Here is a 57,049-nt window from a genome sequence, read left to right on the forward strand (position 1 = left end):
CGGCCGTCGCCCGCACGCTGGCCGAGCAGAGCGCGGGCACCGTGCGCGCGGTGTTCAACCTGACCGGCACCGTGCTGCACACGAATCTCGGGCGCGCGCTGTTGCCCGACGACGCGGTGCGCGCGGTGGTCGACGCGCTCACGCAGCCCGTCAACCTCGAATTCGACCTCGCCACCGGCCGCCGCGGCGACCGCGACGACCTGATCGACGATCTGCTGTGCGAACTGACCGGCGCGGAAGCCGCGACCGTCGTCAACAACAATGCCGCGGCCGTGTTGCTCGTGTTGTCGGCGCTTGCGCCGAAACGCGAAGTGATCGTGTCGCGCGGCGAACTGGTCGAGATCGGCGGCGCGTTCCGCATTCCCGACATCATGAGCCGTGCGGGTGCGAAGCTGCGCGAGGTCGGCACCACCAACCGCACTCATCTACGCGACTACGCGGACGCGATCGGTCCGCGCACGGCGATCCTGATGAAGGTGCACTGCAGCAACTACGCGATCAGCGGCTTCACCAAGGAAGTGACGCTGGCCGAACTCGCGCCGCTCGCGCGCGAGCACGGGCTGCCGGTGGCGGTCGACCTCGGCAGCGGCACGCTCGCCGATCTGTCGCAATGGGGCCTGCCGCACGAGACGACCGTGCAGGAAAGCGTCGCGGCAGGCGCGAACCTCGTCACGTTCAGCGGCGACAAGCTGCTCGGCGGGCCGCAGGCCGGGCTGATCGTCGGCGATCGCGCGCTCGTCGCGAAGATCAAGAAACATCCGCTCAAGCGCGCGCTGCGCGTCGGCAAGCTGACGCTCGCCGCGCTCGAGCCCGTGCTGCGGCTGTACCAGGCGCCGGAATTCCTGCGCGAGCGGCTCACCACGCTGCGTCTGCTGACGCGGCCGCAGCGCGAGATCACCGAGGCCGCCGAGCGTGTGCGTCCGGCGTTGCAGGCCGCGCTCGGCGGCGGCTTCGACGTGCAGGTCGAGCCGATGTTCAGCCAGATCGGCAGCGGTGCGCTGCCGGTCGACCAGTTGCCGAGCGCCGGGCTCGTCGTGCGCATGCCGGACGGCAAGCGCGGCGGCCGTGCGCTCGCGCAGCTCGAGAAACGGTTGCGCGAATGGCCGCGCCCGGTGATCGGCCGCATCGCCGACAATGCGCTGCGGCTCGACCTGCGCTGCCTCGAAGCGGCGGACGAAGCGGCATTCGTCGCGCAATGCGTGCAGGCCGCGGGGCCGGCTGCATGATCGTCGGTACCGCGGGACATATCGATCACGGCAAGACGACGCTCGTGCGCGCGCTGACCGGCGTCGATACCGACCGGTTGAAGGAAGAGAAGGCGCGCGGCATCTCGATCGAGCTCGGCTATGCGTATACGCCGCTCGAGAACGGCGACGTGCTCGGCCTGATCGACGTGCCGGGCCACGAGAAGCTGATTCATACGATGGCGGCCGGTGCGAGCGGGATCGACTTCGCGCTGCTCGTGATCGCCGCGGACGACGGCGTGATGCCGCAGACCCGCGAGCACCTCGCGATCCTGCAACTGCTCGGCGTCGCGCATGGTGCTGTCGCGCTGACGAAGTGCGATCGGGTCGACGCCGCGCGCCTGTCGGCGGTGCGCGACGAGATCGCCACGTGGCTGCACGGCTCGGCGCTCGATGGCGCGCCGATCTTCGAAACTTGCGCGACGCGCGACGACGATCCGGGCGTCGCCGCATTGAAGCGTCATCTCGCCGATGCGGCACTCGCATGGCGTGCGCGCCGCGACGACGGCCTGTTCCGGCTCGCGGTCGATCGCGTGTTCACGCTCGCCGGGCAGGGGACCATCGTGACGGGCACCGCGTTCGCGGGCCGCGTGGCGACCGGCGACACGCTCGCGGTCGTGCGCACCGGCAGTGCTGCGCGCGTGCGCAGCATCCATGCGCAGAACCGGCCGGTCGACGCGGGCCGCGCGGGCGAGCGCTGCGCGCTGAACCTGGCTGGCGTCGACCGTGCGGACGTCGAGCGTGGCGATACCGTCGCGGATGCGCGGCTCGTCGCGACGTCGCCGCGTCTCGACGTCGAACTGACGCTGCTGGCCGATGCGGGGCTCACGCTGACGCACTGGGCGCCGCTGCACGTGCATCTCGGCACGCTGCATCGCGTCGCGCACGTCGCGCTGCTCGACGGCGATACGCTCGCGGCGGGCCAGATGATGCGCGTGCAACTGGTGTTCGACGAACCCGTGTTCGCGCTGCCGGGCGATCGCTTCATCGTCCGCAATCCGCAGGCGACGCGCACCGTCGGCGGCGGTCGCGTGCTCGATCCGTTCGGTCCCGCACGCAAGCGTCGCACGCCTGCGCGCCGCGCATGGCTCGACGCACTGGCGGCGTGGCTCGACGAAGGGCGGCTCGATGCGCTGCTCGCGCAGGCGCCGCTCGGGATCGCAAGCGCGATGCTCACGCACCTGACGGGCTTCGCGCCCGACGTGCTGGCGTTGCCGGACGACGCGCTGGCGATCGGCCAGCGCGAGCGCGCGTCGAACGACGGCACGGTGATCGCGCGAGTGCATTGGGACGCGCTGCAGGCGCGGGCGATCGATACGCTGCGCGCGTATCACGAACGCGTGCCGGACGAGCAGGGGCTCGATGCGGCGCGCCTGCGGCGGATGGCGGCGCCGCTCGTCGGCGATGCGCTGTGGCGTGCGTTGGTCGATGCGCTGGTGGACGGCGGTGAGGTGGCGCGAAGCGGGCCGTGGCTGCATCTGCCGTCGCATTCGGTGAGTTTCGATGCGCGCGAGGAAGCGCTGGCGCGGCAACTGCTGCCGCTGATTCATGCGGGGCGCTTCGATCCGCCGTGGGTCCGCGATCTGGCGCGCGACACGGGCGCGCAGGAGGAGGCCGTGCGCACGCTGCTGCGCAAGCTCGCGCGGCGCGGCGACGTGCATCAGGTCGTGCGCGACCTGTTCTATCACGCGGATGTCGTGCGCGAGCTGGCCGGGCTGGTCGCGCATCTCGCGCCGACGCGCGGCGGCGGGCTCGACGCGGCGACGTTTCGCGACGCGACGGGGCTCGGCCGCAAGCGCGCGATCCAGATTCTCGAGTTCTTCGATCGGGTTGGGTATACTCGCTTCCACCGCGATCTTCACTTCCTGCGGCCTGACAGCGGTTGGGTGGGTGTACAGGCGTAGGCGCTCGTCGTTCTTTGGTTTTTTTCCCCACGGAAGGCATTCGTATCCGGTGGTACGGCCGGGCTTCAAACCCGGTTGGGGGTGTCAGACACTCCCGGGTCGGTTCGACTCCGGCTGCCTTCCGCCACGGCTCTGCACAATCTCCCCATGAAACATGGGTAGCGGGTTGGGTTTTGTGGGTAGGAAAGGAGGACAACATGGCGGGACGACACTTGCATCGGCTTAGCGCACTGCGCGTCGCGAAGGTGGCCGATCCAGGCCATTACGCAGACGGCGGTGGCCTCTACCTGCAGATCGCCGATAGCGGCGCACGCTCATGGGTGTTTCGCTTCACGATCGATGGGCGCGTGCGCGAAATGGGCCTCGGACCGCTGTCGCGGGTTTCGCTTGGGGAAGCCCGGAAGCTGGTCAGCGGATATCGCGAGATGGTCGAAAACCATATCGATCCCATCCTCGCACGGCGTGAAGAGCAGCGTCGCCACCGGCTCGATATCTCGACCGATGCCAATGTGACGTTCCGTGACGCGGCTGAATCGTTCATCCGTGCGCGTGAGCCGGAATGGCGAAACCGCAAGCATGTCCAGCAATGGGGCAACACACTGGAGACGTACGCCTATCCCATCATCGGCGATGTGCGTGTGCGCGACATCGACACCGCGATGATTGTGCGTATCCTGCAGCCGATCTGGACCAAAAAGGCAGAAACGGCACGCCGGGTGCGCGGTCGCATCAAGGCGATCCTCGACGCGGAGACCGTGATGGGGCACCGCGCCGGTGGCAACCCTGCTCGGTACGTAGATCATCTCCAACTGGTGTTACCCCGGTCAAAGAAACGCTCGCAGGTAAAGCATCATCCGGCGTTGCCTTGGGAAGACCTGCCGACGTTTATCCGGGAACTGGAACTTCGTCCCCGACGCGCGGCACGGGTGCTGCATTTGCTTATTCTCACGGCGACTCGCACGAACGAGGCACGATTTGCACGGGTCGACGAATTCGATCTCGACAGTCGTATCTGGAGCATCCCGGGCGATCGTACAAAAAGCGGTCGGCCGCTTCGCGTGCCGCTTTGTCAGCGAGCCGTCGAAGTCGTGCGTGCTGCGCTACCGAAGGCCAAATATGGATATCTGTTTCCCGGTTGCACGGAAGGGCACCCATTGTCGAACATGGCAATGTTGGCCCTGTTGAAACGCATGTCGTACTCTGGGATCACCGTGCACGGTTTTCGGTCGACATTTCGTGACTGGGTCGCCGAATGCACCGACTATCCGGATTCTCTGGCAGAGGAAGTCTTGGCACACGTCATTACTTCGCAGACGATAGCGGCTTATCGGCGTCGTGATCAACTCGAAAGACGGCGGCTCATGATGGAAGACTGGGGGGCGTATTGTTCAAGCGGGTGCAAGCTTGAAGCGTCAATGGCGCCGGTCATGCCGCAAACGTTCGCTGCCTAAATCGACGCTGCTTCTGTTCTGAAACGGTGCTGCGGGCCGGGCGGGTTCGCACTTGCCCGGTATCGCGAGTGCGAGGTTGTGTCGTCGGTATGTCGCTTGATCCTGATGCAATGCATGCCGAATTCATCGACATCTGGCGGTATCGCTGCTATGTGTGAAATCGAGTCGCCGGGGAGACGAACGGTATGGATTCCAATGGACCGCAGGAAGTCTTCAACGTTGGTCAGATAAGGCGGATCTGAATCGGTTGGGCCGGCACGGCTTGATACAGATTCAACTGGGTCTGCAGCATGAAGCCGCGGGCCCAGAGGGTGTCCGTAGGGCGACCGATCGCTACGCTGCCGTGATCATTCGGCGATCAAGAAGCGATCGCGTTTCTTACCCTTGATCCATGACGGTTCGCGGCCACGCCCGCTCCACGTCTTGCCCGTTTTCGGATCCTGATACTTCGGCGTTGCGGGTTGGCTGCCATTCGCGCTACGTACGCGCTTACGGCCGAAGATCTGGTCCGGCGTGAGTCCGTACTCCTGAACCCGCGCGCGAACTTCTTCAAGCACAGTCTCTAGTTCGGCCTGCCGAGCTTCTTCCGCTTGCACGAGCAGTGCATCAGCCTTGGCTTTCAGTTCTTGATAGGTGGCCATTCTTCACTCCACGTGGTTAAAAGAAACAGTATTGAAATCGTCGCTTCGAAGAGTCCAATTCGGCGCGGCGCATCGGGTCTGCGACATGTCATTGTCTGCAGCACAATTGGAACTATTGGGCGATTTTCTCATCGTTTTGACCCGGAGTCGATCATTTATCGTCTCCGAGGCCACGAATCTGGCGGAGCAATCGAAAGCCGTACATTGGGCTATTTCGGTTGGATACGCAAATTGCCGACGATCATCAGCGGATTGTTGGGCGGTCGCCCGCTGTGCGCCGATGTGCGCTCAACCGCACTGATCTTCCGGTGCCTGTTGGGACCGTCTCCATCAGGCTGCGTTGGAGGCACAATCAGGAGGCCTATTGTGTTATCGCCGGCTCTGCTAAAGCGTGAAACTTCAGGCAAGCCGCTTCATTTCTTCGGGACGTGCGGGATCTTGTGCAATTGACAGACCAATTCTGCGCCGATGTTGTGGTGGGACGTTTCGTTTTTCCATATCGTTCAACTTCGCAGATGCGTTGATCGGTACCCCCCCAATCCTCACAGTTGACATTGCTGCGTGAAGGAACGAAAAAAGATGAACCGATTTGCGCCGGCGCGATGAGTCCGGCCAGGTCGGTGCATCATCGGTCCGATTTCTCGCGGTGTGTGGAGTACATATCGCCACGTTCGAGGCGAGGCCTGCTATGGAGCAACGCGATAATGTTTGGCGATTGAGTGATACAAGCGCATGCTCGGCACCGGCGTGCGATTGCGCGACCTTACAGATCCGTTTGCGAAGGGCCGAAACGCAGATTCGTCGTCTCACAAGATGCGTTCAACTGAAAGACGAGAAGCTGTGCGAGCTTGGCAAGGTCCTGGCGAACTCGGCGACCGCACACTACTGCGTTGAAGAGCGATTGCAGCGTGAACTTGACGCGTTGCGGATAGACCTGCCGGCCGACGTGCCGAGCGATCACTACGGTCCTGTTGACGGCAATTCGATGGGAGGCGGTGTAGTCGTTCGCCTGCCTTACCTGACCGCGATCCTCTCAGTTTTGTTCGACGCGATGCATGCGTTCTGGACGGACTGCGATGACGGTCGTCTGCCAAAATCTTCGACTGTCGCTCATGCGATTGATGAACGTCTCGGACTGAGGGCACAGGCAAGCGGCGAAGGTTCACGCACCGGTCAGGCCTACGCATCCGCCATCCGGCCGGATTGGGTAAAGGATGCGGATAACCGGCATCACCACCGGCGATCCACATCCTAGTTGTAGTCGTGGAAGTCGAGCGCACTAATTTCGGCGAAGCGCGACGGTCGTCGCCGGGAGGGGACCTATTGCACGTCTGCCGCGCAACGAGCAGCGCGTGGTACCGTCTCCACCACTGAGCCATGAACATTCGGCGTGAGCGGACGATGCCACGTGATTGAAGAGCGGAGACTATCGAGATCGGATCCAAGTTTGGCGAACGCGGCGGGCGTGAGATCAATGGCACAGACGACGAATGGAGAGCTAGCGGTCTCCGGATGAGGTCCCACATACTGAAGATCAAGGCCAAAGCGGCGATACAGTCGTGCGATGGCCTGGGTGACGACACCAATGATGCGGGTCGCGCCGAGGGATGCGGCGACGGCCATAACATAGGGAAAGAGTTGCATGCCCGAGCCGGCGAACCGCGATAGCTCCCATACGGTGGGTGACGAGGGAAAGTCGAGGTCCGACGATCGAGGAAGTAGTTCTCGGAGCAGGTATGGGGCGGTAGTTGGCATCAGGCGTGCGCAACCACATATCTGCCCTTCGGGAGTAAGTTCAACAATCTGAATGGTGTTTTCGCCATCGAAGTGATCCCATTCTATGGTTTCATTTTCCTTAACATCAGGTAGCGGCCAGCCGAGGCGGCGCACGAACACGTCGTACCGGAATGCGCCGAGTCCATCACGAAATTCAAGCGGCAAGTCGCTCAACCTACCCGCGATAATGAGTGGCATTTGCGTTCTCCATCGTTTGTCGATGGGCGCCACCGTATCAAGTCGAAACAACAACCGGAACTAGTTAGGTAGGGAGGAGACGCAAATGAATCTTGGCCGTGCATAATCCGTGCGAGATTGAAGATCTCTGGCTGATCCAGGGTTATTCAATATATGGGATTCGAGAGATGCGGCGTCATGGTTAAATCATTCGGAAAACTTCGACTGAAAATAAGAGGGCTAATCAAGTAGGCCGAAATTGGAGGCAATGACGGCGGCTGCTATCCTGCTATTCACGTTCAGGACCTTCATTGCTTCAGTGATATGATATTCGACGGTATGGCGGGATATTTCGAGAATCATGCAGATATCCGACGATGTTTTACCTTGCGCGACCCATGAAAGACATTGGCGCTGACGCGGGGAAAGCTGAATAAACGCCTTTGGATGGGGAGGGGCGAGCCGATCCAGCTCCAAACGAAATAGATTGCTGATTACGCTCGCGAGCTGCCGGCTCGTCCCTGCATTGATACGGGATGATGGCCCTGACAGATTGATGAGCAAAACACTGCCCCCGACCTCACGAATTGGAATGCTCAGCCCGTTTTTGAGTCCGGCGTCGCCTGCTTCCACGAGCACATGTCGCTCAGCATGGTTCAAGTCGGTAATATCGCCCCAGCGATAAGGTCCTGAGGAAGTAAAAGCCGCTCGATGTACGGGATCAACGGAGCCATAGTTGTGCTGTAGATAGTGCTGCACCCAGTTGTTGGGATAATGCGAGCAGATTGCCTCCATAGACATGCTGGGTCTAGAGCGAATGCAAGTCAGGGAGATCCGTGTGACGGCGTAACATGGAAAACCCAATGGAAGCACCGCATTGCCAAGCAAGTCAGAAAGAGAAGAAATATCCTTTGTATCGGTAAAGAGAGACAGGATTGGTGCCATTCGGGTGGCTAATGTGACATTCCACGGTGGTGGCTTGGACGCTTTTTTGCTTGTGCGATGGCGAAATCGCGTTCTCATGACTTCTGCCTCACTTATTGCCTAGTGGCATTCAAGAGAAATGCTGGAGCAGGGCGCCATCACTGTGGCAGCGACTCCGGCAAACGGTATGGTAGTGGGGTGCTGAATACCTGCGCACCCGCTATGCGATGGCCGACGTCGGAGGTTGCGTCGAGATGGACGTTGGGTGCGTAGCTAATGTGGAGTCTAATGGTTTGAACCGGAACGTCATCCAATAGATTGTAATAATTTAATACGCGATTTTATTTTTAAAAGTCACCGTCTCGGAACGAGAACGATATTGCAGCGTATTTAGCGATCGCGTACCGCGCCATCGGCGAAATTTCCTGAATTCAACGATCCTGTTAGCGAACGAAGAGTGCCGCTGCGGAAAATCCTCCCACTCCGCGGGCGCATAGCAGGAAAGGCTTACCGGAAACCAGATCATCGCAGTCGGCGAGATTGATGAATGGATCGCTGACCGTCACATGCGCGACGCGAGCAAAGTTGTCAGTAAACAGGCATCGTGCTGGAAGGCCGAGCGATGCGACAGTTCGGCGCCAGGTTGGCAGATCAAGATGGGAAGGCAAGATGCGCTGAATCTCAGCTAGGGGCACATTCGCCTCAGCGCTCGTTTGCGTCGCGAGTCGACGCGCCGCAAAGAAGTACTGAGCTCCGAAACGCGATTCATCTTCTCCCAGTGTGCCTAGCCAACCTTCTCCACTCGCGTGAAAGGCCAGTGAGACCAATCGATTGATCGAGGCATTGCGTTCGACGAGCACCGCACATGCGCCGTCGCTGAGCAATCCGGCCCCGGCTATTGACCGATCGCTTGCGAGGGGCATGACGTCTGCGCCGACCAGCAGGCCGCGGTTGATAGCTGGACGGGCGGAAAACATCGCGCGAATGATCCGTAGCGCGCCCAGTGATGAGGCGCAATGCTGTTGCGCAAACGAGAATGCCTCTGCCTGCTCGAAACCAAAGTGTTCGCATAGCAGGCGTGGCAGGGATAGGGGCGGAGGGGCGATACTGCCCTGAAGCGTATGAGCGTAGACGAGAAAATCGATCGTGTCGGGAGCAAGATGGGTCGCACGAACGAGCGATTGGATGGCGTTCGCGGCGAGCGAAAGCGCAGTCTGTCCCCGAGCTTCATAGAACGAGCGTACCCCCGCTTCTTCGAGGCGTTTGACGGTCTCGACGGACTGCTTGGTTCGTTGGGCCCAACTGCGGACATCTTCGGCCGGCTCAGGCAGATAGTAAGCGGTATGGACGATCCCAATAGAAGCGCTCATGACGGGTTGAGATATAAGTGCGGCCTGCCATGCGATTCGAACAGTGCGCAACCAACGAAACCGCCCAGGCCGACGCCCCACGTCAGGATTCGATCGCACACTGACAGGTCGTGAGATTCGAGTGCGTTGGCGAGCCGCACGATAGGTTCGGCTGCGCCTAGATGGGCGCGGTGGCGGTCGGAAAATTCAACGACACGGCGACTGAGATGTCGGCAAATAGCTTCATCAAGCTGGGGATCTATTCCTGCTCCTACGACGGTGTCGAGGTCGTTCGGCTGAAGCGCGTGTCGGAGCAGTATCGCGTCGATCGTCGATTGCAGCGCCGGAACCCAATCGGTGCGGATGTCTAGGCTTGAGAGCGGGGCGGGTGGCGCGAACCGGTGGAGGCGGCTGGCGCGTGCGTCGATCACCACCAGTCCGCAAGACGCGGGTCTGGAACGTTCCACGAGGATGGCACCGGCTGCGTCGCCCTGCACAATTCCCTGATCCGTCCATCTCGAAAACGGCGAACACCACTTTTCGGCAGCGACGATCAAGATGGTGTGGATTTCGGGCTCCGCAATCAGCAGATCACTCGCCAGCTGGAGGGCCGTGAACGTGGAGGCCCCCTGCTGTTGGGAGATGGAGAACGGGAAGCAGGGCGTGCCGATTACTGCACGCAAGCGTCCAGCGGTCGTTGTGGACACGTGCTCGTTGAGGCTACTGTGGCAGAACATTGCAATATCGATCGGCGCTGCATTGGCTGGCCGCGCAGCACATATTGTCTGCGCCACTTTCGCGGCGAGCCCGGATAGATCGGTATCGCGCTCAACAGGGACACAACGAAATTCCTCCGGCGCTGTGCTGATTGCAGCGCTTCCGGTTGAAGCTGCCTTCTTTGTGGGGTGAGGGGCGTAATCCGCTTGCCACGACGCGACCCAAGCGTGCCAACCGGACCGCATCGGAGCACTGAGCGTCAGCTCGATTCCGCGCTCACGCTGTACAGCGACTGTGTGCGGCACACAGCTGGCAAGTGCCGTGATCACAGGTGTATTCATGGTGCGCGTGGTAGCGCGAGGTCGTCGGGCAGCAGGTCGTAAAGGAGCCGCCCGACGCGCATGCCATCGACGAGATGGCAGTCTCGTTGCTGTCCGATCAGACGAAAACCTAGGCGCGCGAGCAGACGTTGCGACGGAACATTGCAGTCGACAGCCCATGCAGTGATGCACCGCAGCCGATCACGGACGAACGCTTCATGAAGGAGGTATGTTGCTGCGTTGAAAGCCATATTGACGCAGGTTGGCCGCGACCGGTCGCGAAGGATCCAAAATGAGCCCGTCGCGAAGCGATGCGTGACATCACTGACGGCGACTATACCGCTCGGCACTGTATAGCCAACCGAACCGAATACGCGTATTCGATGCTGTCCGCTATGGACCATTGCTTGCACCGCCAATGCGGGTAGGGTTTGGCGGCCGAGCCCGAAATCGAACCACCGGCTGATGGTCGGCTGGGCGAGCCAGGCGACGATGTCGTCGATGTCATTCAGCCCTGGTTCGCGTAGCCAGAAAGTGGAGGACGTTGCATGCGATGCAGCGTTGTCCATTGAGGGCTGAGGCGTGCCATCCGTAGGGGCGCAGCCAATCATCAGTCGACCTCCTCATTCGCCATCCGCGGCTCCGCGAGCCAGCCGAGCGCTGTGTCGATGCACTGCAGCAGGAAGGCAAACCAGTGGCCCGTCTGGAGGCGGGCTGCCGGCGGGAGCCCTTCAACATAACCATGGCCGCCGCAAAGCTGCACGAATTCGCGACTGACGCTGACCGACTCGGCCGCGACGTGTCGCAGTAACTGACGGACTAACGGGACCGGCGCCGACGGGCGAGCCGTCCTTACTGCCTGCAAAAACAGGTGAGTGCCATGGGTGACGATCAGCATGTCGGATAATCGCGCCGCGACGAGCTGGTGGCTTGCTAACGGCTTTCGGAACGCTTGCCGAGTCGTCGCGTAATCGAACGCGAACCGGACGCTATGTTGCATGGCGCCCGTCAAGAGCGCAGCTAGATAGAGGCCGATTTCCGTCATGTACGTTTGCGCGGGAGGAACGCTATCGCTGTCGGCTCGCGCAATCACGGCGAGGGGCGTTTCGGCCGCGGCTTCGTCCGAATGCAATTGCTCCAAAACGAGGGTGCCGAGCGTCGCGATGCCTGCCGATCTCGAAGGTCGCTGATCACGTGGGCGCTCGGTGAGGAGGAGGCGCCGCTTGTCATCTATCCGCATGGCGAGGGTCACAGCGTCGCCCAGTGGACCGAGTTGCCATATTGTTGCGTTGTCGATGCCGGGCACGGACAACGCGATCGCTGTTGTGCCGTCAAAATACGCCTGAACTGGCCGAGCCAGAACTGGACCGAGTTCATTGTGCGTCCGGAGCACCATGAGCGCGGGTGCTGTCAGCGTCAACTCCAACGCACGCTCAAGCGGTCCAGCGGCGAGCGCTTCGACAACAAGTGCCAGGCCGTGACGGTCGATTCCCAGGCCGCCGTGTTCCTCGGGTAAAACCATTGCTCCAAGATCAAGTGTTGCGGCAGCGAGTCTGACGGTTTCTTTCCACGCTGCTACGCTGGGTGAACCGGCAAGCAGGGGCTCCAGTCGGTCGCGCGCGAAGCGTTGGCTCGCGATATAGAGGTTGCGTTGATCATCGGTCAGTGCCCACGGCGCCGGAGCGGGCCCTGGCGGGAAGGAGTCGGGGGAGAACATCACAATCCTCCACAAAGGACGAGGGTGGTCAGACGAGCATCTCGATCGCATCAGGGTGGCCGAGAAAGTCCCTAGGGCTGGCCGAGCGTCCATACGCACCTGATTGGAAGACGACCACAAAGTCCCCAATGCGAGCCTCGGGAAGCAGCACGTCGTCGGCGATCCGGTCGAGGGGCGTGCACAGGCATCCGACGATGTGGCAACGCTCCGTCGGGGCTTGTGTTTGGCGATTCCCGATAGTGACCGGAAAATTGCGGCGCAGGATCTGCCCGAAGTTTCCCGATGCAGCCAGATGGTGGTGCAGGCCGCCATCGGTAATCAGGAACGTTCGGTCTCGGGATACCTTGCGATCGATCACTCGGCAGACATAGATGCCGGCTTCCCCGACCAAATATCGCCCAAATTCCAGGACCGTGCGTGTGCCCGGTAAACGACCGCGGAATACGTCGAGCCAATCATGCATGGCATTGGTGACCGCATCGAGGTCGAGTGGTGTTTCCCCCGCGAAATAGGGGATGCCGAAACCTCCTCCGAAGTTCACGTATTGCGGCGCGACTGGCAGGCCGCCGGCCAATCTCACGGCGAGATCCGCGCTCTTGCGTTGAGCTTCGATGACGGTCGGGGCGTGTAGACACTGGGACCCCCAGAAAATATGAAAGCCGGCCAGTGCCACTTCCCTTGCATCGAGCTCGCGCAGTAGCTCGGGCACCTGCCCCGCATCGAGCCCAAAAGGGGTGGCCCCCCCACCCATGCGCATGCCGCTGTGATCGACGTGAAAGTCTGGGTTGACTCGGATGGCGACCTTGGGCTGCACGCCGAGCTCCCAGCCGAGCGCAGTCACGAGGTGCAACTGCGTGGTCGATTCGAGGTGAATGTTGACACCGCTTGCGACGGCGCGACGCAAGTCGTCGCGGCTCTTGCCGGGCCCGGCGAAGCCGATCAGTTCCGCGGGCATGCCTGCATTCAGCGCAAGTGCCATCTCATTGGCCGATGCCACGTCGAACCCGTCCATCTGCGGCGCAAGGTGATGGACTACCGCGGGCATCGGGTTCGCCTTAATCGAGTAATGTAGGTCGATACCGGCTGGCAGCGTATCGCGCAGCGTGCATACACGCTCGTCGAGCGTTGCGCGATCATAGACGAAGAACGGCGTGCGCCCTGCACGGTCCGCCAAGCGATTGATCTCGACGCCGCCGATGGTAAGAACACCTTCACGCTCGCCAAACAGCGCATTCATGATTGCCTCACTTCGGAAGTGGCGTCAGGTCCGGCGAAGGCGGCGCGCAATGCGGCCCGATCGAATTTCCCGTTGGGGTTGCGCGGAACTGTCTCGCGGACCACGATGCGTTGCGGCACCATGTAGCGCGGCAGATGTTCCACACACCAGGCCTGAAGCGTTTGAGCATCGAAGCACGTGGCGACCGGCACAACCAACAGGACGATCGCTTCCCCAAGTTCATCGTCAGGGATTCCGAAGGCAACCGCCTCCATGACCAGGCCACTGTCGTGAACGACTTCTTCGATCTCTTCCGGGCTGATGCGATAGCCGGAACTCTTGATTTGGGCGTCGTTGCGTGCGACGAAGTACAGAAATCCTTCTGCATCTCGCCGTACCAGATCGCCTGACCAGACAGCGCGATCTCGCGGCGCGCCACCGGGTTTCATCTCGGGCGAAGGTCGATAGCGCTGGGCTGTGCGCGTCGTATCATTCCAATAGCCGAGCGTGACGCAGGCTCCGACATGGACGAGTTCTCCGGTTTCGTTCGGTCCACAAGGCGAGCCGTCATCGCGCACGACCAGAATTCGGGCGTTCGGTATGGCTTTCCCAATGGAATCGGGATGGCGGTCCACTTCCGTTGGATCGAGAAACGTGGAGCGAAATGCCTCGGTCAGGCCATACATTAGATAGGGTTTGGCCTGCGGAAACAATGCCCGGAGTTGCTGCAAGACGGGCGCCGGCAGCTTGCCGCCGGTATTCGCGAAGTAGCGCAGCTTCCGGCTTGCCGTTTCGGGCCAAGCCGCACGGGCCAGTTGCATCCACAATGGCGGTACGCCCGTGATCGCTGTAATGCGTTCGCTCACGCAGGCATCAATGACGTCTTGCGGTGCCAGATAGTTGATGAGCACGGCGGTGGCTCCCGCCGCCCAGGCCGATGTGAGCTGACTCAGGCCAGCATCGAAACTGAGCGGCAGGGCGGCGAGGATTCGATCGGATGAGACGTTGTTCAGATAGTGAGCAACGCTCCAGGCACCTTCGAGCAGGTTGCGGTGGCTCAGCATCACGCCTTTCGGCAATCCAGTCGAGCCTGATGTGTAGAGAATGGCGGCCAGATCCGTGTCGACATTGGACGACGCCGGTGATTGTGGTGGATTTTCACTATCGCGTTTCGTGCGATTTCCGCTTGCGGACTCGGGCCAGCTTTGAACGTGCGTTGTTGTTCGGAGATGTCGGCTTGCGGAGCCGGCATCGTCCACGATGATTGTGTTGGAAACGCCGGTAAGACCATGTTCGTCAAGGACCCGCGCGCGCAGCGCGCTGGTAATCAGGCAATCGGCACCGGAGTCGAGCATGATGTGAGCGACCTGCTGGGGTTTGAGGAGCGGGTTGATGGGAACGAACACGTATTGCGCCGCGGCGGCACCCAGCATCGACACGACCGTCTCGACACGTTTGTCCAGATAAATCGCAATGCGCGCGCCGGCCGTGAACCCAAGTGCGTGGAGGGCGTCGCCCATACCGCGCGCGCGCAGAGCCAGATCTTGGTAGCTTATGCGGGCGGAACCGCAGACGAGCGCTTCCACATCAGGTGTGCGGCTTGCAGCCGCTTCCACGAGGTCGAGTATGTTTCTCATGACGGTATCCGGATCGAATGTCGAGCGTTGAAAGGAAATCGATGGGCTGATCAGTGGCGGACCACCATTGCACCAAAGCACCCTGCTAGGCCACATGAGAACAGCAGCGAGTAACCGCCCGGTTCCCGGTTCGAACATGTCTGGAAGTTAATGAAAGGATCGGCGCCAAAGACGTGGCCGATTGGCGCGAAGTTCGCCGTGAAGAGCCGCTCGCGAGGGATGGCTAGCATTGCCATCAGCCTGGACCAGCCCGGAAGATTGGCGTGGTGAGGCAGTACGTGCGTAATCTCGCGTGTCGTGATGCCCGCTTGCTGAATAGCGGCACGCATGGTCGTGAACGCAGACCAGTAGTATCGATCGTCGGGAACCGGCTGCAGATCCTCGTCCGTACCTCGGAACGATCGTCCGTCTGTATACAAGTGCAAGCCCGCGATGGCATTTTGGTGGCCGCCTCGTTCGAGCAGCAGCGCACAGGCACCGTCGCTATGGAGCGCAAGATCCTGGATTGCCCGCAGCCGGTCGCAGTGGGAACCGATCACGTCGGCGCAGACCACAATCGCTCGCCGGATGGTGAGTTGTCGCGAGGCGAGCGCCTGCAACACACGGATCGCGGCCATTGGTGAGACGCAGTGCTGTTGCATGATTGAAAATGCCAGCGCACGGTTCAGATTCATTTGGGACTGGATCTGTTGCGTAGTACTCGCGGGTGGTGCGATAACGCTGGTCTGAATCGTGTGCGTGTACACGAACGCATCGATCGTTTCGGGTGCTGTTCTGGTGTTGCGCAGCAGGGACGATATGGCGTCGACGGCAAGTGTCACGGGCGATTCGCCAGCTGCGTCGTGGAACTGCGTTACGCCGTTTTCGATCAGTGCACGCGCACGAGTCGACGGCTGACCACAGCGCTCCGCCCAGCGATGCGCATCCACAGTCCGATCTGGCAGGCTGAACGCGATGCCAGATAGAGAAAGGGAGTTGGCTTGTTGCGACGCAATCATGATCCACCTCGACGAAATTCAAGGAGAGCGCAACCGGCCTGCCCTTGGAAACCGGCAGACCAAACGAGGGCATGTTGTCCCTCGTTAGGGTTGATCGATTGCAGCAGCGCGTCGAGTCGCGCGGGCGTGTCGGCTGCGCAGAAATGGCCGGGCGCGTCCATGCATATATGGCAGGCACGTTCGGGCCGCAATCCACAGCGCGTGTGGATTTCGTGAGCCAGATGAGTGTCGACTGGCGCAGGAAGTACCCAGTCGACATTGCCAGGTTGAAAACCCGCGCTTGCGCACGTCTCGCCAATGACATCCGTGAGGGTCGATGTGTAGATGGATTCGCGCTCGCTTGCCAGAGGTGGGATTCCTGGCGTCCGTACCGTGAGCCCGCGTACCCGCCATCCGGGGCTGGGGTGTCTCGCGATCAGGACGGCAGCGGCCCCGTCGCCCATGTCGACCAGTGCACCTATGCGACGTGAGAATGGCCGGCGCCAGCGCTCCGCGGCGACAATCACGACGGTATTCATTCGGATGTCAGCGGCCATCATCGCCACGGCAATTTCCAACGCCATCAGAAACGACACGCCTTGAAGCTGGCCGACCGCCAGCGGTGCTCGGCTTGATCCAAGTTCGCTGTGGAGACGGCAGGCGCACGACAATGCCAGATCATGCTCGAAGCTCGTTGTGCATACGATGATTTGATCGAGTGTGAGCGCTTCGACCTGAGATGACGAGTCAAGCAGCGTTCGCACAGTGGCAAGTGCCATGTCGGACAATGTCTGGTCGGATTCCGCAGCGACCCGGTTTTCAGTAGCCCGTGATGCTTGCGGCAACGGAATACCGGCCACGCCGAATGGGGCACCACTGTCGCGCCACCGCAGCGTATCGGCATACACTGCTTGCATCACGTCCTCGCGTGCGGACCCACCGGAAACCATGAATGGTTCGGAATGTGCATCGGCCGTGACATCGTGCTGTGGGATATATCGCGCCGTGGCGACAATGCGCGGTTCGGCGCCAGTGAAGTTAGTCGAAGGACGCATGGGATTCGACGAAAGAGACGAGATTGCCGAAGCGCAGGAACAGATCGGCGGATAGATCCTCGGGGGCCAGCGTGAAACCGAAGCGCTGTTCGAGTTGCAGCAGCAAGTCCGTCATATTCATCGAATCCACACCGACATCGAAGAGGTTGGTGTCGTCTACGATGAGATCGGTGCTCAGGGTGCTGCCAAGTACCGATAGCAAGCAAGCTTTCACTGTCTCGGACACGCTGGCGGAGCTGGGGGAAACGGGATGGGTTGCCATGAACGATCTCCAGTGCGAAGTTTCGGATGGGTTCAGGATGGGTGCGCTTCTGTAGAGCGGTGCGGCGCGGGAGAGATGACCTCCCAGGGAAGAGAAGCCGAGCGGAGTGTGGAGCGAGCAATCATGAGCCGCTGCAGGTCCCCGGTACCTTCCATGATGTCGAAGGCCTTTGCATCGCGATAACTTTGCTCAAGCGACGGAAAGGCAGCGATACCGTCAAGGCCGGCGAGATCGATTGCAGCTCGGGTGATGCGGGCGGCTACTTGTGACGCGTACGCCTTGGCCATTGACGCGTCCTCCGAAGTGGCCATTCCTCGATCTGTTTTCCACGCCGCGTGTCGGCAGAGCAACTGGGCCGTAGTGATTTGCCGATCGATATCGAGCAGAGCTTCGTTCACGTCGGCAGTGCGATGGCGTTGATTCACAGGATGTCCGCCTGCGTCGAAGTAGGCCGCGAGATCATCGCGTACTCGTCGACATGCGCCGACCATGACCGCGGAAAGTAGGGGGCGGAAGTAGTCCCATGCGTGTTGTGCGCCCGAAAACGCGTCGTTGAGAGGCTTTTCGTTACCGCGTCTGAGAAGTGCGTCGTCGGGTACTTCGCAGTCGTTGTAGGAGAGAACCGCGAGTTGACTGGCGCGCAGCCCTGCCATTTGCTCGACGCGATCGACGGAGAAGCCCGGGGTATTGCGATTTACATGGAACGCTCGAACACCGAAGCGACCAGCGTGCCGATTGATGGTGGCGAACATGATGACATCGTCTGCGCGTGCGCCATTGGTGATGAAGCACTTGGTGCCGTTCAGCACCCAGCCGCGCGCCGTCTTGCGAGCGGTGGTCCGCATCGCGGTCGCATCCGAGCCGCAGTCGGGTTCCGTAATGGCAAACGCACCCCAGCGCGGTGTGTCGCTGCGAAATCGTTTGAAGAAGCGAGTCTGTTGCTCGCCGCTGCCGAGTGCGAGGACGGGCGGCATTGCGAGGCCGGGGCCGGGCAGCGCGAGTGCTAGTGCCGCGTCTGCATATCCGAGATATTCCATCAGTGTGGTGCGCGACATTAGTGATTGCACGTCCGTGCAACCTCCGTACGCGGCCGGAACGAGATTCAGGTTCAGTGCAGGTACGTCCGAGGGTGCGCAAACTGCATCTGGAATCTGCCCTGTCCGGTCGGCTTCGGGGCCGTGCAAACGCATGCGTGCAGCAAGCTGATCCAGTTCCAGCCCGTCGGCCGAGAGGTTGGCCCGGATGGTCGCAAGCGTGGATTGCATCTGAGACGACTTCACCGACTGTGACATGAGGGATTTCTCCAGATGGCTACCGACATCGAGTGACCGACGTGCAGGGAAGTGATGGGTACTCGGCGTATGGTGTTCGGATTGCAGCGTAGGACCTGGTCACTATCCCGGCTACTCCTAACCTTGGGAGGGAGGCTTGCATGGAACCGGAAATTTGTCCGTATCGGGCGCGGATGCCCGATAATGGCGCCGGAATACAGCAGTGAATGGCCAACGACGGACGTGACCGATATGGCAGGGCGAAAACCGACAACCGAAAAGAAGATGTCGCCGGCGCAGCCGGATAAACGAGGCTCGCGCGCAATCAAGCGCGGCGACCAAGTGGCCGAGCAGATCAAGCGTTGGATTAACGACGGGCAGGCACGGCCAGGAAAGCGCTTGAACAAGGAGGCCGAGCTTCAGCAAATGTTCAACGTCAGCCGCGGCTCGATGCGCGATGCGCTCAAGGCACTGGAGATACAAGGACTCGTGAGCCTGAGTACCGGGCCGGATGGCGGGGCGACGATTACGCGCGTGCCACTGGCCCGAGCATTCCAGTCGCTGCAGAACTATCTGTTTTTCGAGAGCGTCACGCTCGAGGACATTTATGCGGTACGCCGCACGCTGGAACCCATGGTGGCGGCGGGTGCGGTTCCCCATCTGAGCGACGCGGACTTCGATGCGCTCGAGCGTAGTGTGTCCGTCTGCGAGCCGTTCGAGGCACGTCACGCCGAGGCGCTCGACCAGCGACACGAGGATATCCATTTCCACGATGTACTGGCTGCCGCGCATCCGAATGCGTTTCTGCGCAGCCTGTGCCAGATCATCAATCAGATGCTGCACACGCTCGTGATCGTGGCGGGAAACGTGACACAGCAGGACTATCAGGCATTCGGGCGGCACACGGTTGCCGCGCACCGCGCGATACTGGACGCCGCGCGACGCCGAGATGCTGACGCGGTCGCGCAACTCATGACGGCGCACATGGACGAAGCGCATTCGCAGTTGCGCACAGTGCACGCTGCGCTGCAGCAGAAGCTGGTGCTGGACTCCGAATTGGATCTTGGCGACCGCGGCGAGTCATGATGGGCAGTGAATTTTGACATTCACTACGAGCGTCGGTTCGACGACGCGGCAGTGACATCATCGATTGCCCGCCCCTACAGCGCGCTGTCGATTCGATGAGTTTGGATGTGCGCGGACGTTGCGGCTCTTTCCGCCAGTCAGCGTCCGCATGACGCATCAGCTTAAGTTCGCTACGATCGAGGCGTAATCCGCTTGGGCGTCTCAGATCATCCGCGCCCCGCTGGCGCCGGAAGCCGACAGAGCGCGCGTCATCTTAGCAAATGGCGCTCTTCCCAATGCGACCTCAAGCTCATGGCTGACCCAAAGGACCAATGCATCAGAGTGACGGCCTCCGACGATCTGTACGCCAATGGGTAGTTGGTCGTCCGTTAAGCCTGCGTAAAGACTCGCCGCGGGCAAGCCGAGTTGATTACACCATGCAGTGAAATGTGGAAACAGCTCATTGGTAGACGCTACCTCGGCGAGCGGCATGGCGACACGCGGGTACACAGGGCAGATCAGGATATCGTGTCGCTCGAAAAAGGCATTGACTGCCGCACCTAGGTCGCCGCGTTCGATCAACGCGCCAAGCAATGTTTCGCGCGACACGTCCTCTCCTTCACGAGCATATGCCTGTAGCGTCGGATCCAGATCATCGATGCCACTTGGCAGGCCGGACGTGAGCTGTCGGCAAAACGCGCGCCAGAGAGTCGCATGGATGGCGTTGCATCGACCGATGCTGGGCGGGTCGGCAGCATCAACTCGGGCGCCTAATTCGCGGAGGGTGATTGCGGCACGCATCACGGCGGCATGGATTCCAGGTTCAACCGCAATCGGCAGCCCGAGCGTTGGGCTACAGGCAATACGGATACCGTCGGGGACAGGCCGACATTGCAGACCGCGTGCGTAGTCACCACCATCGAACGGTAGGGCGTACCAGTCACGGCTGTCTGGCAGGCTGATCACGGTCAGGATGCGCGCCGCATCTTCGACGCAGCGCGTCATAGGGCCGACGTGGCTGAGCAAACCGAACGGGCCGCGTGGCGCATGAGGCACGCGCCCGAAGCTTGGTTTGAACCCGAACGTTCCGGTGAATGCAGCGGGAATACGAATGGAACCCCCGCCGTCGGTCCCGATCGCTGCGGAGCCCATCCCGAGCGCAACTGCTGCTGCTGCACCACCGCTGCTGCCGCCGGGCGTACGCGTGAGATCCCACGGATTGCGTGTAGTACCGGTAAGAGGGCTATCTGTGACTATTTTGTGTGCAAAGTCGGGTAGCGTGGTCTTGGCAAAGCAGATTGCACCCGCTTCTCGCAGTCTTGCAACGCAGGGACTGTCCGAATGCGACGCTTCTGACCCTGTAACGCGAGAGCCGAACCGAGTTGCGACGCCCGCGATGGAAACGTTGTCCTTGATGGTGATCGGTACGCCGTCAAGCGGCCCCAGGGATATGCCGCGTCGCCATCGAGCTTCGGAGGCCTCTGCCATGCTGAGCGCTGTGTCGGTAATTTCGCAGACCGCATTGACCGCCGGGTCGAGCGACTGGATGCGATCGAGCACGTCACGCATGACGTCGACCGGCGAGACTTCACCGTTTTCGTAGAGCGCGCTGAGCTCGTGGGTCGTTAGCTCGCAAAGGTTGTTCGTCATCTCGCCTCCAATTAATTATAATAAATTGAAGGTAGGTGCGATGATGGTGTATGTCAAGGCCACCATGCGGTCGATATTTGTAGGGTAAACGCGACGATGACGGCCGTTGACAGCTGATTATTAGGCTCGTAGATTAGTGATAATAAATCTGCCGAAGAACGGTGTCGCCGCTCGAGAGCGGCCTGTATGGTCTAGCGCTTCCAGCTCGCTCGATGGCGAAGTCAGATACGTCCCCGAGCGTGCGCCACCACGGCTGATAGTGCGGTGTTGGCGGGTAGGGCTACGGCAAGTGTTGCGACGGGGGGAGAACTCCGCAGAGATGGGGAGCCGAAACAGAACAGATCAACGAATACTGATGCGGTCCTCGGCGCCTTTGATGATTTGCGACAGCGGCGTGTCGAGTGCCTCAGCCAGAACGAGCAGGGCCTCGAGTCCGGCAACCGTCTCAGCGCGTTCGATGAGCGAGACGGTGTTGGGATGGACGTTTGCGCGAACAGCGAGCCCGACCTGTGTCAGCTTTTTTCTTTTGCGACGGCTGCGTATCTCGTTGCCGAGCGCTTTGATGAATGGTTCTGTGGTCATGCCAACTCGATTTGATTAGGCAAATCGAGTATCGGGGAGCATTCGCTCCGAAATTCACAATATATTGTGAATTCGATTTGTTTTGTCCTAATATTCACAATATATTGTGAATTTTATGGGGTGTCGGTCAAGCGCTGGGCCGGCGGAAGGTGGGGTGTTTGAGTCAGGGGACGTCGACCCCGCTAGGGTGACGTGTCACGTTTAGATCGCGCGCGCCCCTTTGATTGGAGTGAGCTTGCGAGGGATATATGGTAGGAATGCTTAATATATTGAGTTACGTCTGCATCTTGATGCTGATTGCTTTGGGGCTAGCCATTGTTTTCGGCCTGATGGACATTGTGAACCTTGCACACGCGGAATGGGTGACGATCGGGGCCTACACGTTGGCAGTGGCGCAATCGTTGGGCGGGCCGCATGCGTTCTGGCTCGCGTTGTTTGTCGCGCCGGCGGTTGGCGCGGTGCTCGGGTGGTTCCTTGAGCGCCTCGTGATCCGACTGCTCTACGACCGTCCGCTTGACACATTGCTCGCGACGTACGCGATCAGCTTGATTGTCCAGAAAGCCCTCGAACTGATTTTCGGCACACATCCGATGTTGGTGTACGCGCCCGTAGATGGGGCGATTCCCGTGCCGGGGGGCAGCTATCCGGCGTATCGACTCTTCGTGATTGGCGTTGCAGCGGTGGTGACGACCGGTTGCTGGCTGCTATTCGCCTATGCGCGCTTCGGAATTCAGCTGCGTGCTGTAATCCAACACCCCGCGATGGCGGAGGCCGTCGGTATCGACACGCGACGGCTGAACCGGCTGGCGTTCTGTGGCGGTGCCGCACTCGCATCGCTGGCCGGTGTACTTGTCGCGCCGATGATATCGGTGGAGTCCCATCTTGGCGTCGCCTATCTGGCCAAGGCGTTCTTCGTAATCGTGTTGGGCGGTATCGGTTCGATCGCCGGCAGTCTTCTGGGCAGCGCCTTCGTCGGCACGGCTGAAACGCTGCTCAGCTATCGCGTGGATCCGTCGCTCGCCTCGGCGATCGTGCTGATTCTGTCCATCGTTCTGATCCGTTTTCGGCCACAAGGGCTGTTGCCCGGTTTCAGCGCCGCCCATCAGCTCCACGGTAAAGGTTGAATCATGCTGCGACAACTTCTTTCGAGTATGCGCCGCTGGCTGTTTCAGCCAGCGCTCGGTATCGAAGACATCTCTCCGATGGCAATCGGCGCCGCGATCGTTGCTGCCGCATTGATCTTGCCGCATTGCCTGGGGAGCTACCCGCTTTCGACCGTGCGGGATGCGCTGATCATGGGACTGCTCGCGCTGAGCTACGACGTGCTGTGGGGCAGGGCTGGTGTGCTCACGCTCGGACACACGACCTTCTTCGGACTCGGCGCGTACGGTTTCGCAATCGCCACCGTGCAATATGGACAGACGTCCGCCGTTGGAGTGATCGTAGGGCTGATCTGTGCCATGGTCGTCGCGGTCGTGTTGGGCTATTTCCTGTTGTTCGCCGGTGTGCGGTTGCACTTTTTCGCCATTATCAGCATGGCCGTGCTGATTGTCGTCCAGCAACTGGCGACAAGCTGGCAGTCGGTCACGGGCGGTGACACGGGCCTCCTCGGCATTCCGGGATTGTCCTTCTCACCGGTCGGGCAGACGCTCGATTTGAGCGGGGCGCGCGGGTCCTGGTACACGGTCGTGATCGTGCTTGCCGTGCTGCTCGTCGCGACCTGGTTCGTATGCCGCAGCCGGTACGGCAAAGTGCTGACCGCGATCGCGACGAACGAATGGCGCGCAAAGGCGTGCGGCTATCACACGTCCGGACACCTTTTGCTGGTGTTCGTCGCATCGGCCGGACTTGCCGCTATTGCAGGAACGTTAATGGCCGCCTGTTCGGGGGTAGTGGCGCCCGATGTGTTCTCGCCGGTGCTGGCTACCGAAGTCATTCTATGGGTGGCGATCGGCGGTAAAGGCACGCTCGGTGGTCCGGTACTCGCCGCCGTCGGGTTGACGCTGCTTAAGCAAACGGTATCGAGCGCAACTACTGACGGATGGCCGCTGCTGCTCGGCGCATTGTTCCTCTGCTGCGTGCTGTTCCTGCCCAACGGCGTACGACTCGATGGCTTGATTGCCGGGACACGTCGGATCGATCGAATTCGACGGGGACGTAGCCCCTTACATCGGGCCGAACGCGTGGAAGGAGGCCGGTAATGGATACGCCGCTGATAAAGGGTGAAGGGTTGCAGCGCGCGTTCGGTGGCATTCACGCGGTCGACAACGTCGATGTGTCGATTGGCTCACACGACCTGCTGTGCGTGATTGGCCCGAACGGCGCTGGCAAGAGCACTTTGGTCGGGCTGTTGTCCGGTGCGATCGCGCCAGGGGCCGGAGAGTTGTATCTCGCCGGTGAGCGCATGACGGGGCGGCCGATGCACCGATTCTGCCGACGCGGCGTGGTTCGGAAGTTCCAAGGCACGAATACATTTCTTTCAATGAGCGTGCGCGAGAACCTCGTCGTCGCGGGCCTCGGTGTTGCCGCGTACCGGGATACGCCGATGCCGAACCCGGACGCCATTCTGGACGAGATAGGACTGTCGGACCAGGCCAACTTATGTGCGATGACCCTGCCGCATGGTGAACGCCAGTGGCTGGAGATCGGTATGGCGATGATGTGCCAACCCGCGTTGCTCTTGCTCGATGAACCGGCCGCTGGCCTCTCGGTCGCCGATGCGCAGCGGCTCGTATGCCTGATTCACCGTCTGCGCGAGCGCTGCGCGGTACTCGCGATCGAGCACGACCTGAGCTTTGTCGAAGCGCTACGGTGCGAGACCTGGGTCATGCACCGCGGCCGGATCGTTCGACGGGGCTCCTATGCGGACATCGCGCGCGATGAAGAAATCCGGCGCATCTATCTCGGTCAGGGAGCGGGTCATGCTACACATTGAGAATCTGTCTGCCGGGTATGGCGACGTAGCAGTGCTGCATCAACTCGACCTCGACGTCGGGCCAAACGAAGTTGTCGGAGTACTCGGCTGCAATGGCGTGGGAAAGACGACCCTGGTCAAAGCGATCATGGGCTTGCTGCCACGCGTGACAGGTGACGTGCGGTTTCAGGGGCAATCTATCAACGGCTTGCGCACCCATGCGATCGCCCGACGCGGCATCGGACTAGTTCCTCAGGGGCGCTGGATTTTTCCCAAACTGACCGTGCGCGAAAACCTCACGATGGGCACGCAGGCTGTGGGTGGTGGGGCGATTCTCGACGAGGTGTTCGAGTATTTCCCCATTCTCAAGTCCCGACTCTCGCAGCACGGCGGCACGCTGTCCGGTGGTGAGCAACAGGTGCTCGCGATTGCCCGCGCGCTGTGCGGTCGGCCGAAACTGCTGTTGCTGGACGAACCGTCCGACGGTGTGCAGCCGAATCTGGTCGAGCTGATCGGCGAGGTCATCCCAACGCTGTGCCGCCGATCGCAGCTCTCGGTGCTGCTCGTCGAGCAGAACCTCGATCTCGTGCTGCGCAGCGCGCAGCGCTGCATCGTGCTCAAGAATGGACGAGTTGCCCATGCCGGCCGCATCGAGCCACGAAGCGGTTCGGCGGGGGCTCATCCGTTGGCGCAATACCTGTCGCCGGCCGCCGAGTCTGACACGTTTTCAATCTCTTCACCACATTCGACGCATTCCCACCTGGACCTCACCCGATGAAGACTACGATGAATCGTCGCGCCTTTACCCGAACCGCCTTATTCAGTGCCATTGGCGCACTCGCCACGTCCGTGGTGCCGTCGCTCGCGCGCGCCGCGGCGCCGCTTAAGATTGGCTTGCTTGCACCGCTGAGCGGTCCGCTCACCCGCGTGGGCGAAACCAACCGCAACTGCGCGCAGTTGGCCGTCGACGAAATCAATGCCTCCGGTGGGTTGCTGGGCCGCCCGTTGCAACTGAGCGTCGAGGATACCCAGATGTCCACTGCTGTGACGCTGCAGAAGGCCAGGCAACTGTTGATGCGCGATGAGGTCGCGGTCCTGACCGGCATGGTGCTACCGTCCGAGCGCGAAGCAGCGTTGCAGGCCGCCAAGTCCGCTGGGCGGCTCGTGATCTACCCGAACTTCGACGAGGGGCGCTGCGATCCGAATCTGTTCACTACGGGCCTGACTGTCAACCAGCGCGTCGATCCACTGATCGATTGGCTGATGCGCAAGGGTGGTCGAACGGTCTGCGCGGTGGTCTCGGACATCGGCAGCAACCGCAAGGTGCTGGTACCCGCGCTGCAGGCAGCGGTGAAGCGTTACGGCGGGCAGTTTCTCAACGTGTATTGGTTGCCGTTCGGCACACGCGATTATGGTGCTGTCTTGCAGCAGATCGCAAGCCAGCACCCACAGATTGTCTGGCACAGCATCGGCGACGACCCGGTCACCTTCGTCAAGCAGTACCGCTCGTTCGGCATGCAACCGCAACTGGTGACTGACATTGCGCACGAGTCGCTGTCGATCGCGACCACGGGCGCGTCGACCGGGATCATTGGCGTTTCCTCGTATTTCATGAGTGTCGACAACCCGGAGAACCGGGACTTTCTCGCGCGCTACACGGCACATGAAGCTGGCCCACACGACCCTCGGTTAGGGCAGTTGGCCGTGGTGCTCCCGCACGGCGAGTGCACGTATGCCGGACTTCGCCTGTTTGCAGCGGCTGTCAAGGCGGCCGGCAGCGTCGACGTTGCCCGCGTGAAAGTCGCGCTGCCGGGTGTTTCGTTGAATCTGCCGCGGGGGAAGGCGGGCGTGAGCCAGGACGGCGACCATGTGTTGTGCCAAACCCGTATCGGCAGGGCACTGTCGGACAATAGTTTCGCGGTGTTGGACTCGGCCGGACCGATTTCACCGCAGTGCGAGGGATTGGAATGAGGTAATCAAACACGTTTTAATTTCTCTAGATTATTAAGGATTGCATATGAATGACGTACTGGGAATGAACGTCGAGAAGTTAATGGTCGGCTACCGACGCCGCTCGTTCTCGCCCGTCGAAGTTATTTCCGCGGTTCTGGACCGGGTCGCGCTCTTCAATCCCCTTGTCAACGGCGTGTGCAGCCTCGACGAGGACAGCGCGCTGGCCGCCGCACGCGAGTCGGAGCGACGCTGGATGCGCGGGGAGCCGTGTGGATTGCTGGATGGCGTACCGGTTTCGGTCAAGGACCTCGTCGCCGTGCGCGGACTGCCTACCCGATACGGATCGCTCACGTCACCCAGTGCGCCGGAGGCCGATGACGCACCCGCGGTCGCGCGACTGCGACAGGCCGGCGCGCTGCTGTTCGGCAAGACTACGACCTCGGAGTTTGGCAACAAGATCGTCACGGACAGCCCGCTCACCGGCATTACCCGTAACCCGTGGGACCGGCGTCTCACGTCCGGCGGGAGCAGCGGTGGATCAGCTGTAGCGGTTGCGCTCGGCATGGGACCGTTGTCGCTGGCCACCGACGGCGGCGGCTCAATCCGCGTCCCAGCCTGCTGGAGTGGGGTGGTCGGAATGAAACCGTCGTTCAACCTTGTGCCAGCCGGCGCGGCGGTGAGTTGGACGCACCTATCGACGCTTGGGCCGATCGCGCGCTGCGTAAGCGACGCGGCGCTGATGCTGACCGTGATGGCCCGCCAGAGCGATGCGCGAAGACTGGTTTCTGCTTGTCCCGATCTGCGCATCGGTCTGGATGATGGCATCGCCGGGTTGCGCATTGCCTATTGCCCGGCGCCTGCTGGCGTACAGGTTGAGCCTGACATCACCGTGAGCGTCCGTCAGGCGGTGGGCCTGTTCGAGGCACTCGGGGCACGGGTCGAGGAAACGGACGTGAAGCCGCTGGACGGCTATCTGGAGAGTCGCATGCACGCGACCCAGTGGGCCGTCTTCTTTGCGCAAAGAGCACGGCAGCTTCCTCCCTCTGCGCGGCAGCAGCTTGACCCGGATGTCTGTGCACTGGCCGAGGTAGGGGATGACGTCCTCACTTCGACCTTCGTCGATGCGCTTCAGGCGCGCCACGCGCTGACGGTCGCGATGGCCGCGTTCTTTGAAGACTACGACCTTCTGCTCACGCCGACATTCCATTGTGCCCCGCCGCTCGCACAGGGGCAGCCCGAGCACTCGCGCATGGCGCCGCCGTTGACGTCGTGGTGTAACCAGACTGGGTTGCCGGCGGCGAGCGTGCCGTGTGGTTTGCCTGGAGGGTTACCGACGGGCCTACAGATCATCGGGCCGTCGGGCGGCGATGCGCTAGTGCTGCGCGCGGCACGGGCGTACGAGTGCGCACGTGGTCCGTTTCCGGCTCCGCCAGAAGCAATGCAAGGCCAGACTGAGGTCGTAGAGGTGCGGATATGAATCCGCCCATCACCAAAATCGTCGTTTACCTCCTCGAGCGGCGCGCCGAACTGCAAATACAGGTCGATCCGCCGCATCGGCAAGTCGTGGCGGCGGCGGTTCTGCGGCTCGACGACTGGCACGCGGACGGGCCGACTGCGGCGCTTGAGTCGCTCTATGAACTGGGCGCTGAGCTGGGTACGTTGCTGACCGGACGGGCGCGATGGGCGTTGGATGTCACGCCGTCGGCAATTCAGGCCTACGGCAAGGCAGCGCTCGTGGGCAGCGCGGTACCGCTCGAATGTGCGGCGGCGCTCTTGCATCCCCGCATGGGAAGGGCCATGCGCGAGAGCTTGCCAGGCGCGACGTCGTTGATTCCGTCTGTGACCAAGCGTGCGGCGCCGGGCGCGTGTGTGGACATTCCGCTCCACGGCTGCACCGACATGTGGAGCTTTGACCACTTTGACACGGTCTCGCTGACGCTCGCCGATGCGCCAGCGCCGAACGAGATCGTAGTGGCGATCGCGCTGGCCGACAGCGGTAGACCGCTAGCGCGTGTTCGACCGGACTGAACAGTGTCGATGCCAAGACGGCACGACACGAACAAACAATCACAAAGACGAAGGAGACATCATGCAGATAAGAACATTTCGGGGAAGCGTGGCTAAGTTGGCTGTAACGTTGGGCGTGTGCACCGGTGCCGGGATCGCACATGCGCAATCATCGGTCTCGCTGTATGGGCTAGCGGACGCATTCATTGGCGAAGTGCATCCTGCTGGTGCAGCCGGCAACGCGTGGCAAGTCGGCTCCGGCGGGATGACGACTTCGTATTGGGGGATGTCCGGTACGGAGGATCTGGGCGGGGGGATGAAGGCCGTCTTCACGCTCGAGAGCTTTTATCGTATCAACGGCGGTCAGGCCGGTTCGTTTCCCGGACAGTCATTTTTTGGGCGAAATGCCTTCGTTGGTCTGAGCGGTCATTTCGGAGCGTTGACGCTGGGGCGCAATACCGCGCCACTGTTCGTGTCGACGCTGCTGTTCAATCCGTTCGGCAATTCGTTCGTCTTCTCGCCGATTGTCGTCCATAGTTTCCTTGGCTCGGCCATGGGTGCTGCGTCGCTCCAGAGCGACACGGCGATCGACAATTCGCTCCTTTATCAGACTCCCGAGGTTGCCGGTCTGTCCGGAAGCCTGCTGTACAGCAACGCTGGCGTTGCCGGCCATGCCGGGCAGGCCAACTACAGCGCGAACGTCTTGTATTTCGGTGGCCCGTTTTCGGCGACGGCCGCCGTGCAGAGTCTGCACACGGCATCGTTGTTTCTGAACGGCGCCACTACGCAGACTGCATGGATGGTCGGTGGCGCGTATCGGTTGAGTGTGGTCAAGCTGTTCGCCCAGTACGAGCGCGTGGACAACAACAATCGCGTCACGGACGATACGGTGCAGCTCGGGGCAAGCGTTCGGATAGGGTTAGGAAGCGTACTGATGTCGTGGGCGGGAACGCGGCGGCGACCGTCGGTCGGAGATCATCTCCGTTGGTCGACGCTCGCGCTCGGCTACGACTACCCGTTGTCGAAGCGGACCGATGTGTATGCAGCTTGGCGTTATGACACGATCACAGGTGTGTCGACTGGCAATAGTGTAGGCGCCGGAATGCGGGTCAAGTTCTAAGTTACGCCGCTTCGTTGCAGCAGAACGCGGCCGGGCCGGTATCCGACTTCGGCTGCGTTGCGCACGCATCGATTCGACAGAGCACGGTGCGCTCTGCCTCGACGTGAGGCTCGCGGTATCATGTCCCAACATCATCACGAACACTTCATGGCTCATGGTTTTGCCGATAGTCCGACGCGCGGGACGCAAGCCGCTTACCAAAGGCGACCTTCTGCCGTTGCCGACCGCGAAGGTCCGAGCGCTGTCCCTCGAAAATCATATGGCACTGGCCGCTGTAAGGGCTGGTCACGGGGGAGAAGAGCAAATTAGTTGTCTGCTACGGGTCGTCTATCTCGCATTCTATATGCGCAACGAGACGGGAGCGGGGGCGGATTTGAACCTGTACCGGCAAGCCGAGGCCGCTTTGGAGGCCTGCATTGCACGTGCGGAGCAGGGCGCTGCCTGGTTGTTGCTCGATCGCGAGCAGTCCACGATCGAGCAGATGTTAGTCGTCCATGACGAGCAGTTGGCGGCGGTATCGATGCACAGGTACTGCACCGCATGGGAAGACCTTCAACGATTCATGACCGGACAGATCCGGTCACCCATTCCGACGTCGGGCGCGGCGCCGTGAAGCCAAACAGCTTACCGTAAGCGCATCCTGAGATCATCCTTTCAGCCTCCGCGTGACCAATACCACATCGGTCACTGTGGAAAGGTCGTATCGAAACGCGATGGCGTTGCCAGGCTTCGATGCGACGGATCACGAGCATGTCGCGTGCAATCTCTGGAGAGACACCATTTTTAACCGACGGAATGTCCCGTCGGTACGACGGGTTTGGTATCTGATCATCCTTGCTGCTTGAATGCCTTTCAGTTCCGGCCATGTTCGTGCCGGATATGGAGGGCTAATCATGTCTTGGAATGATGATGGAACGCGAACGATCTTGCGCCGCCGACAAGTCGAGCGGTGCACGGGCCTATCGAGATCGACAATCTATAAGCGCATGCGAGACGGAACGTTTCCGCCTGCCATTCCGCTTGGTGGACGAATGGTAGGGTGGCGGGCGACCGATATCGAACAATTCCTGGCCGATCCGTCGCGATATCGAGCATCCCAGGCGCACGAGACGGAAGACAGGGGAGATGGCGGTGAAGCACGATGAGCAATCGCCGTCACTCGATGAGCGTCTTCGCAATTGGGGGCAGTCGAATCGCGGCGCGTACGATCCCGGCGATGCCGAACGTGTAACCCGGGCGTGGCGAACGCTGCAGCCACGACATCGGGAGGTTCTGCGGATGGTCTACCTCTGGCATGCGAGTCGGGAGGTCGTGTGTCGACGACTGAAGATTGTTCGCCATCCAGGTCATCTGTTCGATTTCGAACTCCGTGCTGCGCGGTCCGCGCTTGCCCGCGCCCTTGAGGAAGGCAAGTTCACACAGTAGCGTTCGCGGAATGAATGTTCGGCGAGTTCAGTTGCATAGGCGCTCATGCAGAGCGAAGCGCAGGCGCATCGCGATGGTGAGTCGTGGACAAGATCACGTTCTTGCCGAACAAAAACTAAATATAGGAACAGCAAGGAATATTGCGGCGCGACTGGGAACGAAATGCGTTCTGTTGGCGAGCGTCGGCGCTTGAATCGCCGTGACGGCTGACCTACAGTGAAGCCAACAATCTGATCCGGTCAACGTGCGTAGCACGACCGAGTACGCGTTAGCGGCCCCGATGCATCGATGTCTGTGAAAGGTGTGCCGTAGCACACATGAGAAAGCCTGCGATTGGTTCGCAATCGCAGGCTTTTTGTTTGCTGGTTGGGTTTCAAGATTCCCCGTTGAACCCGCGGTGGTCTTTGTGACGCCGCGGGTTCTCTTTTTCATGGACGGCTGTCGACGCTCGGAGCTCATCCGAGGAAACACGGTCATGAAATCGCTTCTAGTGGCTTCGGCTCATGGTGGTACAGGCAGAACGACGTTCGTGTGTCAGTTCGCCCATTATCTTCGTCTGGTACGTGGATACCGGGTGTTGGTGCTTGATCTGGCCGAGCCGGCATGCAGTGCCATTTCGCTCACACGCGGCACCTGCGCGCGCATGACGAAGTGCCCGTCATCCAATGTTCGGCGCGATCGACTATCTGACACGGCCAGACCGTACATTGGGGTGCTCGCCGCAGCCACTATCGCCGGCATTGCGTATCGGGACGATCCGGTCGGCGCGCGTTGTTACGCCAACTTGCGACACTTGTTGTCCCAGGTCGACGCATTGTTCGACATCTGTCTGATCGATAGTTCACCGTGGCCTGATTTGCGTGCCGTATGCGCGGCAGCGCTCGCGGATGCGCTGATCAGTCCAGTTACGTTGTCACCAGACGCGCTGGAGCCGATCGTTGATTTTGTCAACGGCGACAAGGGCGTGCGCGATGTACGCGCGCGCCTCAATCCGTCGCTCTGCTTTATCGGCATCGTGCCCAACTGCATCGAGCCGACCTCGCAGCAGACTCGGCGTGGTTGGTTCGAGGTGCCCATGGGCGCATGGCTGGTTCCGCATGATCAAAGTCCAACAGGCCACCTGTTGCTGCCTCGGCTCGACGTCATTCCGCGGGCGCAGGCATGTGGGATATCGGTAGCGGAACTTGTCCAGGGCGATGTGAATGTTCATCGCGAATGGATGGCCATGAGCGCGTGTTTCGATGTGATCGCTCGACGACTCGATGCCATACGCGAGGCCCCGTTGCAGTCGGAATGGAGCGAGGCGTGTCATGTGTAAGTTCACCTCGATTCCGAATATACGTCGAACTGTGCGGTTCGGTGTGGTTTCGCTTGCCGTCGTGCTTGGCACGTTCATGGCGTGGCCCGATGTGACGCATGCGGACGATTGGGGCTGTCAGGTGATGTTGTGTCTGTCTAATCCGGGTGGCCCGGAGCAGTACGCGGAATGCGAACCGCCAATCGAAAGATTATGGGACGCGCTGCGACACGGTGATCCGTTTCCAACTTGCGATTTCGCTACAGGTGGCGCGCGAGGCGGATCGGCGACCAACACGTTCGCCGACTCCAGCTATTGCCGAGAACCCATGTTGTACTGGGCTGGGTCGGAGCAGAGCGAACGTATGTGGCAGGCAATTGGTGCGATCAACGCCAAGGTCGACTATCAACTCGATGATCGTGTCTGGCGGCGTGTCGGAAACCAGAGACCGACGGTCACGAAATTCTATGGCGCTGGCAGCGCACCGTCGACCTATGACATTGGAAATTCGACAGCGGATCACCTGCAGCAGGTCAATCGACTTGGTTGGAGGAATCGATGATGCCGCTCGATTTCTTGTCCATCGCGCAACGCTGTGCGCCGCAGATCAACCCGACCACGATGGCGGCGATCGTGCGGACCGAATCTGGATTCAATCCCTACGCGATTGGCGTCGTACACGGTCGGTTGCGTCGACAGCCATTGAGTGCCGCCGAAGCGGTCGCGACAGCACGTGCGTTGGAGGAGACCGGCTGGAACTTCAGCGTCGGACTCGCGCAGGTGAATCGGGAGAATTGGCCGGCCTACGGCATGACCCCCGAGAACGCGTTTGAGCCGTGCCGCAACTTGGCGGCCGGTGCGGCGATCCTCCACCGTTGTTTTAGCGCGGCGGCGAAGGCCAGCGAGTTCCGTGTACTGACCGATCATCAATCTGATGTCCAAGCCGCGCTGCGCGCGGGTCTGTCCTGCTATGCGAGCGGTAATTTCTCGACCGGCTACCGGACGGGCTACGTACAGCATGTCGTCGAGAACGCCGCGACGCTGAAGTCTTCCGTACCGGAGATCGTGCCAATTCCGGTCTTACCGATCGGTTCTGTGCCGCCTATCCGTTCATCACGCTCTCGATCTTTGATTCAGCAGCCATCGCGACGGGATTACGACGGAGTGAATGCGGTGTCGCCCGTTGCGGATCCGGAGCGCGAACCGGACGCGAGTGCAGTGGTGTTCTAGCTCTTCATTTTAGGAATCAGGTGGTGATCAATCGACGCGGAGTCGGACATGTATTTAGGAATACGATTCAATAAATGGGCGATCGATGTGCGAATGGTGAGACTGCTATCCGGGCGAAGAACGGCTCGCGCAATCGCTCTGGCCGCTTCGTCCCTGATGTTCGTTGTTCCGGCATGGGCGCAACTATCTCAGGTCAATGCGCTGCTGAACATGATCCAGACAACACTGTTGAGCGTCGGCGGCGTGATCTGTTCGATTTCCATTATCTGGGCGGGATTTCGAATGATGTTCCAGCACGCCCGGTTCGGTGATATCGCGAATGTGTTTATCGGCGGCCTGTTCGTCGGTTGCGCGACGGTCATCGCCGGCATGTTGATCCCGACGAGTTGATCTGGGCGGCGCCGAACCATGCACGCACTCAAAGATCCCGTCTTCAAAGGCTGCACCCGTCCCGCGATGCTGTGGGGGGTGCCGCTGGTTCCGTTCCTGATGATCGGCGGCGGCATGCTGATTCCGGCCATCTGGGCACTGCTGGCCAGTCCGCTGCTGGGCGTCGCGATCCTCTTTCTGATGATTCCCGTATTCGTCGCGATGCGGTGGATCACGCGCCATGACGACCAGCGGCTCGCGCAGCACGGGCGACGCGTTCGTATGGCGCTGTGCCAGCGCAATCGCCGCTTCTGGGGCGTGCATGCCTATGTGCCGGTGCGCCTGAAGAGGAGGGCGTGAGATGGCGGGAAAGATGCCGATCGTGTCCGTCGCGAACCGGGAAGTACCGCTTGCCGGCTATATCCCGTACTCGACACATGTGACCGACCACGTTATCAAGACGCGCGAAGGCGACTACGTGCAAATCTGGAAGATCGCCGGCATCGCCTTTGAGGCGGCCGATCCTGCCGATATCCTCGCGCGGCATGACGGGTTCAACCAGTTCGTGCGTGGACTCGCGGGCGGCCATGTGTCGCTGTGGTCGCATCGTTTGCGTCGGCGGGTGTCGGACCAGTTTTCGACCCAGTACCGCAATCACTTCTGCGAGGAGCTTGCGACACGCTACTACGGGAGCTTTTCGGGCTACCGGATGATGGCCAACGAGTTGTATCTGACGGTGGTCTACCGCCCAAACCGCACGCGACTGGGACGTGTCTTCAGCCGTGCGGCACGCCGCACGCGCGACGATATCCGACGCGATCAGGTCGACGCATTGAAGGTCATGACGGAGCTCTCCGCCCAGGTTGAATCCAGCCTCAAACCGTACGAGCCGATTGCGCTTGGCGTTTATCGCCGGCCCAGCCCCGTCGGGCGGACCTCGCGCCGCTATTCGTCGGCGCTGGAGTTGCTCGGCTATCTGGTCAACGGGGTTTGGGAGCGCGAACCCGTGCCCGCTGGCCCGATTCGCGAGGCGCTGCCGATTTCGCGGCTGTTTGTCGGTGCCGAGAAAGTCGAGATTCGTATGCCGACGAAAACGCGCTTCGCGGCGATGCTCGACCTCAAGGATTATCCGGAAGACACCGAACCAGGCATGCTCAACGGCTTGCTGTACGGCGACTTCGAGTATATCGAGACGCAGAGCTTCACGATCCTGGACAAACCCACAGGGAAGGAAGCGCTGGAGCGGCAGCGCAATCAGCTCATCGCCGGCGAAGATGTTGCTGTGTCCCAGGTCGAAGCGATCGACCAGGCGCTCGATGAGCTGATCAACGGGAATTTCGTTCTCGGCGAGTACCACTATTCGCTGGCGGTGCTCGGTGACACGCTGGACGAAGTGTCACGAAGCATCGCCAAAGCCCGTACGCAACTGGCCGATGCCGGCTTCCAGACGGCACTGATCGATCTGGTGGCTGATGCGGCGTGGTTCGCGCAACTGCCGGCCAACTGGCGCTATCGGCCGCGCGAGGCAAAGCTCACGTCGCGCAATTTTTGTGGCCTGGCGAGTCTGCACAACTTCGCGACCGGCAAACGTGACGGTAATCCGTGGGGCGAGGCAATCACGATCGTCAAGACGCCGAGCGGCCAGCCACTCTATCTGAACTTCCACGCGACACCGGACAAGCAGGACTCGTTCGACGAGAAGGCGCTTGCCAACACCCAGATCATCGGCCGAGCCGGCGCGGGCAAGACGGTGCTCGAGCTATTCCTGCTGGCCATGGCGACCAAGTATGGCATCACAGCCGTGCTGTTTGACAAGGACCGCGGCACGGAGATCGCGATTCGTGCGATGGGTGGGACCTATACGGTATTCCGCCGCGGTGAACCAACTGGGCTGAATCCGTTCCAGATGCCGCCGGATGAGCTGGTGATCGACTTTTGGGAGCGCCTTGTGCGCAAACTCGTCGACATCGGTGCGCCGATGTCGGCGAAGGACGAACTCGACATCTCGCGTGCTGTTCGCGAGGTCGCGCGTATGGATAAACCGCTGCGCCGCCTGTCGATGGTACGGCAGCTTTTGCCGAACGTCGGTGAAAACAGCTTGCACGCGCGACTGGCGAAATGGTGTGCGGGCGGGCGTCTGGGTTGGGTGCTCGACAATCCGACTGATCGCATCGATCTGGCGCACGCGGACCTGTTTGGTTTTGACGATACCGAGCTGCTGGACGATACCGAGGTATCGACGCCCGTCACGATGTACCTGCTGCATCGGACCGAGCACTTGATTGACGGTCGACGCTTCATTTACGTGATGACCGAATTCTGGAAGCGGCTCAGCGATCCTGTCTTTACGGATTTCGCCAAAAACAAGCAGAAGACGATCCGCAAACAGAACGGGCTGGGGATTTTCGACACTCAGTCACCGGCCGATGTGTTGCGCAGTGACATCGCGAGTGCGCTGATCGAGCAGAGCGCGACATTCTTCTTCCTGCCGAATCCGCGCGCCGACTACGACGATTATGTGCATGGCTTCAAGTTGACCGACGCGGAATTCAATATCGTACGCAACCTGGGCGAGAGCAGTCGCCTGTTCCTCGTCAAACAGGGCCATCGCTCCGCGATTGGCCGGCTCGATCTCGCCGGGCTCGGGGATGTGCTCGATGTGCTCTCTGGCACGACCGACAACGTGGAACTGCTCGACACGATTCGCGCTCAGGTTGGCGACGCACCGCAGGATTGGCTACCCGTATTCCATGACGAGCTCGCGAAGCGCCGCGCGGCGCAGGTCGGAGCGCGACCGTCTTCAAAGCCAGGTCCGGGAGGTGCGTGATGAGCGGCCTCTTTACCGCTGTGGGTGGCACCCTTGAAAACGGCATGTCGAGCTACGTGACGAATGTGTCGTCGGCGCTTTCCGGGGCACTCGTGCCCGTTGCGACCACGGCCGTGACGATCTGGGTGCTGGCCTATGGTCTCGCGGTGGTACGCGGCGAGGCCCACGAGGCCGTGCCTGCCTTTGCCTGGCGAGGGTTGAAAGTGGCGATCACGCTGGCGTTCGCGCTGAGCGCCGGGATCTACCAGCAGCACGTCGTCGGTGCGGTCAACGGTGCGACGGCGGGGCTGGCACAGACAATCCAGAATGCGGCGAACACGACGGGTGGGGGTAATCCGGGATGCGGTTCGACCAATGACAGTAGCGTAACAGGACAGGCTGCTGCGACCAGCATTTATCAGACGCTCGACTGCTACGACCAGCAGGTTGACCTCGTGATGGACGCCTACTTCAACAAGGCGACGCACGAGGGGATCAGCCCGAGCGGTCTGGCCGCCGCGATGGGGGATTTCCTCTGCGGCCTGATTGCCGCGCTCGGTGGCTCGATCTTTTTGATTGTCCTGGCCTTCGAGGTGGTGATGGCGAGGATGCTGCTCGAACTTGTGCTCGGACTGGGCCCGATCTTCATCGCGTGCGGGGCATTTGCGCCGACCGCGCGGTTTTTCGAAGCGTGGACCGCGAAGCTTGCCAATTACGCGTTGCTGCAGGTCCTTGTCGCAGCGTTCCTCGGTATGGCGCTCACAGCGTTCTCGGCCGAGCTCACCTCGCTCCATGCGACGAGCAGTTCACCCGGTGCCGACTCGTCAGCCCTGATGCAAGCGATTTCCGCCTCCCTTGACGATGCCGCTCCGGCCGCCGCTGCGATTAGCATGTTTGCGACCGGCTTGTTCCTCGCGATGGTCGGTTGGCAGTTGCCATCTGTTGCGGCTGGCCTGTCTGGTGGCGCAACCCTATCGGGTTTTGGGGCGTTTGCAGCCGGCATGGCGTCGCGAAGTCTCGTCACGGCGCTCGGCCGGGTGCTCGTCCGTAACGGACAAGGACCGCGCTCCGGTGGTGAGATTCGCGACCTGACCGGTTTAGGCGGCGGATCGAGTGGTGGATCGGGCGGCGGTGCAGTGCCGGCTTACCAGCGCGTTGCGCGCGCGAATTTGGGCCAGCAGAACAGTTGAGAGGGAGGTGACGACCATGGACGGACGAAGCAGATGGTTGCGTGCCGTATGCATGTGGGCGGCGTGGTGCGCCGGCGCTCACGCGCAAGGGATCCCAGTCTATGACGCGCAGAACGTGGTGCAGGCCATTGCGACTGTCGGTCAGCTCAAGCAGCAGGTGCAGCAGGAAATCCAGATCTACCAGTCGACGGTCGGTACACGCGGCTTCGGTGCGCTGCTGAGCAATCCGATCGTCGCCAACTCGTTGCCATCGAACTGGCAGGGCGTCTATACCGCCATCCAGAACGGTGGTTACGCGGGCCTGACCGGCAGCGCGCAGGCGTTGCGCTCGGCCAGTCAGATTTACAACTGCGAGGATCAGACCGGAATCGATCGACAGCTGTGCCAGCGCGCGCTCAACAAGCCCTACCAGGATAAGGCGTTTGGCCTGCAGGCATACCAGACCGAGTTGCAGGAGCTGAACCAGATCCAGAGCTTGGCGCAACAGATCAATGCGACGCAGGATCCGAAGGGCGTGGCCGAGTTACAGGCGCGCATTCAGACGGAATCGACAGCGGTCGGCAACGAGATGACGAAGCTGCAACTCTTCCGGATGCTGGCCGAGACCGAGGACAAGCTCGTGGCCGAACAGCGGAGCGAACTGGTATTGAGCCGAGCGGGCAAGACCAACCGGCCACAGGACCGAATGGTGCCTGTGTCATTCGGAAACTGAGGTGACGCCATGTTCAAGCTGAGCTCACTGACGTTGGCCGGGTGCCTCGCCTGGAGTCTGGCCGCTTGCAGCAGCGGGCCACCGAAACCCGTGTTGCCGGACGGTTTGCATCGCGTGCCGATCAACCGCGTGCCGCCCGTCCCGGACTGGCCAATGGCGGTGCCCACCGCTCCGAACCAGCCGGCATCGTCGGATGTCGGAGACCGATCATGAACGCGTCGCACGATTATGGTCGCGTGCTCGACATCGAGGCGTCGCTGACTGACCTCCAGGAGCGCTCTGAACGACGTGCGTGGTATGTCGCGTATGCGGCGGTCGGTGTCGCGGTGTTTTGTGCCATTGCGCTTGCGGTGATGGTGCCGTTCTATCGCGTGGTCCCCTTGCCGATCGAGGTCGATCGTCTGACGGGCGAATCCCAGGTGATCGACGTGCTCGACGCGCGCCATGTGCACACAAAGGAAATCCAGGACAAGCACTGGGTCGAGAATTATGTGCGAGCCCGCGAGCGCTACGACTGGGGACTGCTGCAGATGGACTATGACAGCGTGCTCGCGATGAGCGATGACGCCGTCGCCCGCGATTATCGCGGTATTTACAGCGGTCCGTCCGCACTGGACCAGCAGTTAGGAGCGAGTATCGAACGGCGCGTCCGGATTCTTTCGATCACGCTGCCACCCGACGAACCGGGCCATGCGGTCGTGCATGTCGAGCGCACGTCGTTCAAGAACGGCGAGGCTCATGCCGAGCCTGCGCAGCGTTTCGTGATCACGCTGGCTTATACCTACCGACCGCCGGTGTTCACGCGCGAGAGCGTGGCGATCGCCAATCCGTTCGGCTTCAAGGTCACCGCCTATAGCCGCGATGCGGAATACACGCCGCCAGCGTCATCAGCAGGAGGCACACCATGAAAGCGCTTCCTTTGGGAGCTGTGCTGGTAAGCATGTTGTTCGCAGGTGCAGTGCAGGCTGTCAATCTCCCCGGATGGAATGAAGACTCGCGTGTCCGCCAGGTGATCTATCGAGCGGATGACGTGGTGCGCGTCGAGGCCCAGCGTGGCTTCGCGATGCACATTGCCTTGGGGCCACACGAGCATATTCAGGTGGTCGCACCCGGAGATCGGGATGGCTGGCAGGTGGTGGCGAGCAAGGGCGATCATGATGTGTACCTGAAGCCGCAGCTCGCCGCGCACGACTCGAATCTCGAAATTCGCACCGATCGTCACAGCTACAGCTTCGATCTGGTCGTGCTTCCGCTCAAGTCGAAGTTCGGCAATGGCCGTGTGATGTATCGCGTGACGTTCGTCTATCTGGACGAGTTGGCCAAGCAAGCACAGGGGAATTCGGATGTCGAACTGGTCGCGAAACGTCTTGCGCAGCCAGCAGCCGTGCGTAACGCACAATATTCGATGCAGGTCATGCCGAACTCCGACGATATCGCACCGACCGCGGCATGGGACGACGGACGCTTTACTTATTTGCGCATTCCGAAAAATCGACGCATGCCGGCGATTTTTCGCGTGGCAGACGACGGCACGGAGAGCGTCGTCGACAAGCACGTCGACGGCGACACGATCGTTGTGCACGAGGTGGCGAAGCGTTTCGTGTTGCGGCTGGCAGGAGAGGTCGTTGGAATCTGGAACGACGCTTACGACATGGACGGCGTACCGCCCCGTGACGGCACGACGGTCAATGGGGTGAAGCGCGTGCTGCGGAGCCATCGTGATGAATGACGATAACCCGCGCAATGCGATCGAGCCCGACGATGCCGCTGACTCGCAGTCTGGACACGACCAGAACGAGGGGGCATCAAGTATTTCCGCAGATCGCGGTATGCCGGAGCTGGGGCAATACCGCGGTGCTCGTCCGCGCGCCTGGTGGCTCACGCCCGTTGGGATCGTATTGGTCGTCGGCGTCGGCGCAGTGTGGACCGTGCACGGTTTCCTCGCGCGGCACGATGCCGAAGCGAAGGCGCGGCGCGATGCGGTGGCTGGCACATCTTCTCAGGGACGCCTGTTCAAGGAGCTGCCAGCGTCGTCGGCCGGTGGCCCAGCTTCGGCGCCGGTACCCGCAAGCCCGATTACCGTCCTTCCCGCGTCCACGGCGGGGGCACTCGCGCCTGCTCGTACCGTACACGCTGCAGTTCCTCGCAGCTACTACGACGCACCGTTGCTCGAAACGGTCGGTAGACAGGGTTCAGCGGGTGGTGAGCCCGGCGTGCTGGAGTCGGATGGGGTGACGGACGCAACTTCCTCAGCTGCAGCAGGTGTCACGAGGGCCGCAGGCGCGTTAGCTCCACGGTCGGGGCAAGCTGGCGGCTCACTCGCTCAGGCGCTGACGCCGAGCGCTACACCGCGAGTTCAGGCGGGAACGCTCGGCAATCGAAGTCTGGTGCTCGCGCAAGGCGCCAAGATCGACTGCGTGGGTGACACGGCGTTCGACTCGACGGAGGCTGGCCTGTCGACCTGTACCGTGAGCAAGAACGTGTATTCCGACGATGGCAGCGTCGTGCTGATTGAACGGGGTTCGCAGATCAACAGCCAGTACCGTTCGAACCTGTCCCCGGGCCAGAAGCGGGTGTTCGTGCTGTCGGCCCGCATCAAGACGCCCTACGGCGTCACGGTCGAAATCGACTCGCCGGCGGCCGATGCGCTCGGCCGAATGGGTATTGACGGTTACGTGGACAACCACTGGCGCGAGCGCTTCGGCGCGGCGCTGCTGCTCGGCTCAGTTCAGGACGCAATCGGCTATCTGTCTACACGCGGTGGCAATACCAACGGCTCGGTGGTGTTCCAGAGCACGCAACAGCAGGGTAACGACATGGCCACGCGCGTGCTTGATAGCACGATCAATATTCCGCCGACGCTCACCCAGAACCAGGGTGCGGAGTTCACAATTGTGATTGCCCGCGATCTGGACTTCGGATCGGTGTATGCCCTGCAGCCGGAGGGCATGCGATGACGATTCGCGCACACGGGCAGGATTTGTCACGTGACCCCGCACTGGTTCGGCTACCTGAGGACGCATCGGTTCGCGAACTGATGCGTCCATTTGCGCTGCTGCTCGACAATCCCGACGTGACAGAACTGGTGATCAATCGGCCAAAGCGTGCCTTGACCGAGGACTCGCTCGGCTGGCACGGCCATGATTGCCAGGATCTTGACTTTGATCGGCTGATGTCGTTCGCCGTGGCAGTGGCCACGCTGACCCACCAGGAAATATCGTCTCAGTATCCGGTCCTTTCAGCGCTGCTGCCGAATGATGCACGTATCCAGATCGTGGTGCCACCGGTCGTGCCGCAGCGAACGGTGTCGGTCACGATCCGTCGTCCGTCCTCCGACGAAAAGACGCTCGATGCGTGTCGTGACGAGGGGTTGTTCGACGAGACGGTATGGCGCCGGCCAGACAGACTCGATTCAGCGTTGTCGGCATTGCGAGCCGACGATCGCGAGCTTATCGAAACCCTGGACGCGCACGACTGGAGCGCCTTCTTCGATCACGCTGTCAGGGGCCGACTTAATATCGCTGTGGTCGGCAATACAGGGTCTGGGAAGACCAGTTTCATGAAGACCTTGTGCCGTTCGATTCCGGCCACCGAGCGGATCGTGACGATCGAGGACGTTCGCGAGTTGTTCATCCGGCATATCGAGAACTGCGTGCATTTGCAGTACAGCAAGGGTGGGCACGGACACGCACGCGTAACACCCGCAGATCTGATCGCGAGTGCAATGCGCATGCGTCCGGACCGTGTGCTGCTGGCTGAGCTACGCGGTGCCGAAGCCTACGACTTCCTGAAGCTCCTGACGACTGGGCATGCGGGTTCGATTACGAGCTATCACGCCCCCAATGCGGCCGTCGCAATCGAGCGTTTCGCGCTGATGGCGAAGGAACACCCGGAGGCTGTCGCCTGGGACGATGCCGCGCTCAAGAGGCTGCTGTTCCTGACCGTCGATGTTGTTGCGCACATGGAGTCACGCCCGATATTCAATGCGGTGGGTGAACAGATCGGCAGGCGCTGGGGCATGACCGAAGTCTGGTTCGATCCGGTGCGCAAGGCGCGCACCGCCTTCGTGTAGGGGCGAATATGGACCATATCGCTCTCCCTTTGCTCGAGCATACCCGGACGACAGCCGTGACGGTGGCGGTGCTGGCTTGCCTGATGGGGGGAATCGCTGCGTCGCTCTGGCTCGCGTCGTTCTTCCTGTATGCCAGTCTGCGAATCAATCCGCTGCACGCTGGGCTGTGGGGCTGGCCCGATGCGGCGTTGGCCTGGCGAGATGGGACGATGCCGAACATCGGTCGCCAGTTGGCGGGGGCGGCGCTCCTAGGCGGGCTCCTGTCCTTTGGCGGTCCGGGATTTGCTTTGCATGCGCTATGGACGGGTGCGAGCCGACGTTGCCTCTATGGCAGCGCGCGCTTTGCGAGCGAGTCGGAAATTCGCCGGGCGGGCCTGCTATGACGACGCGCCCCCACTTGGATGTTCCATCGGCGATAGTCGTAGGCGTCTGGCGTGGTCGCTACCTGCGGTTTGCGGGCCAGCAGTTCGTGCTGCTCGCGGCGCCGGCCCGCTCTGGCAAGGGTGTTGGTGTCGTGATCCCGAATCTGCTCACCTTTCCCGATTCGGTGGTCGCGCTCGACATCAAGCAGGAAAACTATGCAGCCACAGCGGGCTTTCGCCGAGCACATGGGCAGGATGTGTACTTGTTTAACCCGTTTGCCGAGGACGGCCGCACGCATCGCTACAACCCGCTGTCGGCGATCACCAACGGCTTGTTTCGGGTGGGCGACATCCTCGCCATCGGTTATGCGTTGTATCCCGCTGGCGGCCACGACGACTTTTGGAAGGATCAAGCAAGAAATCTGTTCCTCGGCATCGTGCTCCTGCTGTGCGAATGGCGCGACGCGCGCCGAGCCGGCAAGGGAGCGTCGATCCCCGACTTTCCCGTCACGATGGGGGAGGTGCTACGGCAATCGTCGGGCAATGGCATGCCGGTCAAGGGCTACTTGCAACGTGCGCTGGTCCGGCACCGTGGGCTGCTCTCGGGGCAATGCATCGATGCCTTGAATCGCTTCCTGTCCAACGACGACAAGGTTCTGGCGAGCGTGCTGGCGACGTTCAACGCGCCACTCACGATCTGGGCCAATCCGCTCGTCGACGCGTCGACCAGCGCGAACGATTTCGATCTGCGCGACGTGCGCCGTCGTCGCATGTCGATTTATATCGGCATTACGCCCGACCATCTGTCCGAAGCGGCTTTGCTCGTCAATCTTGTGTTCTCGCAGCTCGTCAACCTGAACACGAAGCAACTACCTGAAGTCGATCCCACGCTGCAATTTCAGTGTCTTCTGCTGCTCGATGAGATGACCTCGATCGGGAAGATCCAAATCATTGCGCGCGCGGTCGCTTATATGGCGGGCTACAACCTGCGCTTGCTATCGATCGTGCAGTCGATCGCGCAACTCGAATCGGTGTACGGGCGGGCTGACGCGCGTACGTTCATCACGAATCACGCGATGCAGATTATCTATGCACCGCGCGAGCAAAAGGACGCGAACGACTACTCGGAAATGCTCGGTACGTTCACCGACCAGTCGCGCAGTGTGAGCCGCTCCAATGCGCTCTTTGGCCGCGGTGGATCGAGCGAAAGCGTATCGGAACAGCGTCGACCGTTGCTGTTGCCGCAGGAACTGAAGGAACTGGGGCGTGACAAGGAAATCATCTTGCTCGAAAACACCAAGCCGATCCTGGCCGACAAGATCTGCTACTGGCGCGATCCCGAGTTTGCGTCGCGCGTCCTGCCTGCGCCGTCCGTGCCGGCCCTGAACATGGCCTATTTCAGTGCGGTTGTCGAGCGCCGATTGCGCGATCTGCATCCCGATGAGATCGATCCGGACGGTGCGGGGCTCGTCAGTCTGCCGTCCGAATACCTCGAAGTATTACAGGCATGGGATCCACGTGACCTGCCGCCGAACCTAACCGACATCAGTGAGGAGGACGCAGTGGCTTACGTGGAACGGCATTTCACGCTGCTGGGCGTCCCGGCCAGCAAGGTTGTCCAGGCAAGTCGTCATCTGAGCGTGGCCGATCTGGACGTGGCTGAACTCGATTTTGTTGAGTCGACGCGGCATGCAGCCGCGAGCGGCCCGCTCAGTATGGGAGCCCGGCAATGACGACATCTGAAGTGCATGATGCAGACCGTGCGCGTGCTGCACTTGCGGTGATTCCGGCCGACGACTACGAGACATGGGTCGATATGGCGTTCGCGCTTAAGCAGGGCTTCGGCGAAGAAGGTTTTGAAATTTGGGATGCGTGGAGCCGAACGGCCGCCAACTATGACGAGCGTGCGGCTCGGACCACGTGGCGCTCGATCGGCGCATCGGGTGGCAAGACGCTTGCCACGTTATTCTGGCAGGCACGCCAGCATGGTTTTGATCTGAAGCGAACGAATTATCCCGACCGCATGACAGCCATACTCGCAGCCTCGCCCGAGGTGCTGGCGCAGCGCGCAAAGCAGGAGGAGCAGCGAGAGGCGCGTCATGCAGCAGTAGCTCGCGAGGCAGCATCAATCTGGGCGTGGGCGAGGCCAGTCGGCCCGGAGCATCCCTACCTTGTGCGCAAGCATCTTGATCCGACCGGCACGCTGCGTGAACTGGATGCGCTTGAATTGCGTGCGCTGCTTGGCTATACGCCGGCCAGCGGGGAGGAACCGCTGACGGGGCGTGTGCTGATCCTGCCAGTCTGGAACGGGCCCATCTCGACACTGGAGCTGATCGATGAGCACGGGCGGAAATCGTCGCTGGCCGGCGGTGTGAAAAAGGGCGGGTACTGGATGACGGCGCCGACGCTCGTTTTCGGACACGAATCGCCGCAGATTCTGATCGCAGAGGGCATGGCGACGGCATTGTCCGCGTCGCGTGCGACGGACTGGTTCGCTGTGGCGGCGTTGTCGAGCGGTAATCTGAGGCTGGTGGCGCAGAGCCTGCGTGAAAGATTTCCCGATGCGAACCTGATCGTGCTGGGTGAACTAGGCCGCGGTGAGACGCAGGCGCGACAGGCCGCGGCGGCAGCGCAGGCGCGTGTGGTCTGGCCGAAGTTTGCTCCTGAGGCGCGCATCGACGGCAACGTGCCGAACGACTTCAGCGACATGGCAGTGTTGTCGGGCTTTAATGCGGTCGGCGAATACTTGCACGCCGTGGTCCGTTTCGTTGAGAAGGCGCATGGTCAACCGGATATCTCCGCCGTATCCGGTACGACAGTGTTTGAGGTGGACCAGCATAAGGAGGGCGAAAAGATGGGCAACGTCAAGGAAAAGCTATTAACCGACGACGAAGGGACGCCGCGTCGCCGGTCCTCGAAGCGCAGTACGCGAAAACAGGATGCACCAGATGTGCCGGCCGCGGATGGCGCGTCCGGTTCGGCACCACCATCGACGGATTCTTCCGCTGCTGTATCGCCGGCTGTTGCCCCTCCGGTTGCCGATCCGCCGAGGTTTGCATCGTCGCGACCGCCGGTAGGCGAACCGCTGTTCGAGGTGGGCGACGTTCCGAATGAGGTCAGGGCGTTGGCTGAACACCGGTTCGGTTCGCCGCTCAGGATGGCCACGCCGCGCGAGAACGGCGGACTCTATCGCGGCGAAGTATTCAACACGGAACACTATCTGGTACAGGAGGTCGCGACGCGTAGTGTCGTGTTCCACCGCAAGGATCAGATGACGTTTGTGTCCGAGCGGCTGAAATGGATGGACGAACACGCGCGGCTGAACGGGGCCGAGTTACAGGTAGGTTACGACGGCGGCCAACCGAAGGTCTATCCATGGGACCGGGCCCGCGACCTGCTCGAACGCATGGTCGGTTCGCTGAAGAAATCCGCCCGCGAGCTGAATTACAGCCCCAATCTTGAGGGGATGCTCGATCAGTTGCAGGCGAGATCCTGGGCACGCATCCGGGAGGCGCGGGCCGCCGCGCTCGAAAAGTCGCGGGAACAGGAGGTGTCCCGCGAAACTGGGTCGAGGCCCGACCGATAAGGCTCGTCAGCATAGCGCGCACGTGCAATGCCGATCTTGAAAATGCGAGGTGGTGACATGGCCCAGAGAATTGCCGCCGATGAAGCCGATCCAGTTATCAACATGATTGAACAGGATTTAACGGGCGATAGTGTAGGTCCAGCTGCGGTGGACGAACGTCATGAGAGGCTGAATCTGGCCGCGAAAGAAGCAGTATCGGCTCGACGCCGACGGGACTTCGACGCTGCCCTGGCTAGATTGCGAGAGAAGGCGATCCGCGATGATGCCACCGTCGCCCAGCATGCCGAGACTCTGTCGCCGAACGGGATACCGGACGAGACGGATCGAGTCAGTGCGCCGCTCGACCAACCGCCTGAACGAGTACGCAAGCGCTACGTGCGCACCGGCAACCAGTATTTCCTGAAGGACGCGCCGTATCAGCTGGCATTTGAAGATCTGGGGCCGTATCTCGTTACCGAGCACAACCGCCCGGACGTAGTCGAGTCCATGATCGACATGGCGCATGCGAAGTCGTGGCGGCGCATTCGAGTGTCCGGGCACGAGGTATTTCGCCGCGAGGCGTGGCTGCAAGGCACGCTGCTCGGCATCGAGGTGAGCGGCTACGAACCAAAAGCGGCTGATCTGGCGCGTCTGGCGGATGCGCGGCAGGCGCGGCTGGACAATCGCATTGAGGTAGCGGCGCACGCCGGATCACCGCCTGTTGCGGACGCACCGGGTCGCCTAGATGATCGAACGATGGTTTCATCCGCGCCTCGCGTCGACGCAAGGATGGCCGTAAACCCATCTCCTTCATTTGCACCACGCCGTCCGGCCGCTTCTGAATCGGCTATTCCCGAGGGAAACCAGAACGCAGCACGCGACGAGATCGATGGTCCACGGCGCTACGTCGGGGAACTGCGTGAGCATGGTGGCGCACCATACCAACACAATCCGGCGCGCAGCGGCTCGTATTACGTCGTGTTTCGCGACGAGACTGGAATCGATCAGGTGGTGTGGGGTGTCGATCTCGAGCGCGCGGTGCGTGAAGCGAATGCTCAAATCGGGCAGCAGGTGATGCTCGAGAATCTCGGCAAACGCCTCGTCACGGTTCGAGTGCCGAATTTGAATGACGAAGGACGGGTGATTGGCGAAGACGAGAAAGACGTTTACCGCAATACGTGGCAGGTGGAAGTCGCGCAGCGGGGGCGTGATGTTTCTGTCGCGCGGCAATCAGAAAATCCGCCGGGCGAAGAAGCCCAATCTGCGGATTCACACGTTGCCCCGGTTGGGGAGCCAGAGCCTCAAGGACGTTATGGCGCGCTCGATTCAGAAAATGAACGGGAGCTTCATCTGGCCGTGCTGACGGCAGCTATGCGCGAGCAGGGTTTTAGCCAGCGGTCCATTGCTCTGGTACAGAAGCGTGCGGAGCGCATGTTGGTTGCGTTCCAGCGCGAGGGCATCCCGGTACCGACGCCGAAGGTGTTTGATCCGAACGCGCCATCGGACCGGAATCGTCGCAAGCATCGGACCTCCGAACGCACGCCTACCCGAGAGATCGAGCGAATGCCTGGCGAACCGTCACCACCATCACCATCTCGCTGAGGTGAATCGTGGTCGGCCGCGAGCGTCTGTGCGTCGAGCTCGGTGCACTCAGGTCACACTGGGAAGACTGGTGTGCGCGCCGCGGTTTGACCGCAGGCGAGGGCGTGCGCCAGCTGGTTGCAACCGCTATCCGTGAAGATGCGGCCGGGGAACCTGGCACGACCACGTGTGGCTTACCTCGGCCGGTGGTCGGGGAGCCGCGCACGCGTATCGAAATCCGACTGACTATTGCAGAACGGAGTGCTGTCGAACGACATGCGATGGCAATGGGCCTGCGCGGTAATCGCTGGATCGTGTCACTAATTCGTGCGCAATTGACCCGAGAGCCGCAGTTGGGCGAGCCCGAATTGCATGCCCTATCCGTATCAAATCGGCAGCTTGCCGAGATCGGCCGTCTGTTGGGCCAACTTGCACGGGCCGACGAGGCAGAGCCGGCCCGTCGGGAGTTGAGGTCCGAATGGGTAGGGTTGCGAAGGCGCGTTGATGAACACCTGCGTACGGCGGCTGTCATCATTCGCGCGAATCTTGACCGATGGAGCCGCTGACATGCCATATCCGAGGATCTACATCGATGCGATGCTCGTGAACTGGGGTGACCGCCTGTTTCAGGAGCCACTACGACATGCGCGTGCCGCGCGGCTCTCACATGTGGATATTCGCGACGCCGCCGTCCTCATGCGCGCTCGGGTCGCCCGCACGCTCAGGCGTACCCCGGAGGTCATGGTCAAGATCACCAACAAGGCGGGGAGTGCGCAAGGCATGGGAGCCGTACGTCGGCATTTGCGCTATATCTCCCGTAACGGCCGGATCGAACTGGAAGATCAGAACGGCAACCGTATTGAAGGCAAGGATGCGCTGAGCGATCTCGTAAAGACATGGCAACTGGGCGGCTGGGGCATCCCGGAGGCCAGTACGCGGCGTGAAACTTTCAACATCCTGCTGTCGATGCCGCCCGGAACGGATCGAAAAGCCGTGCGTGATGCGGCGCGCGATTTCGCGGCACTTGAGTTCGGCGACGGGCGTGCGTACGTTTTCGCTGCACACGACGACGAAGCGCATCCGCATGTTCATCTGAGTGTCCAGGTACGTGGCCCTAACGGGCGCCGCCTGAATCCGCGCCACATGGACCTGCAGCGATGGCGCGAGCGTTTTGCAGAGCAACTGCGGGAGTATGGCGTCGAGGCAAATGCGACGCATCGGCGTGCGCGCGGCATAACGCAACGCTATCCGAAGCAGGCTGTCATTCATACGGTCGCACGCGGCGAAACGCCGAGGTACTGGAGACCGTTCCCGACTGATGCTCAGCGCGATGCACGATGGGTCGCACAGGGCGGCGTATTCACCGCGTGGCGGGAGATGGCCTACGCGATGGCAAGGTCGCGCGTGCGCGAGGATCGCTTGACGGCCGTTGAAATGGCGTACTTCGTGGGGGCCATGCCGGTGCAACGAGAGCGGCCAGTGGTAGGGCGCAATCCGGATAATGGACGCGAGCAGCCTACCAGGCTGGGACCGGATTCAGATCGTTTAGACGACGCGACTCGGGATATGGAGCGTTGATGTTTGTGCGTGGGGTGACAGCGATCATGCTGCGATACCCGATCCTAAGTGTAGGAAAATCCAGAGCACGATCAGTTGCGTGGTGTCTTTTATTCAACCTGGACCGAGGTCTTCTGGAGTCGTGGAACCAAGGGATGATCCGTTGAGCCTGTTCTGACGGTGATTCGACCGGTTGTGAGGATATTGCTCATGGTCAGATGCATCGGCGCTGCTGTCCTGAGGCACCTGTTTATTCGCGATCAGCAAACCATGCCGGTCCGGCCTTGAAGGTCGCAAAGAGTAGAAACAGCAACGCGATCGCGAGAAGCGGTATGCCGTAGAGTGCCACCGGGAAAAACAACATGAGCTGCAGCACTGATCCGCAGAAGCCGTGTGCCGCGCCCGTACCCCGAATGTTTTCGTAGATCAACCGGATCACTACCGCAAGCCCCGTTGCCATGAGTACGAGGCCGCTCCACGTCGGTTCATGACGCAGCAGGGCGGCGCCCCATCCGAAATATCCCCAACACACGAGATTGATGCCGATCGCGGCGAGCCAAAAGCCACGTACCGTGAAAAAACTGTAGCCGTACTGGCGTCGAACGTGATGGCTGAAGAGCTGAATACCCTTCGAAATGGCAATGATTGTGCCAAATTCGATCGCGAGTTTAAGAAATCCCACGGAATGTTCCTCCAGAGCTGGTCCCGGTGGTGCCTCGTTGGTCGACATGAAGGCGCAGCGAAATGCGGCGTGCTGACTGCCACTCCTTCAAATATAGACGTCCGTTCCGTGAACGCAACAATATCGTTATCCAGATTATTGAAAATTTGCGTTCATGGTGATGACATTCAAAATTTCCCAGTGCCTGGTGCTGCGTGCTCACGCTGCAGGTGCTGAATTCGAAAGTGATGTGGTTGGTGGAAAGAGAATGTCTTGTTGCGGTGAAGCGCAATGGCGCCCAAAACCGGCGCAAGCCTATCCTGCCATACCTCGATTTTCATGTTGTTTTCGGTGTCGAGCGTGACTTCCGTGCGCGCGATGTGCAAGCCATGTGCAACAGGAATTCGCATCCGCGTAATCGCAGTGCGTTGGGCGTTTAACGACGTCGAGCAAAAAGACGCGTGGCCGGTGCTTGGCCGATTGGACCCGAGCGCATCAGATGTAGAGACGTGGAGAGTTGGCGTGAGCGCGCGTTGAGTGGAGAGTGCGCTCGACTCATCGCACCGTGTTGTGTAGGCAATACTCGTGTGCGATCCGCAGTCGCATGGCTGTCAAGGTCTGCGCAGAGCGGACGCACGTGTATGGCACCGGCGTAGCAATGGCAGGGCAAGACGGGTGAGTATCGTGTTCGCGCGTTAGTGACATCGAACGCGTTCCGGTTGTCCTTCAGTGTGAACCGACAAGCATACGATGTTCACTGCGATTCGCGCCCGTGCGCGCGAATGAGAACGCGGGCGAAATTCCGTGTGAATCGAGGAAACCTCTGGTGCGGGCAGAAAAAATATTTTTTGTTCCGCCATATTCCTCTGCATTCCGATGTATTCCGTCCTCATCGAAAACTACATGAAACGGGTGTTGACGGCGCGTAAACGCGTGCGCAAGATGCAGTGAAGGTCGTGCGTCGGAGTGAGTCATGTCGGTTGCTAGGAGTTTCACGCGAGGGCAGTGGGAAGCACTCGGACGCAGGCTGGATGCGCTACCGGAAAAAGCGAGAGACGAGCAACCAGTCAAGGTGGGAGACGGCGTCGAATCCATACGGACACAGATCGTGGCGGCGCGTGAGAAGGGATATACGTTGCATGAACTAATAGAACAGGCCGCGCAGGAAGGCATCGACGTGAATCTCAATTCCCTGAGATATGCGATGCGCCGCGCGGACGGAAAGGGAAGAATTCGACCGGGCAGACGGGACGCGGTACGAGAGCAGGTGACGGCGCCTGCTCGGGGAAGGAAGTCAGCGCGAGCCGATGCTCCACGCGATAACCCGCAACGCACTGGACTGCAGCAGAAGGGGGACAAGGGGGTCATCAAGCCGGGGCAACAGGTACAGGGCTTCCTCGGGTTTCCGATCAGCCCGGATACCGAGAACTTGTAGAGGTCTCGCATGGCAACGGAAAATCCCCCCATCTACATGGTCGGTGGCGGCAAGGGCGGTGTCGGCAAGAGCTTCGTGACGCTGGCGCTGGTCGATTACCTCCGATGGACGGATGTCAATGTCGTGCTGGTGGAGACAGACACGTCCAATCCCGATGTCATGAAAGCGGTCCACGACGAAATCGAATGCGGGTCATGTGATCTGGACGACGCCAGCGGCTGGATCGACTTCGTCAATTTTTGCGATATGCACCGGGACGCGACCGTTGTCGTCAACACAGCAGCGCGAAGCCAGACGGGTGTCGCGCAGTACGGCGGGACGCTCGCCAGCACGCTCGATGAGCTGGCCCGGCGTCTCGTCGTGTTGTGGGTCATCAACCGGCAGCGCGATAGCCTCGAATTGCTTCTGAAGTTCGGTGCGACGTTCCCGAATGCGGTCACGCATGTCGTGCGCAACGGCTATTTCGGGCCACCGGAAAAATTCACCCTGTATCGGGACTCGCAATTGCGCAAGGCCGTCGAGGCACAAGGCCAGTCGCTGGATTTTCCCGATCTTGCGGATCGCGTCGCGGACGAACTGCGTAGCCAGCGCCTGTCGGTACACAGGGCGGCGGAAACGATGCATATGGGTGAACGGGCGGAACTGCTGCGCTGGCGCGCAGTGTGCAGCACGATGTTCGCCAAGGTGACGGCTCATGCGTAACAGGCGGGCGAGATCGCCTGATGCGCTCGCCCGACTGTTTTTCGAGGTCACGGGTGAATTGCCCGATGATGCCAGTCTCCTGCGAATGCGGCGGGTTTCCGGTGCGCTGAGCTTGCGGGACAACGACGCGCTGTGGTCGATGATCGTCGTGCTCGAATACTACGCTCGGCTTTACGAGGCAATGCCCGACCGTATCCGCAGGGCCGGGGACGGCAGTTTCGAGGCAGTGCGTCAGGAAGCCGAGGAGGCGACCGATGCCTTGATGCGCCAGCATCGCGACGCGCTCGCGCGCTGCAAGGCGACGATCCAGTTGGCCGAGGGCATGATCCGGGAACACGAAGCGAGGTATCAGGTTGCGCTTGCGGTGCTCAATGAGGGATCGATAGCCGCGCTCGCGAACGGGATGGCGAACCGGGTCGCGAAGATTGCCGGTAACCGCCTTGTCGGTGCAGCGGCGGTGGCGGCGCGGGACCAGCGGGAGCGGATGGACGAGGCGGCGAGCCTGTTTGAGCGGGCGATAGCGGAAGCCTTGAAACGGGTGCAGACGGGTATCGAAGTGACTGAACGGCGTTTGATTCGGGCGCTGAGCCGCTTATTGGTCGTCGCGGCTGGTCTGCTTGTGATGTTGGTCGCTGCCGCATTTTGGGTGGGCGAACACGCCCGATAAACGGTATTCCCCACCTGCGCGCGAGCACAGGCGGGGAGTGGGCCATCACGCGATGTGTTGCAGCGTTTCGGCATTCGCTATGCTGGCGGCGGTTGGGAAGGGCCACGCCGGGCGGTGTTCGTTCGCCGGCGCAGTGTCAGCTGCAGCGCTAGCTTCCTGCGCGTCGGCTTCGTCTGCACTGGCTACCTGCGGGTTTTCCGCTTCATCTTCGTCAGCCTCATCGTCCAAATCGTTCATCACGCCGAGGGCACGGATTGGCGGAATTTCCCGATCGGTGAGGATTTCCGGGAGCCATGCGGCCTTTGCCAGCCGCAGTTCGGCAGCGGCGGCGGCATCGCCCTTTTTCATCTTGCTGAAGTCGAGGGCAATCTTGGGAGAAACTGCCTGCATGGCTACGTCCACGATTCGAGCCTTGCTGACGTGGTTGAAATACGAGGCGCGGGTCGGCGTCCAGTATCGAGTCATGTCGAGTTGCAGCGCGTTGGTCAGAGCATTGATGGCGTGCGGGCCTTCCGTACCGGTCGCACCGTCGAGCAGGGTGCCGGTGCAGAAGGCGAGCAGGTCGAACAGCGTCGTGCCGGGATCCTGCTCGATCAGCCACGGCAGCAAGTCGGCCTGATTTCGGGGGAGGGCCGCGAGCCACTGTTGGCGCTGCGCGTCGATGATGCCCCATGCGGTGCTGTCGGACAGATCGTCGGCGGCCTTCAGCAGCGCATCGTGGTTGCTGGTGGCATTGAGTTCCAGATAGTCCCGGCTTGGCCCGACACCGTACCGCTCGGGGAAGGCGATCGGCGCGAGCCGGAACAGCAGCGCGGCGAGGGCGACGGACGGTTGCGTGATCAGTTCCGCGTGAATGGCGGCGGTGCGGTGGGCACTCAGGCGCTGGCAGAGCTTCGCGCTGTGAACCGGCTTGGGCTTCCGGGTCGCCTCCTTGGGTGTGGCGACGGCCTGCTCGATTGTCGCAGTACCCGCGCCGCGCCCGGCATCGCTGTCACGGCGTACCAGCCCGCGCTCGATGATCAGGTTGCCTTGCGGGTCGAGGATGACGAGCGCACCGGCTTCTGCCATCTGTTGTGCGTCCCATGCTTGCGTGCGTATTTCAAGCGCCTGAATCGAGGCGGTGACTGCGTTCAGTTCGACCTCGATCCGTTCGCCTTCCTCATAGGCGTTTTCATCGTCCTCCGAAAGTGCGTCGTACTGTTCCGTGAGTTCATCTTGTCGCGCCGTCAGGGCATCCATTTCCCGCTGCTCGTCCTCGGTATATGGGCGGTCGAGCGGATCGAGCCTGCCGTAGTGGTTCAGTTCGAGCGCGTCTCGTTCGATGCGTGTTTCGGTCCAGTTCCACCCTTCGGCACGGACTTTCTCGGCCACGGCTTCGAGTTTTTCGCCCGCGAGTCGCTGCAACAGTTCCGCGTCGGCGATGAATCCGGCGTTTTCAACGTCGCTGAAAAGGTCGCGTCGGACATACCCGCCCGCCGCCTCGTAAGAAGTGAGGCCGACGAAGTGCACCAGACGGCTGCAGCTCGCATCAATTTCGGCCCGCGTGATCGCCTGACGGAGATATTGCGGGGCACGCTGCCAGTCGTTCGGCGCATCGAACCAGACGCGCTCCTGCGTTTCATGGTCGTCGGCCAATGCGAGCGCGGCCAACTGGTCAAGGGTAATGCCGTCTTCGCGCAGCAGGGCGAGCAGCTTGGGCGACACGTTCGCGAGTTTCATGCGCCGTTTGACCGTGAGAGGCGAAGCGGAAAACAGCGCAGCGATGTAATCGACGCTGCGGCCTTCTTCGGCCAGCATCCGGTACGAGCGCAGCACGTCGAACGGGTCGAGTCCTTCACGCTCGCTGTTCTCGATCAGTGAAATCGCGAGGGCTTCGCCTTCGCTGACGATCCGCACGGGCACCGGATAGTCGGCGGCGATGTGCTTCTGCTCGAATAGCAGGTCAAGCGCGGCTTCGCGGCGCTGGCCCGCGCAGACACCATACCGGAGTTGCTTGCCGCGTGATCCCTTCATTTCGTGGACAACGAGATTTTGCAGCAGGCCCTTCGCACGGATATTGGCGGCGAGGCCGGGAATGCCGGAAAGGGTTTTTGTGCGCGCGTTGAGCGGCGAGCGCCGCAGGCTGGAATACGGCACGGTCACGATGGGCTGCTCGTTGCCGAAGCTAGTTTCGAGCAAGGAAGCTGCATCGGCGGTGCCCACGTCGGTGGTTTCGGTTTGCATGATTGACTCCCGAGGATTGAGAAGAAAGGTCCGGGTCGCGTCTTTTCCGAAACCTGTCAGGACAAGACCTGGATAGGAGTCCTGAAAGGAATGGTTGGAATAGGGCGACGCGACATCGCCCTATGGCGCTTACGCCTTCATTTGGCGCATGGCGTCGGCCAGCATCCAGAGGGCACGATTGAGCTTCACGTTCTGGTCGATACCGGTGATGGGGCGTGTGGACATCGCGCGCCCGGTACGCGAGCGGCCATGCAGCCCGCCTTTGGTGAGGTTTTCCTGCACGCGGTTAAACACCGTCCAGAGGTCGTCGCGGCGATCCTCGAAACGGCGCGGAGCGAGCAACTGGCTTTCAGTGATCGGGGCCGGTGCCTCGGCATCGGTCGGGTCGTAGCGCAGCGCGAGCGCGGAGCGGGCGAGCGCGTGCTGTTCGTCGCGGTCGAGCGTCACGTCGCGCATACCTTCTTTTTGTTCGCGAATCAGGTCGAAGTCGTCGAGCACGTCGAACGCGCCATTAATGACGTTCTGAACGATGTTCCCTTTGTGCGGCACGCGAATATCGGCAATGTTGTCGCCCGCCACCATGCCGTTCTGGCAGACAAAGCGCAGCACGCCAGCGAGCATCTGGTAGCTGCTCGTGCCATCGTGCGAGTTCAGCAGCACGATTTCGTTGGCTTCGTCGCCGTTGATCTGATCCGTGTGGCGAAGGCGAAGCATGTGCTTCGTGTATTCGCGCTTGCCCTGATCGCGCACGCGGGTCTGGCAGATCATGAACGGCTGGAAGCCTTCGTTGCGCAGACCTCGAAGCACGTCGATGGTGGGAATGTAGGTGTAGCGTTCCGAACGGCTTTCGTGCTTGCCGTCCGCGAAGATGGACGGGGCAACGCGGCGAATCTGGTCGTCCGACAGGGGCGAGTCGGCACGCAGCATCGGGGAGCCGTAACGGAAAGAAGAGGCGAGTTGCATGACTATCTCCACAGCAAAAAGGTTGAAGGACGGGCCGTGGGATGGCCTTGCCGCTTACGCGGGAACCCCTTCCCGGTGGAACTCGGGGTTGGCCTTTGCTTTTGCCTGACACCCTGTTTCCTGCCCGTGCGACCCAAGGAGCCGGGGGCGGGGCGGTGTCAAGGAAAGAGGCGAGGGATGGTGCGGGCAACACGGTCCCTCGCCCCTTGATGCCGCCCCGCCCTCGGCTACGGTCGCGGGACAGGGCAGGAAACAGGGTGTCAGGCGGATGCCAAGGCGCGAGTTCGACGGTAAAGAATTCCG

The 57,049-nt window shown here is 61.3% G+C and carries 53 protein-coding genes and 1 tRNA gene (1 of these 54 running past the window's edge); 36 read left to right on the forward strand and 18 right to left on the reverse strand.

Annotated features, from left to right (window positions below):
- The 4 genes from selA to DID98_RS08790 form a co-directional block, all read left to right on the forward strand.
- Positions 1 to 1,226, forward strand: partial view of an L-seryl-tRNA(Sec) selenium transferase gene (gene selA, locus DID98_RS08775; protein ID WP_124521375.1) — the 3' portion only. Its footprint begins 214 nt before the window's first position; 1,226 of the gene's 1,440 nt are visible here — the last part of the coding sequence; its start codon lies off the left edge, out of view; the stop codon is at positions 1,224 to 1,226.
- Positions 1,223 to 3,148 (forward strand): selenocysteine-specific translation elongation factor, encoded by a 1,926-nt coding sequence (gene selB, locus DID98_RS08780; protein ID WP_124521378.1) that lies wholly within the window; start codon positions 1,223 to 1,225, stop codon positions 3,146 to 3,148. The genes selA and selB overlap by 4 nt, the downstream gene beginning before the upstream one ends.
- Positions 3,149 to 3,179: 31 nt before the next feature.
- Positions 3,180 to 3,275: transfer RNA gene (locus DID98_RS08785), tRNA-Sec, on the forward strand.
- Positions 3,276 to 3,345: 70 nt separating this feature from the next.
- The gene (locus tag DID98_RS08790; RefSeq protein ID WP_124524256.1) at positions 3,346 to 4,599 is read left to right on the forward strand and encodes a site-specific integrase; all 1,254 of its coding nucleotides are present in this window, start codon (positions 3,346 to 3,348) and stop codon (positions 4,597 to 4,599) included.
- A 347-nt stretch (positions 4,600 to 4,946) separates the two neighbouring features.
- Here DID98_RS08790 and DID98_RS08795 read toward each other — a convergent pair whose 3' ends face one another.
- On the reverse strand, positions 4,947 to 5,240 hold the full coding sequence (locus tag DID98_RS08795; protein ID WP_107313287.1) for an H-NS family nucleoid-associated regulatory protein: 294 nt from the start codon (positions 5,238 to 5,240) through the stop codon (positions 4,947 to 4,949).
- A gap of 688 nt (positions 5,241 to 5,928) precedes the next feature.
- On the opposite strand from DID98_RS08795, the gene DID98_RS08800 reads away from it, so the two are divergent.
- Entirely contained in the window at positions 5,929 to 6,495 is a 567-nt protein-coding gene (locus tag DID98_RS08800) for a hypothetical protein (protein ID WP_260427929.1), read from the forward strand.
- Positions 6,496 to 6,560: 65 nt separating this feature from the next.
- Here DID98_RS08800 and DID98_RS08805 read toward each other — a convergent pair whose 3' ends face one another.
- From DID98_RS08805 to DID98_RS08860, 12 genes are all read right to left on the reverse strand, one after another.
- On the reverse strand, positions 6,561 to 7,214 hold the full coding sequence (locus DID98_RS08805; protein ID WP_185640837.1) for an acyl-homoserine-lactone synthase: 654 nt from the start codon (positions 7,212 to 7,214) through the stop codon (positions 6,561 to 6,563).
- Positions 7,215 to 7,433: 219 nt separating this feature from the next.
- Positions 7,434 to 8,138, reverse strand: a complete 705-nt coding sequence (locus DID98_RS08810; RefSeq protein WP_260426305.1) for an autoinducer binding domain-containing protein — start codon at positions 8,136 to 8,138, stop codon at positions 7,434 to 7,436.
- Positions 8,139 to 8,560: 422 nt separating this feature from the next.
- The gene (locus DID98_RS08815; protein WP_124570570.1) at positions 8,561 to 9,487 is read right to left on the reverse strand and encodes a 3-oxoacyl-ACP synthase; all 927 of its coding nucleotides are present in this window, start codon (positions 9,485 to 9,487) and stop codon (positions 8,561 to 8,563) included.
- On the reverse strand, positions 9,484 to 10,524 hold the full coding sequence (locus DID98_RS08820) for a 3-oxoacyl-ACP synthase (RefSeq protein ID WP_124570571.1): 1,041 nt from the start codon (positions 10,522 to 10,524) through the stop codon (positions 9,484 to 9,486). The genes DID98_RS08815 and DID98_RS08820 overlap by 4 nt, the downstream gene beginning before the upstream one ends.
- A complete protein-coding gene (locus DID98_RS08825) occupies positions 10,521 to 11,072 on the reverse strand; it encodes a GNAT family N-acetyltransferase (RefSeq protein ID WP_260428058.1) in 552 nt (183 codons plus the stop codon). The genes DID98_RS08820 and DID98_RS08825 overlap by 4 nt, the downstream gene beginning before the upstream one ends.
- A gap of 41 nt (positions 11,073 to 11,113) precedes the next feature.
- Positions 11,114 to 12,220, reverse strand: a complete 1,107-nt coding sequence (locus tag DID98_RS08830) for an acyl-CoA dehydrogenase family protein (RefSeq protein WP_124570573.1) — start codon at positions 12,218 to 12,220, stop codon at positions 11,114 to 11,116.
- A gap of 28 nt (positions 12,221 to 12,248) precedes the next feature.
- Entirely contained in the window at positions 12,249 to 13,457 is a 1,209-nt protein-coding gene (locus tag DID98_RS08835; protein WP_124570574.1) for a pyridoxal-dependent decarboxylase, exosortase A system-associated, read from the reverse strand.
- Positions 13,454 to 15,073, reverse strand: a complete 1,620-nt coding sequence (locus DID98_RS08840; RefSeq protein WP_124570575.1) for an acyl-CoA ligase (AMP-forming), exosortase A system-associated — start codon at positions 15,071 to 15,073, stop codon at positions 13,454 to 13,456. Before DID98_RS08840 ends, DID98_RS08835 begins: the two co-directional genes overlap by 4 nt.
- Before the next feature lie 50 nt (positions 15,074 to 15,123).
- Positions 15,124 to 16,071: a 3-oxoacyl-[acyl-carrier-protein] synthase III C-terminal domain-containing protein gene (locus DID98_RS08845; RefSeq protein ID WP_124570576.1), complete on the reverse strand. Its 948-nt coding sequence runs from the start codon at positions 16,069 to 16,071 to the stop codon at positions 15,124 to 15,126.
- A complete protein-coding gene (locus DID98_RS08850; RefSeq protein ID WP_124570577.1) occupies positions 16,068 to 17,105 on the reverse strand; it encodes a 3-oxoacyl-[acyl-carrier-protein] synthase III C-terminal domain-containing protein in 1,038 nt (345 codons plus the stop codon). The genes DID98_RS08845 and DID98_RS08850 overlap by 4 nt, the downstream gene beginning before the upstream one ends.
- Complete coding sequence (locus DID98_RS08855) at positions 17,089 to 17,367, reverse strand: acyl carrier protein (protein WP_043177519.1); 279 nt, start codon at positions 17,365 to 17,367, stop codon at positions 17,089 to 17,091. Before DID98_RS08855 ends, DID98_RS08850 begins: the two co-directional genes overlap by 17 nt.
- A 32-nt stretch (positions 17,368 to 17,399) precedes the next feature.
- Positions 17,400 to 18,659, reverse strand: coding sequence for an acyl-CoA dehydrogenase family protein (locus DID98_RS08860; protein WP_124570578.1), 1,260 nt, complete (start codon positions 18,657 to 18,659; stop codon positions 17,400 to 17,402).
- A 231-nt stretch (positions 18,660 to 18,890) separates the two neighbouring features.
- Between DID98_RS08860 and DID98_RS08865 the strand changes: the two genes are divergently transcribed.
- The gene (locus DID98_RS08865) at positions 18,891 to 19,724 is read left to right on the forward strand and encodes a FadR/GntR family transcriptional regulator (RefSeq protein WP_043177517.1); all 834 of its coding nucleotides are present in this window, start codon (positions 18,891 to 18,893) and stop codon (positions 19,722 to 19,724) included.
- A 201-nt stretch (positions 19,725 to 19,925) separates the two neighbouring features.
- Here the strand turns inward: DID98_RS08865 and DID98_RS08870 are convergent, their stop codons facing one another.
- Together DID98_RS08870 and DID98_RS08875 are read right to left on the reverse strand one after the other, a co-directional pair.
- The gene (locus tag DID98_RS08870) at positions 19,926 to 21,353 is read right to left on the reverse strand and encodes an amidase family protein (RefSeq protein ID WP_124570579.1); all 1,428 of its coding nucleotides are present in this window, start codon (positions 21,351 to 21,353) and stop codon (positions 19,926 to 19,928) included.
- Positions 21,354 to 21,695: 342 nt separating this feature from the next.
- A complete protein-coding gene (locus tag DID98_RS08875; RefSeq protein ID WP_124570580.1) occupies positions 21,696 to 21,935 on the reverse strand; it encodes a helix-turn-helix domain-containing protein in 240 nt (79 codons plus the stop codon).
- Between the two features lie 248 nt (positions 21,936 to 22,183).
- On the opposite strand from DID98_RS08875, the gene DID98_RS08880 reads away from it, so the two are divergent.
- From DID98_RS08880 to DID98_RS09025, 27 genes are all read left to right on the forward strand, one after another.
- Positions 22,184 to 23,059, forward strand: a complete 876-nt coding sequence (locus tag DID98_RS08880) for a branched-chain amino acid ABC transporter permease (protein WP_124570581.1) — start codon at positions 22,184 to 22,186, stop codon at positions 23,057 to 23,059.
- Between the two features lie 3 nt (positions 23,060 to 23,062).
- Positions 23,063 to 24,136, forward strand: a complete 1,074-nt coding sequence (locus tag DID98_RS08885) for a branched-chain amino acid ABC transporter permease (RefSeq protein WP_124570582.1) — start codon at positions 23,063 to 23,065, stop codon at positions 24,134 to 24,136.
- A complete protein-coding gene (locus tag DID98_RS08890) occupies positions 24,136 to 24,870 on the forward strand; it encodes an ABC transporter ATP-binding protein (RefSeq protein ID WP_124570583.1) in 735 nt (244 codons plus the stop codon). The genes DID98_RS08885 and DID98_RS08890 overlap by 1 nt, the downstream gene beginning before the upstream one ends.
- Positions 24,857 to 25,627 (forward strand): ABC transporter ATP-binding protein, encoded by a 771-nt coding sequence (locus DID98_RS08895; RefSeq protein WP_124570615.1) that lies wholly within the window; start codon positions 24,857 to 24,859, stop codon positions 25,625 to 25,627. Before DID98_RS08890 ends, DID98_RS08895 begins: the two co-directional genes overlap by 14 nt.
- A gap of 8 nt (positions 25,628 to 25,635) precedes the next feature.
- On the forward strand, positions 25,636 to 26,820 hold the full coding sequence (locus DID98_RS08900; protein ID WP_124570616.1) for an ABC transporter substrate-binding protein: 1,185 nt from the start codon (positions 25,636 to 25,638) through the stop codon (positions 26,818 to 26,820).
- A gap of 46 nt (positions 26,821 to 26,866) precedes the next feature.
- Positions 26,867 to 28,279, forward strand: a complete 1,413-nt coding sequence (locus DID98_RS08905; RefSeq protein WP_124570584.1) for an amidase family protein — start codon at positions 26,867 to 26,869, stop codon at positions 28,277 to 28,279.
- Complete coding sequence (locus DID98_RS08910) at positions 28,276 to 28,830, forward strand: amino acid synthesis family protein (protein WP_124570585.1); 555 nt, start codon at positions 28,276 to 28,278, stop codon at positions 28,828 to 28,830. The genes DID98_RS08905 and DID98_RS08910 overlap by 4 nt, the downstream gene beginning before the upstream one ends.
- Positions 28,831 to 28,891: 61 nt before the next feature.
- On the forward strand, positions 28,892 to 29,929 hold the full coding sequence (locus tag DID98_RS08915; RefSeq protein WP_124570586.1) for a porin: 1,038 nt from the start codon (positions 28,892 to 28,894) through the stop codon (positions 29,927 to 29,929).
- A 154-nt stretch (positions 29,930 to 30,083) separates the two neighbouring features.
- Positions 30,084 to 30,542 carry a hypothetical protein gene (locus DID98_RS08920; RefSeq protein ID WP_124570587.1) on the forward strand — a complete coding sequence of 153 codons (459 nt, stop codon included), beginning with the start codon at positions 30,084 to 30,086 and terminating at the stop codon, positions 30,540 to 30,542.
- Positions 30,543 to 30,822: 280 nt separating this feature from the next.
- Complete coding sequence (locus tag DID98_RS08925; RefSeq protein WP_081052594.1) at positions 30,823 to 31,074, forward strand: AlpA family transcriptional regulator; 252 nt, start codon at positions 30,823 to 30,825, stop codon at positions 31,072 to 31,074.
- Between the two features lie 755 nt (positions 31,075 to 31,829).
- A complete protein-coding gene (locus tag DID98_RS08935) occupies positions 31,830 to 32,672 on the forward strand; it encodes a ParA family protein (protein WP_185640838.1) in 843 nt (280 codons plus the stop codon).
- On the forward strand, positions 32,665 to 33,213 hold the full coding sequence (locus DID98_RS08940; RefSeq protein WP_124570590.1) for a hypothetical protein: 549 nt from the start codon (positions 32,665 to 32,667) through the stop codon (positions 33,211 to 33,213). The genes DID98_RS08935 and DID98_RS08940 overlap by 8 nt, the downstream gene beginning before the upstream one ends.
- Entirely contained in the window at positions 33,210 to 33,881 is a 672-nt protein-coding gene (locus DID98_RS08945; RefSeq protein WP_124570591.1) for a lytic transglycosylase domain-containing protein, read from the forward strand. The genes DID98_RS08940 and DID98_RS08945 overlap by 4 nt, the downstream gene beginning before the upstream one ends.
- A gap of 48 nt (positions 33,882 to 33,929) precedes the next feature.
- A complete protein-coding gene (locus tag DID98_RS08950; RefSeq protein ID WP_124570592.1) occupies positions 33,930 to 34,271 on the forward strand; it encodes a TrbC/VirB2 family protein in 342 nt (113 codons plus the stop codon).
- An 18-nt stretch (positions 34,272 to 34,289) separates the two neighbouring features.
- A complete protein-coding gene (locus tag DID98_RS08955; protein WP_059493347.1) occupies positions 34,290 to 34,610 on the forward strand; it encodes a type IV secretion system protein VirB3 in 321 nt (106 codons plus the stop codon).
- 1 nt (position 34,611) lies between these two features.
- Positions 34,612 to 37,077, forward strand: a complete 2,466-nt coding sequence (locus DID98_RS08960) for a VirB4 family type IV secretion/conjugal transfer ATPase (protein WP_124570593.1) — start codon at positions 34,612 to 34,614, stop codon at positions 37,075 to 37,077.
- A complete protein-coding gene (locus DID98_RS08965; RefSeq protein ID WP_124570594.1) occupies positions 37,077 to 38,246 on the forward strand; it encodes a type IV secretion system protein in 1,170 nt (389 codons plus the stop codon). Before DID98_RS08960 ends, DID98_RS08965 begins: the two co-directional genes overlap by 1 nt.
- 16 nt (positions 38,247 to 38,262) lie before the next feature.
- Positions 38,263 to 38,958: a P-type DNA transfer protein VirB5 gene (virB5, locus tag DID98_RS08970; protein WP_124570595.1), complete on the forward strand. Its 696-nt coding sequence runs from the start codon at positions 38,263 to 38,265 to the stop codon at positions 38,956 to 38,958.
- Positions 38,959 to 39,167: 209 nt separating this feature from the next.
- Positions 39,168 to 39,866 (forward strand): virB8 family protein, encoded by a 699-nt coding sequence (locus tag DID98_RS08980; protein WP_124570596.1) that lies wholly within the window; start codon positions 39,168 to 39,170, stop codon positions 39,864 to 39,866.
- Positions 39,863 to 40,687, forward strand: a complete 825-nt coding sequence (locus DID98_RS08985; protein ID WP_124570597.1) for a TrbG/VirB9 family P-type conjugative transfer protein — start codon at positions 39,863 to 39,865, stop codon at positions 40,685 to 40,687. The genes DID98_RS08980 and DID98_RS08985 overlap by 4 nt, the downstream gene beginning before the upstream one ends.
- On the forward strand, positions 40,680 to 41,915 hold the full coding sequence (gene virB10, locus DID98_RS08990) for a type IV secretion system protein VirB10 (protein ID WP_124570598.1): 1,236 nt from the start codon (positions 40,680 to 40,682) through the stop codon (positions 41,913 to 41,915). Before DID98_RS08985 ends, virB10 begins: the two co-directional genes overlap by 8 nt.
- Positions 41,912 to 43,030, forward strand: coding sequence for a P-type DNA transfer ATPase VirB11 (virB11, locus tag DID98_RS08995; RefSeq protein WP_124570599.1), 1,119 nt, complete (start codon positions 41,912 to 41,914; stop codon positions 43,028 to 43,030). Before virB10 ends, virB11 begins: the two co-directional genes overlap by 4 nt.
- An 8-nt stretch (positions 43,031 to 43,038) precedes the next feature.
- Complete coding sequence (locus DID98_RS09000) at positions 43,039 to 43,413, forward strand: hypothetical protein (RefSeq protein WP_124570600.1); 375 nt, start codon at positions 43,039 to 43,041, stop codon at positions 43,411 to 43,413.
- Positions 43,410 to 45,125 carry a type IV secretory system conjugative DNA transfer family protein gene (locus tag DID98_RS09005; RefSeq protein WP_124570601.1) on the forward strand — a complete coding sequence of 572 codons (1,716 nt, stop codon included), beginning with the start codon at positions 43,410 to 43,412 and terminating at the stop codon, positions 45,123 to 45,125. The genes DID98_RS09000 and DID98_RS09005 overlap by 4 nt, the downstream gene beginning before the upstream one ends.
- Positions 45,122 to 46,978, forward strand: a complete 1,857-nt coding sequence (locus DID98_RS09010; RefSeq protein ID WP_124570602.1) for a PriCT-2 domain-containing protein — start codon at positions 45,122 to 45,124, stop codon at positions 46,976 to 46,978. Before DID98_RS09005 ends, DID98_RS09010 begins: the two co-directional genes overlap by 4 nt.
- Positions 46,979 to 47,035: 57 nt before the next feature.
- Positions 47,036 to 48,559: an LPD7 domain-containing protein gene (locus DID98_RS09015; RefSeq protein ID WP_124570603.1), complete on the forward strand. Its 1,524-nt coding sequence runs from the start codon at positions 47,036 to 47,038 to the stop codon at positions 48,557 to 48,559.
- A 546-nt stretch (positions 48,560 to 49,105) separates the two neighbouring features.
- Entirely contained in the window at positions 49,106 to 50,116 is a 1,011-nt protein-coding gene (locus DID98_RS09025) for a relaxase/mobilization nuclease domain-containing protein (RefSeq protein WP_124570605.1), read from the forward strand.
- 229 nt (positions 50,117 to 50,345) lie between these two features.
- Here the strand turns inward: DID98_RS09025 and DID98_RS09030 are convergent, their stop codons facing one another.
- Positions 50,346 to 50,825, reverse strand: a complete 480-nt coding sequence (locus DID98_RS09030) for a hypothetical protein (RefSeq protein WP_311767498.1) — start codon at positions 50,823 to 50,825, stop codon at positions 50,346 to 50,348.
- 146 nt (positions 50,826 to 50,971) lie between these two features.
- On the opposite strand from DID98_RS09030, the gene DID98_RS09035 reads away from it, so the two are divergent.
- The 3 genes from DID98_RS09035 to DID98_RS09050 all read left to right on the forward strand — a co-directional run bounded on the left by DID98_RS09035 (position 50,972) and on the right by DID98_RS09050 (position 53,560).
- On the forward strand, positions 50,972 to 51,196 hold the full coding sequence (locus DID98_RS09035) for a hypothetical protein (protein WP_124570606.1): 225 nt from the start codon (positions 50,972 to 50,974) through the stop codon (positions 51,194 to 51,196).
- Positions 51,197 to 52,200: 1,004 nt separating this feature from the next.
- On the forward strand, positions 52,201 to 52,893 hold the full coding sequence (locus DID98_RS09045) for a protein mobD (RefSeq protein WP_124570608.1): 693 nt from the start codon (positions 52,201 to 52,203) through the stop codon (positions 52,891 to 52,893).
- Positions 52,886 to 53,560, forward strand: coding sequence for a hypothetical protein (locus DID98_RS09050; RefSeq protein ID WP_124570609.1), 675 nt, complete (start codon positions 52,886 to 52,888; stop codon positions 53,558 to 53,560). The genes DID98_RS09045 and DID98_RS09050 overlap by 8 nt, the downstream gene beginning before the upstream one ends.
- 45 nt (positions 53,561 to 53,605) lie before the next feature.
- Here DID98_RS09050 and DID98_RS09055 read toward each other — a convergent pair whose 3' ends face one another.
- Together DID98_RS09055 and DID98_RS09060 are read right to left on the reverse strand one after the other, a co-directional pair.
- Complete coding sequence (locus tag DID98_RS09055) at positions 53,606 to 55,783, reverse strand: ParB/RepB/Spo0J family partition protein (RefSeq protein ID WP_124570610.1); 2,178 nt, start codon at positions 55,781 to 55,783, stop codon at positions 53,606 to 53,608.
- A gap of 129 nt (positions 55,784 to 55,912) precedes the next feature.
- On the reverse strand, positions 55,913 to 56,746 hold the full coding sequence (locus DID98_RS09060) for a DUF932 domain-containing protein (RefSeq protein ID WP_124570611.1): 834 nt from the start codon (positions 56,744 to 56,746) through the stop codon (positions 55,913 to 55,915).
- Positions 56,747 to 57,049 lie beyond the last annotated feature (303 nt).

This window comes from Burkholderia sp. Bp8984, assembly GCF_003853755.1.
In the GTDB taxonomy this organism is placed as follows: Bacteria; Pseudomonadota; Gammaproteobacteria; order Burkholderiales; family Burkholderiaceae; genus Burkholderia.

Excerpts from the sequence above, each read along its gene's own strand:
- virB10 (WP_124570598.1), top strand. The coding sequence starts at position 40,680 with ATGAATGACGATAACCCGCGCAATGCGATCGAGCCCGACGATGCCGCT.
- DID98_RS08800 (WP_260427929.1), top strand. The coding sequence starts at position 5,929 with ATGGAGCAACGCGATAATGTTTGGCGATTGAGTGATACAAGCGCATGC.
- DID98_RS08865 (WP_043177517.1), top strand. The coding sequence starts at position 18,891 with ATGGCAGGGCGAAAACCGACAACCGAAAAGAAGATGTCGCCGGCGCAG.
- DID98_RS09050 (WP_124570609.1), top strand. The coding sequence starts at position 52,886 with ATGCGTAACAGGCGGGCGAGATCGCCTGATGCGCTCGCCCGACTGTTT.
- virB11 (WP_124570599.1), top strand. The coding sequence starts at position 41,912 with ATGACGATTCGCGCACACGGGCAGGATTTGTCACGTGACCCCGCACTG.
- DID98_RS09055 (WP_124570610.1), bottom strand. The coding sequence starts at position 55,783 with ATGCAAACCGAAACCACCGACGTGGGCACCGCCGATGCAGCTTCCTTG.
- DID98_RS08830 (WP_124570573.1), bottom strand. The coding sequence starts at position 12,220 with ATGTTCTCCCCCGACTCCTTCCCGCCAGGGCCCGCTCCGGCGCCGTGG.
- DID98_RS08900 (WP_124570616.1), top strand. The coding sequence starts at position 25,636 with ATGAATCGTCGCGCCTTTACCCGAACCGCCTTATTCAGTGCCATTGGC.
- DID98_RS08940 (WP_124570590.1), top strand. The coding sequence starts at position 32,665 with ATGTGTAAGTTCACCTCGATTCCGAATATACGTCGAACTGTGCGGTTC.
- DID98_RS09060 (WP_124570611.1), bottom strand. The coding sequence starts at position 56,746 with ATGCAACTCGCCTCTTCTTTCCGTTACGGCTCCCCGATGCTGCGTGCC.
- DID98_RS08840 (WP_124570575.1), bottom strand. The coding sequence starts at position 15,073 with ATGAGAAACATACTCGACCTCGTGGAAGCGGCTGCAAGCCGCACACCT.
- DID98_RS08820 (WP_124570571.1), bottom strand. The coding sequence starts at position 10,524 with ATGAATACACCTGTGATCACGGCACTTGCCAGCTGTGTGCCGCACACA.
- DID98_RS08860 (WP_124570578.1), bottom strand. The coding sequence starts at position 18,659 with ATGTCACAGTCGGTGAAGTCGTCTCAGATGCAATCCACGCTTGCGACC.
- DID98_RS09015 (WP_124570603.1), top strand. The coding sequence starts at position 47,036 with ATGGCCCAGAGAATTGCCGCCGATGAAGCCGATCCAGTTATCAACATG.
- DID98_RS09010 (WP_124570602.1), top strand. The coding sequence starts at position 45,122 with ATGACGACATCTGAAGTGCATGATGCAGACCGTGCGCGTGCTGCACTT.
- DID98_RS08915 (WP_124570586.1), top strand. The coding sequence starts at position 28,892 with ATGCAGATAAGAACATTTCGGGGAAGCGTGGCTAAGTTGGCTGTAACG.
- DID98_RS08880 (WP_124570581.1), top strand. The coding sequence starts at position 22,184 with ATGGTAGGAATGCTTAATATATTGAGTTACGTCTGCATCTTGATGCTG.
- DID98_RS08980 (WP_124570596.1), top strand. The coding sequence starts at position 39,168 with ATGAACGCGTCGCACGATTATGGTCGCGTGCTCGACATCGAGGCGTCG.
- DID98_RS08870 (WP_124570579.1), bottom strand. The coding sequence starts at position 21,353 with ATGACGAACAACCTTTGCGAGCTAACGACCCACGAGCTCAGCGCGCTC.
- DID98_RS08855 (WP_043177519.1), bottom strand. The coding sequence starts at position 17,367 with ATGGCAACCCATCCCGTTTCCCCCAGCTCCGCCAGCGTGTCCGAGACA.
- DID98_RS08925 (WP_081052594.1), top strand. The coding sequence starts at position 30,823 with ATGTCTTGGAATGATGATGGAACGCGAACGATCTTGCGCCGCCGACAA.
- DID98_RS08920 (WP_124570587.1), top strand. The coding sequence starts at position 30,084 with ATGGTTTTGCCGATAGTCCGACGCGCGGGACGCAAGCCGCTTACCAAA.
- DID98_RS09025 (WP_124570605.1), top strand. The coding sequence starts at position 49,106 with ATGCCATATCCGAGGATCTACATCGATGCGATGCTCGTGAACTGGGGT.
- DID98_RS08950 (WP_124570592.1), top strand. The coding sequence starts at position 33,930 with ATGTATTTAGGAATACGATTCAATAAATGGGCGATCGATGTGCGAATG.
- DID98_RS08805 (WP_185640837.1), bottom strand. The coding sequence starts at position 7,214 with ATGCCACTCATTATCGCGGGTAGGTTGAGCGACTTGCCGCTTGAATTT.
- DID98_RS08985 (WP_124570597.1), top strand. The coding sequence starts at position 39,863 with ATGAAAGCGCTTCCTTTGGGAGCTGTGCTGGTAAGCATGTTGTTCGCA.
- DID98_RS08810 (WP_260426305.1), bottom strand. The coding sequence starts at position 8,138 with ATGGCACCAATCCTGTCTCTCTTTACCGATACAAAGGATATTTCTTCT.
- DID98_RS09000 (WP_124570600.1), top strand. The coding sequence starts at position 43,039 with ATGGACCATATCGCTCTCCCTTTGCTCGAGCATACCCGGACGACAGCC.
- selB (WP_124521378.1), top strand. The coding sequence starts at position 1,223 with ATGATCGTCGGTACCGCGGGACATATCGATCACGGCAAGACGACGCTC.
- DID98_RS08835 (WP_124570574.1), bottom strand. The coding sequence starts at position 13,457 with ATGAATGCGCTGTTTGGCGAGCGTGAAGGTGTTCTTACCATCGGCGGC.
- DID98_RS08960 (WP_124570593.1), top strand. The coding sequence starts at position 34,612 with ATGGCGGGAAAGATGCCGATCGTGTCCGTCGCGAACCGGGAAGTACCG.
- DID98_RS08905 (WP_124570584.1), top strand. The coding sequence starts at position 26,867 with ATGAATGACGTACTGGGAATGAACGTCGAGAAGTTAATGGTCGGCTAC.
- DID98_RS08885 (WP_124570582.1), top strand. The coding sequence starts at position 23,063 with ATGCTGCGACAACTTCTTTCGAGTATGCGCCGCTGGCTGTTTCAGCCA.
- DID98_RS08815 (WP_124570570.1), bottom strand. The coding sequence starts at position 9,487 with ATGAGCGCTTCTATTGGGATCGTCCATACCGCTTACTATCTGCCTGAG.
- DID98_RS08795 (WP_107313287.1), bottom strand. The coding sequence starts at position 5,240 with ATGGCCACCTATCAAGAACTGAAAGCCAAGGCTGATGCACTGCTCGTG.
- DID98_RS08850 (WP_124570577.1), bottom strand. The coding sequence starts at position 17,105 with ATGCGTCCTTCGACTAACTTCACTGGCGCCGAACCGCGCATTGTCGCC.
- DID98_RS09030 (WP_311767498.1), bottom strand. The coding sequence starts at position 50,825 with ATGTCGACCAACGAGGCACCACCGGGACCAGCTCTGGAGGAACATTCC.
- DID98_RS08935 (WP_185640838.1), top strand. The coding sequence starts at position 31,830 with ATGAAATCGCTTCTAGTGGCTTCGGCTCATGGTGGTACAGGCAGAACG.
- virB5 (WP_124570595.1), top strand. The coding sequence starts at position 38,263 with ATGGACGGACGAAGCAGATGGTTGCGTGCCGTATGCATGTGGGCGGCG.
- DID98_RS08845 (WP_124570576.1), bottom strand. The coding sequence starts at position 16,071 with ATGATTGCGTCGCAACAAGCCAACTCCCTTTCTCTATCTGGCATCGCG.
- DID98_RS08895 (WP_124570615.1), top strand. The coding sequence starts at position 24,857 with ATGCTACACATTGAGAATCTGTCTGCCGGGTATGGCGACGTAGCAGTG.
- DID98_RS08910 (WP_124570585.1), top strand. The coding sequence starts at position 28,276 with ATGAATCCGCCCATCACCAAAATCGTCGTTTACCTCCTCGAGCGGCGC.
- DID98_RS08955 (WP_059493347.1), top strand. The coding sequence starts at position 34,290 with ATGCACGCACTCAAAGATCCCGTCTTCAAAGGCTGCACCCGTCCCGCG.
- DID98_RS08965 (WP_124570594.1), top strand. The coding sequence starts at position 37,077 with ATGAGCGGCCTCTTTACCGCTGTGGGTGGCACCCTTGAAAACGGCATG.
- DID98_RS08790 (WP_124524256.1), top strand. The coding sequence starts at position 3,346 with ATGGCGGGACGACACTTGCATCGGCTTAGCGCACTGCGCGTCGCGAAG.
- DID98_RS09005 (WP_124570601.1), top strand. The coding sequence starts at position 43,410 with ATGACGACGCGCCCCCACTTGGATGTTCCATCGGCGATAGTCGTAGGC.
- DID98_RS09045 (WP_124570608.1), top strand. The coding sequence starts at position 52,201 with ATGGCAACGGAAAATCCCCCCATCTACATGGTCGGTGGCGGCAAGGGC.
- DID98_RS08825 (WP_260428058.1), bottom strand. The coding sequence starts at position 11,072 with ATGGACAACGCTGCATCGCATGCAACGTCCTCCACTTTCTGGCTACGC.
- DID98_RS08875 (WP_124570580.1), bottom strand. The coding sequence starts at position 21,935 with ATGACCACAGAACCATTCATCAAAGCGCTCGGCAACGAGATACGCAGC.
- DID98_RS08890 (WP_124570583.1), top strand. The coding sequence starts at position 24,136 with ATGGATACGCCGCTGATAAAGGGTGAAGGGTTGCAGCGCGCGTTCGGT.
- DID98_RS08945 (WP_124570591.1), top strand. The coding sequence starts at position 33,210 with ATGATGCCGCTCGATTTCTTGTCCATCGCGCAACGCTGTGCGCCGCAG.